The sequence below is a fragment of the Halobacillus litoralis genome (assembly GCF_009856445.1).
Lineage (GTDB): Bacteria > Bacillota > Bacilli > Bacillales > Halobacillaceae > Halobacillus > Halobacillus litoralis.
On record NZ_WMFA01000009.1, the window covers coordinates 1 to 57,671 of the forward strand.

54 protein-coding genes (1 of these 54 running past the window's edge) are annotated in these 57,671 nt (G+C 44.1%); 20 read left to right on the forward strand and 34 right to left on the reverse strand.

Annotated elements, in window-relative coordinates:
* Nucleotides 1-152 precede the first annotated feature (152 nt).
* The 5 genes from GLW00_RS16365 to GLW00_RS16385 all read right to left on the reverse strand — a co-directional run bounded on the left by GLW00_RS16365 (nt 153) and on the right by GLW00_RS16385 (nt 4,873).
* Nucleotides 153-1,685, reverse strand: a complete 1,533-nt coding sequence (locus GLW00_RS16365) for a BCCT family transporter (RefSeq protein WP_160915862.1) — start codon at nt 1,683-1,685, stop codon at nt 153-155.
* A 109-nt stretch (nt 1,686-1,794) separates the two neighbouring features.
* Nucleotides 1,795-3,018 (reverse strand): MFS transporter, encoded by a 1,224-nt coding sequence (locus GLW00_RS16370; protein WP_160915864.1) that lies wholly within the window; start codon nt 3,016-3,018, stop codon nt 1,795-1,797.
* 198 nt (nt 3,019-3,216) lie between these two features.
* Nucleotides 3,217-3,660, reverse strand: a complete 444-nt coding sequence (locus GLW00_RS16375) for a DUF6376 family protein (RefSeq protein WP_160915866.1) — start codon at nt 3,658-3,660, stop codon at nt 3,217-3,219.
* Nucleotides 3,661-3,715: 55 nt separating this feature from the next.
* A complete protein-coding gene (locus GLW00_RS16380; RefSeq protein ID WP_160915868.1) occupies nt 3,716-4,087 on the reverse strand; it encodes a VOC family protein in 372 nt (123 codons plus the stop codon).
* A 54-nt stretch (nt 4,088-4,141) separates the two neighbouring features.
* Nucleotides 4,142-4,873 carry a ZIP family metal transporter gene (locus tag GLW00_RS16385; protein WP_160915870.1) on the reverse strand — a complete coding sequence of 244 codons (732 nt, stop codon included), beginning with the start codon at nt 4,871-4,873 and terminating at the stop codon, nt 4,142-4,144.
* 294 nt (nt 4,874-5,167) lie between these two features.
* On the opposite strand from GLW00_RS16385, the gene GLW00_RS16390 reads away from it, so the two are divergent.
* Nucleotides 5,168-5,968, forward strand: coding sequence for a CsxC family protein (locus GLW00_RS16390; protein ID WP_202412543.1), 801 nt, complete (start codon nt 5,168-5,170; stop codon nt 5,966-5,968).
* A 40-nt stretch (nt 5,969-6,008) separates the two neighbouring features.
* Here GLW00_RS16390 and GLW00_RS16395 read toward each other — a convergent pair whose 3' ends face one another.
* The 3 genes from GLW00_RS16395 to GLW00_RS16405 form a co-directional block, all read right to left on the reverse strand.
* On the reverse strand, nt 6,009-7,430 hold the full coding sequence (locus tag GLW00_RS16395; protein ID WP_160915872.1) for a hypothetical protein: 1,422 nt from the start codon (nt 7,428-7,430) through the stop codon (nt 6,009-6,011).
* Between the two features lie 41 nt (nt 7,431-7,471).
* Nucleotides 7,472-8,203 (reverse strand): CsxC family protein, encoded by a 732-nt coding sequence (locus GLW00_RS16400; RefSeq protein ID WP_160915874.1) that lies wholly within the window; start codon nt 8,201-8,203, stop codon nt 7,472-7,474.
* Nucleotides 8,204-8,384: 181 nt separating this feature from the next.
* Complete coding sequence (locus GLW00_RS16405; protein WP_202412544.1) at nt 8,385-9,140, reverse strand: CsxC family protein; 756 nt, start codon at nt 9,138-9,140, stop codon at nt 8,385-8,387.
* Between the two features lie 827 nt (nt 9,141-9,967).
* Here GLW00_RS16405 and GLW00_RS16410 point away from each other — a divergent pair.
* Both GLW00_RS16410 and GLW00_RS16415 read left to right on the forward strand, forming a co-directional pair.
* Nucleotides 9,968-11,158 carry a ParM/StbA family protein gene (locus GLW00_RS16410; RefSeq protein ID WP_160915876.1) on the forward strand — a complete coding sequence of 397 codons (1,191 nt, stop codon included), beginning with the start codon at nt 9,968-9,970 and terminating at the stop codon, nt 11,156-11,158.
* A gap of 11 nt (nt 11,159-11,169) precedes the next feature.
* Complete coding sequence (locus tag GLW00_RS16415; protein ID WP_160915878.1) at nt 11,170-11,538, forward strand: hypothetical protein; 369 nt, start codon at nt 11,170-11,172, stop codon at nt 11,536-11,538.
* A gap of 89 nt (nt 11,539-11,627) precedes the next feature.
* On the opposite strand, the gene GLW00_RS16420 is transcribed toward GLW00_RS16415, so the two are convergent.
* Nucleotides 11,628-12,185, reverse strand: coding sequence for a CotY/CotZ family spore coat protein (locus GLW00_RS16420; protein WP_160915880.1), 558 nt, complete (start codon nt 12,183-12,185; stop codon nt 11,628-11,630).
* A 244-nt stretch (nt 12,186-12,429) separates the two neighbouring features.
* Here GLW00_RS16420 and GLW00_RS16425 point away from each other — a divergent pair, with 244 nt between their 5' ends.
* Complete coding sequence (locus tag GLW00_RS16425; RefSeq protein ID WP_160915881.1) at nt 12,430-12,855, forward strand: hypothetical protein; 426 nt, start codon at nt 12,430-12,432, stop codon at nt 12,853-12,855.
* A 118-nt stretch (nt 12,856-12,973) separates the two neighbouring features.
* On the forward strand, nt 12,974-13,474 hold the full coding sequence (locus GLW00_RS16430; RefSeq protein ID WP_160915883.1) for a hypothetical protein: 501 nt from the start codon (nt 12,974-12,976) through the stop codon (nt 13,472-13,474).
* 160 nt (nt 13,475-13,634) lie between these two features.
* Here GLW00_RS16430 and GLW00_RS16435 read toward each other — a convergent pair whose 3' ends face one another.
* The 4 genes from GLW00_RS16435 to GLW00_RS16450 form a co-directional block, all read right to left on the reverse strand.
* Nucleotides 13,635-14,150, reverse strand: coding sequence for a CBO0543 family protein (locus GLW00_RS16435; RefSeq protein ID WP_160915885.1), 516 nt, complete (start codon nt 14,148-14,150; stop codon nt 13,635-13,637).
* A 230-nt stretch (nt 14,151-14,380) separates the two neighbouring features.
* On the reverse strand, nt 14,381-15,562 hold the full coding sequence (locus GLW00_RS16440) for an NAD(P)/FAD-dependent oxidoreductase (protein ID WP_160915887.1): 1,182 nt from the start codon (nt 15,560-15,562) through the stop codon (nt 14,381-14,383).
* Between the two features lie 17 nt (nt 15,563-15,579).
* On the reverse strand, nt 15,580-16,011 hold the full coding sequence (locus GLW00_RS16445; protein WP_160915889.1) for a helical membrane plugin domain-containing protein: 432 nt from the start codon (nt 16,009-16,011) through the stop codon (nt 15,580-15,582).
* Between the two features lie 363 nt (nt 16,012-16,374).
* Nucleotides 16,375-17,292 carry an aldo/keto reductase gene (locus GLW00_RS16450; protein ID WP_160915891.1) on the reverse strand — a complete coding sequence of 306 codons (918 nt, stop codon included), beginning with the start codon at nt 17,290-17,292 and terminating at the stop codon, nt 16,375-16,377.
* 196 nt (nt 17,293-17,488) lie between these two features.
* Here GLW00_RS16450 and GLW00_RS16455 point away from each other — a divergent pair, with 196 nt between their 5' ends.
* Nucleotides 17,489-18,685: a cytochrome P450 family protein gene (locus GLW00_RS16455; protein WP_160915893.1), complete on the forward strand. Its 1,197-nt coding sequence runs from the start codon at nt 17,489-17,491 to the stop codon at nt 18,683-18,685.
* A gap of 23 nt (nt 18,686-18,708) precedes the next feature.
* Here GLW00_RS16455 and GLW00_RS16460 read toward each other — a convergent pair whose 3' ends face one another.
* Nucleotides 18,709-19,440 (reverse strand): TspO/MBR family protein, encoded by a 732-nt coding sequence (locus GLW00_RS16460; protein WP_160915895.1) that lies wholly within the window; start codon nt 19,438-19,440, stop codon nt 18,709-18,711.
* A gap of 175 nt (nt 19,441-19,615) precedes the next feature.
* Between GLW00_RS16460 and GLW00_RS16465 the strand changes: the two genes are divergently transcribed.
* The gene (locus GLW00_RS16465; RefSeq protein WP_160915897.1) at nt 19,616-20,506 is read left to right on the forward strand and encodes a fructose bisphosphate aldolase; all 891 of its coding nucleotides are present in this window, start codon (nt 19,616-19,618) and stop codon (nt 20,504-20,506) included.
* A 41-nt stretch (nt 20,507-20,547) separates the two neighbouring features.
* Here GLW00_RS16465 and GLW00_RS16470 read toward each other — a convergent pair whose 3' ends face one another.
* From GLW00_RS16470 to GLW00_RS16485, 4 genes are all read right to left on the reverse strand, one after another.
* Complete coding sequence (locus tag GLW00_RS16470) at nt 20,548-23,127, reverse strand: heavy metal translocating P-type ATPase (protein WP_160915899.1); 2,580 nt, start codon at nt 23,125-23,127, stop codon at nt 20,548-20,550.
* 20 nt (nt 23,128-23,147) lie between these two features.
* Nucleotides 23,148-23,519: an ArsR/SmtB family transcription factor gene (locus tag GLW00_RS16475; RefSeq protein WP_160915900.1), complete on the reverse strand. Its 372-nt coding sequence runs from the start codon at nt 23,517-23,519 to the stop codon at nt 23,148-23,150.
* Between the two features lie 302 nt (nt 23,520-23,821).
* A complete protein-coding gene (locus tag GLW00_RS16480; protein ID WP_160915902.1) occupies nt 23,822-25,630 on the reverse strand; it encodes a methyl-accepting chemotaxis protein in 1,809 nt (602 codons plus the stop codon).
* 2 nt (nt 25,631-25,632) lie between these two features.
* Nucleotides 25,633-27,633, reverse strand: coding sequence for an efflux RND transporter permease subunit (locus tag GLW00_RS16485; RefSeq protein ID WP_160915904.1), 2,001 nt, complete (start codon nt 27,631-27,633; stop codon nt 25,633-25,635).
* A 214-nt stretch (nt 27,634-27,847) separates the two neighbouring features.
* On the opposite strand from GLW00_RS16485, the gene GLW00_RS16490 reads away from it, so the two are divergent.
* The 6 genes from GLW00_RS16490 (at nt 27,848) to GLW00_RS16515 (ending at nt 32,659) form a co-directional block, all read left to right on the forward strand.
* Nucleotides 27,848-28,414, forward strand: coding sequence for a TetR/AcrR family transcriptional regulator (locus GLW00_RS16490; protein WP_160915906.1), 567 nt, complete (start codon nt 27,848-27,850; stop codon nt 28,412-28,414).
* Nucleotides 28,415-28,797: 383 nt separating this feature from the next.
* A complete protein-coding gene (locus GLW00_RS16495) occupies nt 28,798-29,538 on the forward strand; it encodes a metal ABC transporter ATP-binding protein (protein WP_160915908.1) in 741 nt (246 codons plus the stop codon).
* A gap of 3 nt (nt 29,539-29,541) precedes the next feature.
* Nucleotides 29,542-30,399: a metal ABC transporter permease gene (locus GLW00_RS16500; RefSeq protein ID WP_160915909.1), complete on the forward strand. Its 858-nt coding sequence runs from the start codon at nt 29,542-29,544 to the stop codon at nt 30,397-30,399.
* 42 nt (nt 30,400-30,441) lie between these two features.
* A complete protein-coding gene (locus GLW00_RS16505; protein WP_202412547.1) occupies nt 30,442-31,383 on the forward strand; it encodes a metal ABC transporter solute-binding protein, Zn/Mn family in 942 nt (313 codons plus the stop codon).
* A 180-nt stretch (nt 31,384-31,563) separates the two neighbouring features.
* Nucleotides 31,564-31,914 carry a PadR family transcriptional regulator gene (locus tag GLW00_RS16510; protein WP_160915913.1) on the forward strand — a complete coding sequence of 117 codons (351 nt, stop codon included), beginning with the start codon at nt 31,564-31,566 and terminating at the stop codon, nt 31,912-31,914.
* On the forward strand, nt 31,892-32,659 hold the full coding sequence (locus tag GLW00_RS16515) for an HAAS domain-containing protein (RefSeq protein WP_160915915.1): 768 nt from the start codon (nt 31,892-31,894) through the stop codon (nt 32,657-32,659). Before GLW00_RS16510 ends, GLW00_RS16515 begins: the two co-directional genes overlap by 23 nt.
* A 63-nt stretch (nt 32,660-32,722) precedes the next feature.
* On the opposite strand, the gene GLW00_RS16520 is transcribed toward GLW00_RS16515, so the two are convergent.
* The 3 genes from GLW00_RS16520 to GLW00_RS16530 all read right to left on the reverse strand — a co-directional run bounded on the left by GLW00_RS16520 (nt 32,723) and on the right by GLW00_RS16530 (nt 35,600).
* Nucleotides 32,723-33,706, reverse strand: coding sequence for a class F sortase (locus GLW00_RS16520; protein ID WP_160915917.1), 984 nt, complete (start codon nt 33,704-33,706; stop codon nt 32,723-32,725).
* Nucleotides 33,707-33,762: 56 nt separating this feature from the next.
* The gene (locus GLW00_RS16525) at nt 33,763-35,094 is read right to left on the reverse strand and encodes a copper amine oxidase (RefSeq protein ID WP_160915918.1); all 1,332 of its coding nucleotides are present in this window, start codon (nt 35,092-35,094) and stop codon (nt 33,763-33,765) included.
* 161 nt (nt 35,095-35,255) lie between these two features.
* The gene (locus GLW00_RS16530) at nt 35,256-35,600 is read right to left on the reverse strand and encodes a YqfO family protein (RefSeq protein ID WP_160915920.1); all 345 of its coding nucleotides are present in this window, start codon (nt 35,598-35,600) and stop codon (nt 35,256-35,258) included.
* A gap of 136 nt (nt 35,601-35,736) precedes the next feature.
* Here GLW00_RS16530 and GLW00_RS16535 point away from each other — a divergent pair, with 136 nt between their 5' ends.
* Nucleotides 35,737-36,216 carry a GNAT family N-acetyltransferase gene (locus tag GLW00_RS16535; protein ID WP_160915922.1) on the forward strand — a complete coding sequence of 160 codons (480 nt, stop codon included), beginning with the start codon at nt 35,737-35,739 and terminating at the stop codon, nt 36,214-36,216.
* A 37-nt stretch (nt 36,217-36,253) separates the two neighbouring features.
* On the opposite strand, the gene GLW00_RS16540 is transcribed toward GLW00_RS16535, so the two are convergent.
* From GLW00_RS16540 to GLW00_RS16555, 4 genes are all read right to left on the reverse strand, one after another.
* On the reverse strand, nt 36,254-36,649 hold the full coding sequence (locus tag GLW00_RS16540; RefSeq protein WP_160915924.1) for a VOC family protein: 396 nt from the start codon (nt 36,647-36,649) through the stop codon (nt 36,254-36,256).
* 784 nt (nt 36,650-37,433) lie between these two features.
* Nucleotides 37,434-39,347 (reverse strand): LTA synthase family protein, encoded by a 1,914-nt coding sequence (locus GLW00_RS16545; RefSeq protein ID WP_160915926.1) that lies wholly within the window; start codon nt 39,345-39,347, stop codon nt 37,434-37,436.
* A gap of 287 nt (nt 39,348-39,634) precedes the next feature.
* Nucleotides 39,635-41,254, reverse strand: a complete 1,620-nt coding sequence (locus tag GLW00_RS16550) for an FAD-dependent monooxygenase (protein WP_160915928.1) — start codon at nt 41,252-41,254, stop codon at nt 39,635-39,637.
* A gap of 243 nt (nt 41,255-41,497) precedes the next feature.
* A complete protein-coding gene (locus tag GLW00_RS16555; protein ID WP_160916022.1) occupies nt 41,498-42,148 on the reverse strand; it encodes an SDR family oxidoreductase in 651 nt (216 codons plus the stop codon).
* A 226-nt stretch (nt 42,149-42,374) separates the two neighbouring features.
* Between GLW00_RS16555 and GLW00_RS16560 the strand changes: the two genes are divergently transcribed.
* Nucleotides 42,375-43,172 (forward strand): general stress protein, encoded by a 798-nt coding sequence (locus GLW00_RS16560; RefSeq protein WP_160915930.1) that lies wholly within the window; start codon nt 42,375-42,377, stop codon nt 43,170-43,172.
* 84 nt (nt 43,173-43,256) lie between these two features.
* Complete coding sequence (locus GLW00_RS16565) at nt 43,257-44,018, forward strand: sporulation protein (RefSeq protein WP_160915932.1); 762 nt, start codon at nt 43,257-43,259, stop codon at nt 44,016-44,018.
* Nucleotides 44,019-44,092: 74 nt separating this feature from the next.
* Here the strand turns inward: GLW00_RS16565 and GLW00_RS16570 are convergent, their stop codons facing one another.
* A complete protein-coding gene (locus GLW00_RS16570) occupies nt 44,093-44,482 on the reverse strand; it encodes a YbaN family protein (RefSeq protein ID WP_160915934.1) in 390 nt (129 codons plus the stop codon).
* Between the two features lie 233 nt (nt 44,483-44,715).
* Here GLW00_RS16570 and GLW00_RS16575 point away from each other — a divergent pair, with 233 nt between their 5' ends.
* Nucleotides 44,716-44,913, forward strand: a complete 198-nt coding sequence (locus tag GLW00_RS16575; protein ID WP_160915936.1) for a hypothetical protein — start codon at nt 44,716-44,718, stop codon at nt 44,911-44,913.
* A gap of 54 nt (nt 44,914-44,967) precedes the next feature.
* On the opposite strand, the gene GLW00_RS16580 is transcribed toward GLW00_RS16575, so the two are convergent.
* The 3 genes from GLW00_RS16580 to GLW00_RS16590 all read right to left on the reverse strand — a co-directional run bounded on the left by GLW00_RS16580 (nt 44,968) and on the right by GLW00_RS16590 (nt 48,015).
* Nucleotides 44,968-45,486 carry a YehS family protein gene (locus GLW00_RS16580; RefSeq protein WP_160915938.1) on the reverse strand — a complete coding sequence of 173 codons (519 nt, stop codon included), beginning with the start codon at nt 45,484-45,486 and terminating at the stop codon, nt 44,968-44,970.
* 260 nt (nt 45,487-45,746) lie between these two features.
* A complete protein-coding gene (locus GLW00_RS16585; protein WP_160915940.1) occupies nt 45,747-46,928 on the reverse strand; it encodes an alanyl-tRNA editing protein in 1,182 nt (393 codons plus the stop codon).
* Nucleotides 46,929-47,052: 124 nt separating this feature from the next.
* Complete coding sequence (locus GLW00_RS16590) at nt 47,053-48,015, reverse strand: ATP-dependent 6-phosphofructokinase (protein WP_160916024.1); 963 nt, start codon at nt 48,013-48,015, stop codon at nt 47,053-47,055.
* Between the two features lie 192 nt (nt 48,016-48,207).
* Between GLW00_RS16590 and GLW00_RS16595 the strand changes: the two genes are divergently transcribed.
* Nucleotides 48,208-48,330 (forward strand): YfhE family protein, encoded by a 123-nt coding sequence (locus tag GLW00_RS16595; RefSeq protein ID WP_160915927.1) that lies wholly within the window; start codon nt 48,208-48,210, stop codon nt 48,328-48,330.
* A gap of 102 nt (nt 48,331-48,432) precedes the next feature.
* Here the strand turns inward: GLW00_RS16595 and GLW00_RS16600 are convergent, their stop codons facing one another.
* The 5 genes from GLW00_RS16600 to GLW00_RS16620 form a co-directional block, all read right to left on the reverse strand.
* Nucleotides 48,433-49,014 carry a 2OG-Fe(II) oxygenase gene (locus GLW00_RS16600; RefSeq protein WP_160916026.1) on the reverse strand — a complete coding sequence of 194 codons (582 nt, stop codon included), beginning with the start codon at nt 49,012-49,014 and terminating at the stop codon, nt 48,433-48,435.
* A 332-nt stretch (nt 49,015-49,346) separates the two neighbouring features.
* On the reverse strand, nt 49,347-50,129 hold the full coding sequence (locus tag GLW00_RS16605) for a cupin domain-containing protein (protein WP_160915943.1): 783 nt from the start codon (nt 50,127-50,129) through the stop codon (nt 49,347-49,349).
* Nucleotides 50,130-50,342: 213 nt separating this feature from the next.
* Nucleotides 50,343-52,490: a type IA DNA topoisomerase gene (locus tag GLW00_RS16610; RefSeq protein WP_160915944.1), complete on the reverse strand. Its 2,148-nt coding sequence runs from the start codon at nt 52,488-52,490 to the stop codon at nt 50,343-50,345.
* A 787-nt stretch (nt 52,491-53,277) separates the two neighbouring features.
* Nucleotides 53,278-54,225 carry a nuclease-related domain-containing protein gene (locus GLW00_RS16615; protein WP_160915946.1) on the reverse strand — a complete coding sequence of 316 codons (948 nt, stop codon included), beginning with the start codon at nt 54,223-54,225 and terminating at the stop codon, nt 53,278-53,280.
* Between the two features lie 99 nt (nt 54,226-54,324).
* Nucleotides 54,325-55,491 carry an iron-containing alcohol dehydrogenase gene (locus GLW00_RS16620; protein ID WP_160915948.1) on the reverse strand — a complete coding sequence of 389 codons (1,167 nt, stop codon included), beginning with the start codon at nt 55,489-55,491 and terminating at the stop codon, nt 54,325-54,327.
* Between the two features lie 271 nt (nt 55,492-55,762).
* Here GLW00_RS16620 and GLW00_RS16625 point away from each other — a divergent pair, with 271 nt between their 5' ends.
* Nucleotides 55,763-57,178, forward strand: coding sequence for a hypothetical protein (locus tag GLW00_RS16625; RefSeq protein WP_160915950.1), 1,416 nt, complete (start codon nt 55,763-55,765; stop codon nt 57,176-57,178).
* A gap of 162 nt (nt 57,179-57,340) precedes the next feature.
* Nucleotides 57,341-57,671: the 5' portion of an alpha/beta fold hydrolase gene (locus GLW00_RS16630; RefSeq protein ID WP_160915952.1), read on the forward strand. The gene runs 494 nt beyond the window's last position; the window shows 331 of its 825 coding nt (coding positions 1-331); it begins with the start codon at nt 57,341-57,343; the stop codon falls past the right edge of the window.

Sequence of the window (57,671 nt, forward strand, 5' to 3'; positions counted from 1 at the left end):
AGAAACGTACATGTATTATTATAATTATTGTCGACCATTTAAAAAGCTAAACTGCCAAACTCCAATTGAATTCAGAGTAATGGCAGCCTAGGTGTTTTATTGAGTCTTATTTAACTGTGTCACTCCATAAAAGGATGAAGAGGGTTTACGTTTCACCTTATATTGTTACTCCACGCACGATCTTCATCGATCATTCGCTTCGCAGCGTAAATGAGGATGAATTGAATGATGATGACAGGCAGCCCCATCAAGCCTGAAATGACCTCGAGTGGTGCCAGTCCACCGATCCTCATCAGAACAAGGGCAAATCCGGTGATGATCGCAGCGATGATAATTCTCAGTAGTTTCGGTGGTTCAAACTTACTCATATCCCTTGTACTTGTGTAGGCGGCTACGGTGTAAGTGGTCGAATCGAGGGTCGTCGTCAGGAAAATGAGGGCAACGACCATAAAGATAATGATGGCCACTTCCCCGAAAGGAAGAGTAGATAGAATATCTGGAATTGCTGCCATCCGATCATTTTCTTTCACTAGATTCAGAACAGATAGATCGCCAGAGAGGTAGCGATGGACACCAAGTCCACCAAGCACACCTGTCGCTATCCAGGAAATCAGTGTAGGCGCAAGCAAGTAGGTCAAAATCATTTCCTTGATTGTGCGCCCCCGTGAAATCTTAGCAGCGAATACACTGTGCAACATCGCCCAGGTCGCACTATACGCGTACCAGAATACGGTATTACTCTGAATATGGGAAGCTTCTCCCTGGTGAACCGAATCTGTATTCAGCGACATGTTCAAATAATTAGATAATAAGAACGATACACTGTCTGAGAAATAATTGAGGATGAACACCCCAGGTCCACCAATTAAAATAAACACAGCAAAGAACCCTGCGATATACATGTTCCACGTACTCAACCTTTTGATTCCCCGCTCGATGCCGAGATAGGCACTTAATGAGAATAAAAGCACCCAAATGATCGTAACCGTAATCGTGAGTGTAAAGTTCACTTGAATTCCGAACAAGTGAGATAAATTCTGCGTGATGATTGGCGCTCCGAGACCTAACGTCACAGAAGCCCCTGCAAGAATGCTGATCAGGAACAGAACATCAAGGAACCGGCCTCCGATGCCATCTGTAAACTTATCCCCGAATAGCACCCGGCAGGCTTCTGATATTCTCATCAATGGACGCTTGCGGACATGGAGGATGTACCCCATGGCAGGTGCAATCATGACGAAAATGGCGAACACTTGAAATCCCCATAAGAACATACTGTAGGCATTTCCCCATAATAGCGCCTCTGCCGAACCAGCTTCCACGCCTGCCGGTGGATCGTTCGCGACAGAAGTCCACTGCAGCATTCCTGTCCGCATGATGGTCGATCCTACGCCCATCGCAATTAAAATAGACGCATATTCAAATAGTGTAAAACGTGGCTTTTCCTTGGGATCACCAAGGACCACCTGTCCATATTTAGAAAAAGATAAATACAACCCGGCTACAACTAAAATCACACCATACCAAAGGTAGCCCCAACTGAAATTGTTCACGATGGAATCAAAAATGGCATTCAGCAGTTCCAGTGATTCTGCCTCATACAAGGCAAATGGAATGCTGATGCCAATCATAATAATTAATGATGGAACAAAGATTTTATAATCGATCAACGACTTCTTTCTCATCCAATCCTCCTAAGTTATGTAAGATTCTCCTCACTTTCTACCCGCTGAAACCTTATCCATAACTTAAAAGAAACAATTTTTATATAATAATTTTGTATGGTGAGATTTTTCATTTCACTCGCTTCAGTTCTTGAGAGTTTTCCTCAACTTCTCCATCTCCTTGCTCCTCCTCTTCCGCCTTCTTTATTTGCTCATACCGTTGACGCTGACGATAGCCATAAGTGGAAGAGAGCACCACTTCTTCTTTTTCGAGTGCAGAACCGAGCGCTCCGATAATCGTAGAAACACTCGTTGCGGTCCAGGCGATATAAAAATAATTGATATACCCAACATCACCCGTTAACTGTGACTTCAACATCCCCATTGGAATGAAGGCAATTACCGCAAGAGAGAAGATAAAGAACAGAAGCACATAATACAAACTGACAGATACAAAAAGTGTCAACACAGTAGCCGCGTTATACAACTTCCGTAAATACGGTGCTCTTTTGTCGTTCGGTTTTTCCCATAGCTTATGTGCAAGGATGATCCACCCGACCATCGCTACGATGGATACGATCGAAAGCATGAACATGCGCCATATGCCATAATTGTTGCTCAGATTCCATAAAGTCGGAAATACCAGGGCATAAGCACCTGTCGTAAAAGCAAAAACGATGACTTTCAGGAAGGCCGGAAACAAGGCCCACGGGCGATTAGCACGAACCATTCCGGTTAAAAGGCGCAAAGCTCCGCTGATGCGGGACTTCACAGTGAACCGAACATCAATGTTGATATCCTCTTCATGAGGGGTTTCTCTCTGAATCGGCGAAAGCCATTCAAATCCCCTCTTTCCCATCAGTCTTGTAGAGCTTTTATTTCTCAATTCTTCATGTTGGTCATCATCCTTCGACTGAATCCTCTGTTCTGCATGCTCACGTTCCTCATCAGAACTGCCATAATAGATTTCATTCACAAGCTGCAAAATAGATTCTCTCACTCTCTTAATCATAGGAGTCGATCCAAGACCTGGAAGACTGATTAAAGCCACATGCCCCTCTTCATACGCTTCCGCTACAATTGGGAACTTCCCTTTAAATAACGGCAAATCAGTCAGGCAAATGCCAAAATCCCATTTCTCTTTTTCACTCCGATCCAAGGTCGCCTCCAAAACATCTTCCGAATTTTCTGTCACTCCTGTAAGCGCATCGACCGTATATTCCACTTTCCAGTTGTAATTGTCCTCTACATAATAACGGAGAAGGTTCGGAAGCTCGTTTACCAATGCCTCTCCTAATTCTTTGGGGTACCCTGGCGCTGTAATCAAACCCACTATTTTCTCTTCTCGTCCCATAGCCATGCCTCCAAATCCCTACAAAACTATTTTTTTAAAATATATAACCGTAATAGAAGATTTTAAACGAAAAAAAGACCCCCCTCCCTCAAAAACACTCCAAGTCACGGGTTAAAAAACGGAAAAAGACTACAGCCCTATTGGTTTCGGACTGTAGTCTTTTTGTTTGTGTTGCTATATGGCCGCAAGCGATTACGGTTATTCACCGAATTGTTGAATTTGTTCAAGGAGGCTTGTAAGCTCGTTGAGCGTCTGGAAGACTTCCGTATTTTCAAGCACCTTCGGATCAAGCTGACCATTTTCTATATTGGAGAGGTACACTTCAATCCCTTCAAGGGCTCGGTTATTCTGATCGACCACCTTTTGGTGCAAGTCAGAAGCGACTTCCGGGGCCTGAAGATCGTTGAATTCCTGGATATCTTCTTTCATTCCTTCAAGCTTTGTTTCCAGTTCCTGCGCCGCTTCCGGGTCTGTGATAGCGCGTTCAGCCAGTGCTGGGACTTCTTCTGAAAACGTATTAGCTTCATTCGCATATTCCGTTGCCTCATTGACGTAGGAGAGCGTGTTATTCACTCCATCAATCAGCCCACATCCCCCAAGAAGGGATGCACCTAATAAAATCATAAGCGCAGATTTTTTCATTCATCTTCACCTCTTCTGATCGATCATTCCTGTACCTCTTTTAGGATGCACGACACTATTTGTTAAACTCAATGATATTTCCATCCGGATCACTGATATACACCTGGTGCCATTCGGTTTTGTTCTCAGGCTTATTCAGCATTTCGACCCCATTTTCCTCCAAACGGAAAATGAAAGCCTCCATGTCCTTCACCCTTACTGCAAAATGACCATCTCTTGAATCGATTTCCGTTGTTCCACGGAAGGTTCGTCCTTCCTTATGTACAATAAGATGGATCTGTGTGGAACCAAGCTGATACCATGCCCCGGGAAAACCAAAATCCGGACGATTCGGGCTCTCATCAAATCCTAAAACATCTCCATAAAAGTGCTTCGCTTTTTCGATATCTGATACTAGCAGGGACACGTGGTGAATACCTTCGTACATTTCTTCCACTCCTTTTTCCTTTTCCATCAGTGTAATTGAAAAGAAGAGAAGTAGCTACCTGAACCACTCCACCACACCGATCATACTAAGCAGCCCGAGCAGGAAGGAAAAAGTAGCCAGCCTTTCGTATCCATGTCCATGTGTTTCCGGTATCAGTTCTTTATAAACGATGAATAACATTGCCCCAGCGGCAAAGGCAAGACCATAAGGAACAAGAAACAAGGCGATATGCACCATAAAATAACCAAAAACACTGGCTAAACATTCAATGACTCCTGTTAAAAAAGCCATGGCCACTCCTAAAGATTTACGGACGCCCTGATTCAGCAAGAACAAGGCGACAAGAAAGCCTTCCGGAGCATTCTGCAAGCCCATCGACAAGGCGACGACAAGTCCAAGATTTTCAACTTCACTTGCCAGGCTTGCTCCAACAGACAGACCTTCCGGGATATTATGCAAGGTCATAGCCGCCACAAACATCAGCCCCTGCTGTGGAAGTTTCACATCACTCCGCTCATGATCAAGGTCGATGTGAGGAATGATGTACTCCAATACGTTCAACAACAAAGCTCCTACCAGAACACCGCAGCACAATACATACAAATTCGTTAATTTAAGAGAAGCAGGAATCAAACCGTACGTCGAAGCAGCCACCATAATCCCTGCTGTATAAGCAAGAATGCTATCCATCCGCCTGTGGGAGATGGAACGTATGAATAATACAGGCAGAGCGCCTACACTTGTCGCAAAGGCGGACAATATCATCACCGATAAACTTCCCTCCATAGCATCCCCCTTCACTAAGCCAGTCATAACGGTTCTTTTTTACAATATGACCAAGCCTCCCAATTTAGACGCCCCACTCTTCTCGTCGCCCATAGATAGATTCAAATTACCTTCCGAAATTCTTTCGCGAGCATGCTGTTGATAGATTTTGAGGGAAAGCACCTATTTTTAAAGCCTATCGTCACTCGTCCATTCATCTAGCTTCATAGAGACATATAGTATTAATGAGTCAAAAGGAACTTGTCTGAGAGAGAACTGGTAGACTTTTGACAAAAAATAGAAGGAGTGAACAATATGAAGAAAAATACAGGATGTGGTAATGGGTATGGACACGGTAAGAAATGTCCACCTCTATCAAGTGACGTAGCAAAATCCAAGAGTCTCTTCACGGCAACAGAAGAGTTCTCCAGTGATAGTACTGAAGAAATCGTCATTCTTGGTGATGTGTTGATCCAGTCTCTTACAGAGGCGGATTTCGAATTGCCATCGTATGCCAGAGCCATTAAAAACATCGAGAAAAATGTTTCTTTAACTCAGTGTAAAGCGATTCCTGTGGTCGGAAACCCTGAGTACGTAAAATTGTTTGTGGAAGGGGTGGTACACAAGAACATTCAGTATGTGGAAGACGGGTATGGATATGTTAAAGACTACAGCATCGATATCCCATTCAAAGCCTACGATCAAGTTCAACTTGCCAATGAAGTCCAATATCCATTCGACTTCGAATACAGCGTAAAAGATAACGTTCTTCAACGCCGCCAGCTTGCGAAAGACGGCATGGGGGCCGACCGTTGCGAATTCGGTTCTTTCACGTTCGAAATCTACAACCAGCCCATCGAATGTAAGCTGATCGCTTCTGCGGTCAACCAATGGGATATGGTCCATCACTTTGATAACTGGGGCCGTTTTAATAAAGTAACGGAAAAAATGGACATCAACCTTGTCATCAAATTGACCCAGAAACAACAAGACCTTGAACTTCCACCACTTCCGCCAATGGATAATGGCGGAAACGGAGGAGAAGAGGCTCCGGCTTCAACAACTCAACAGCAAGAAACGGTCTACAGCCGCTTCCGAAAAATCATCGGTCAATAATAAATAAGAGATGCTCCTTGGCGGGCATCTCTTTTTTTGCTTATGAACCAAACGCTACACGCACATATTGCTTTTGCAAAAAGTTGTAAACCAGTTGCGCGGAGCCTTGGATATAGAGTTTGCCATCCGTACTAGAAGCATCGCTGTGACTTATAAACCGTACACTATCCACTTCTACTTCCACCGGATCGACGAAGGTTTGACTAAACTCATGATGGACGTCCCCTGTCTCATCACCGTCAAAAGTGTATGCCTTACGATCTGCATATGGGATCTGTGGACCCTTCTCCCAATTCACTTCAACTGCCTCTTGCCATGGCACCTGTCGTTTTATCTGCTGCATCGTTTCTCCATCGTCATAAATGACTTCCACCATGAGCACACCACTAAGAAAAACATAGGAAGATGGCAGAACAACGGTTTCCTTTTGAGAGTGAATGGATAATTGGATATCAATGATTTCGCATAGATCATCAGGAATATTCAAAGTTTCCATTACATTGATTTCTACCTTCTCCGTAGATAATAAAACAGGAACTTTCACCGTCATATTCCATGCTTGGGATGACGACTCTTCATCTTCTTCACAAAACGGCTCCGATGAAGAACTATCCATGCCCCCTTGTACTTGCTCACAAATCGATTCTTCGTGATCCACGATCGTACAGGCCGGGGGTTCAACAAGGGATGATTCCTCTTCGTAAGACCACTCGATTTTTTCTGACCATGAACTGGATTCATCCAGCATGGAGCATACCTCCGTGAACAGGTTATCGGAGATACTCTCGTTCTTTGCCTTTCCCCCTGACTTTTCTACCTCTTCAAAAATAGAACTTTCTTCGTCTGAGACGATGTTTTCCTGCTCTTGGTAGTGGCTCTTAAAACCATGCCGATTATCCGAAGACTCTCCCATCGAAGAAACGATATCCGTTAAAATCGAATAGGCTTCTAAATCGTGGTCTATTATTTCCTGAGGGTCCTGCATCGAATTCCAGTATGGACTCGGGTCCTGTTTTAACAAAGTTAGGATTTCCGGTATAAACGGATGATTTTTCTTCCTTTCCTTATTGGATTCGATTGGAGTACGATCCCTTGATTCCCCCATGAAATCATCCTCCTTTCCAGACCCTTCACTCATGGAAATTGATTCTTTGCGGGAGGAAGACATCCGCTTCCGGTACTCTGCTAACATACGTTCATCCGTATCTTTATCGATTATTTTAGAAGGTGGGGAAATGACGGGGCGGGGCATTTCTCCACCCGGATCGCAAGGAGAATAGATGTCATGTTGCTCTTCTGAAACAGACATATCTTCCTCACATTGAACATCATAAAAAGGAACATGATTCCTATTTTCTTTCTTCATTTTTGAGGATGGACATGATGACTGCTTCGTCCAGCGGGTTTGATTGAATTTAATTTCATCTCTCTTCATATCACTCAGAAAGATGCCTGCCCTCAAGCATCCTTCCTCCCTCCTTTACTATCCTTACTCATCACTCATCAGTCATCATTAGAAGCTGAGGATACACGGATTTGATGTTCCTGGAGAACTTTCAAGCACATATCCAATACCATTTTTTCCTCAATCTGAGTAAAGAAACCCTCATTAAATGGAGAAGAGCCTGGCAGTGGCTGGCGATCGATGGCTTCATCCCATTCAATGATTTTACTGGAAAGCAATTCACAATAAGGAAGCTCATTATAATATTGGCTACTTTCCTGATGGTATTGAGAAAGATCGCTGCTTAACAATTCATCTTTCTCAGGGAAGCCTGAAGGCAAGGGTTGGGAGACAGCAAAATCAAATTCCTCCCGTTTGTTATGTTTAGGCATGACCGGCATGGATAAGAATTCTTCAATTTCAATGACTGTATCAAAGGGAAGATCAACCGTAAACGAATGAAGATCTGAAGCGACTGTCGTGTCTGTGCTCATTTCGATTTCGTTCGCAGGACTTGCATACTGGATGTTTTTTCGGACGAACCCTTTAATGAATAGTTTTTTAGTCGGAAGGAGCAAACGACATTGAGTCAGAGCCACTCTTTTCTTAATATCTTTGATTTCAAGTACAGGTTCCGGGAAGGTGATCGTTTCAGTAATATTCAGCTGGACATTGAGTTCGGCAAGAACGACGGGTACCTTTGTGACGATCTTCCCGATGCTGACGTGAGGCTTGCATGGTTTACAATATCCTTTTTCACACTCATAGGAATCGTTATGTTGATCAGACATTCGATGGCCTCCTAAACGAAAGATATCCCCATCGTATGTCGGATGCCTAACAATGTCTGGGCGCATATCTCGGTTTTGAGATACGATCAAGCTGCCAAAGAAAAGAGAAGAACCCACCATTTCCAGAGAATAAAATAAAAAACACGACTCCCCTCATAAGGAATCGTGTTTTGTTTTTTACTTATCCAAGTTCTACTTGTTGTTTTTGCAAAACTTTAACGCGGAATCTCAGCATCATCTTTTCAACGATGTGGTGGAAGTAGCCTTCGTCAACCGGACCGTAGGAATGGCGGTCTGTAGCTTCATCCCACTCAATAATATCACTCGCGACAAGCTCACAGTATGGAAGCTCGTTATACGCTTGTGTGCTCTCCTGATGATATTGAGAAAGGTCGCTGGATAGAGCCTGATCTTTTTCTGGGAATCCTTCACCCAAGTCCTGAGCACGGAAGAAGTCGAATTCTCTTCTTGTGTTTGCTACAGGAAGCTGAACGAATCCATTAAGGTCTACTGTTGTCATGCATTCAAAGTGAACTTTAGTAGTCAATGATTTCATATCAGATGATACACATTCGCCTGAAGCACCATAAACCGGGCTCGCATATTGGATGTTTTTGCGAACGTATCCTTTAATGAACAACGGGAATTCTCCGTCGCTGAATAGATCGTCGCTGCCTGTTGAAGTACGAGTCATCAAACGACATTGAGTGATTACCACTCTTTTCTTAATATCCTTGATTTCTAGTACTGGGTACGGAAACTTGATGTTTGCTACAAGGTGAGTCGTAACATCATAAGCTCCAAGTTCTACAGGAACTTTAATCGTAAGTTCATCTGCAGGGTTTACAGGAGTATCTGCTCCTGTGTTTGTGCATCTATCAACTGAGGCTGACGCATTAAGGTTTACACATTGATCGTGACAATTATCTTTTTTCATCACTATTTTCCTCCTTTATATTAACCTCTCTGTATTCTATGCAATCTACTCTATTAAGCATGGTCAGATGAAGGAGTATAAACGTGGAACTTTGAACAAGTCCTTCTTTTAATAGAGGTCCCTCTACCTTTCTATCAATTAAACAAAAGCTCCCGTTTGTTGAAGACTCAGTTTCGAGATGTTCGTGTCATTCTAGGGGCTCCGGGAAAAGGTTCGCTTTCCATGGGGCGGGCGGTGAGCCTCCTCAGGCTCCGCCTTCCGGGGTCTCACCTGTCCCACACGTCCCATAGGAGTCTCACCGTTTCCCTCCGCCCCTTGACCTTATAAGTGTCTCGAAACCACTTCTAAAAGGGTCAGCTTGAATGGTTGAGGGAAGTGGATGATTCGAACACCTGTATTCATAAATAAGGTTCCAAATCTTCTCCCCTATGCGGGCATATAGTGCGTTCGATCAAGCATTTGCGTATGCTAAACGTCAACGAGGTAGAGTTTAAATCATTCACTTCTCATATCCATACAAGCTGATTTTTTAGTAGTGGTTTCGAGAACCATACTTGGTTAAAGGGGCGAAGGGGAATGGCGAGACTCCTGCGGGAAAAAAGTGCTTGGTGAGACCCCACAGGACGCAGTCCGAGGAGGCTCACCGCGCTCCCGCGGAAAGCGAGCTATTCCCCGCAGCCCCCATCCACTCAGCATAAGGCTCGAAACTGAGTCTTCAAGAAACCTGCCATTTACTTTAATAATGGGGGTGATGTGGAGGGGAAATGGGTATTCGCACAGGGACGGACTCGTCGACATAGGTTAAGTTGTAGATGAGGAGGTAGAAAATGAATAGAAATAATTTTCTTGCCGTAGATGTCGGAAACAGCTGGTACAAAGCGTTGGTATCCGATCAAGAGGAAATGTTTGATTATCAAATGCCAAACGCCATCGCCTTGTTTGATGAGGAATTTTACGAAAAACCTTATGACGAAGAGGATATGGATCTTGAGGAAAATTTGATTGTTGAAATCAAAAGCCCCTCTCTAAAGGATCGACGCGAGATCTTTTATATTGGAAAGTCAGCCATGCAGCAGAAAAACGTCAGCTTAACATCCTTCAACAATCAAAAAGTGGATGAAGAGCGTACCTACCTTCTGCTTTTTGCAACCGCTGCATACCACGCTTTACTGACGAATCCTGCTGAAGAGGATCTCCATTTTATCATCGATCAGCTGGCCGTATCGTTACCAACGACCCAATATAAGGAAAAGAAAGATCTGTTCAAACAGCGCTTGATTGGAAATCATACGGTCATTTTTCATAAAGTGCCTGGAGTCAGGGAGCCGAAAGAAGTCGCGATCAAAATACAAATTGAGGATGTTATTGTTGGTGCGGAAGGCGCCCTTGCCTACTTAGCTTTGACAAGGGACCAAGAGACGCTCATGATTTCGGACGATTCCCTTGTCAAAGATTCCTCCAAAGGCATTCTTATCGGAGACCTAGGTGGGGATTCGGTGGACTTTGTAGGGATCAAGAAAAATAAACCGGTTGCTTCTATTGAAGGGGAGCCGTTCGGCATCAATCAATACCTCGACCATATCATACAAAAAGTAAGTAAAAATGAAATGTACAGCTTCAATTCACGTTCAGAGCTTGAAGAAAAACTTGTAGCCGGACAGTCCGAATGGTACGTGGAGCCATTTGCAGGAGTCCGGAAAGATATTAGTAAATACATCACACCACAGCTTCGTCTGATGGCGATCAAGTACCTCGAACACTTTGACAGAGTGAGAAGCCGTTCCAATGAAATCAAGGGGGCCTCCCGATACATCGCTGTCGGGGGAGCCGCTGAAATCGCTGAAAAACAAATCAAAGAAGCCGCAGTGAAATGGAATGAGCGTGGTCGTCCGATTGATTTACTGTTCCCTGAAAACATGTCTAAATTGAATGTCCAGGGATTGATGATTCTGGCCAAGATGCAATGGATAAGTAAAAACAAAGAATATGCAGATGGTTACGCTTATACCAAAAGTTAGAGGGTGAAGGCATGTCAAACGTATATCACGATTACTTCAAACAAACCGTGCTGACAATCCCTGATACCTTCATTGATATAAAAACCGGGGATCAGCACACGGTCCTCCCTGAATTAAAAGAGGAAATCGCTTATCACTCAGAAAATAACACACTGAATCATTTACTGTTTTCGGCCCTGCATCACTACTTCCTTAAAGCTCAAACTTCTCAACAAGAGGGAACCAACATTGTGTTGACTGAATTGCAGGAAATAAAGAGAATGCTTGCGGCAGGGTCTTTTCAGGAGAGACGTGTCACAACATCCATCGAGAAACCACCTGTTTCAAAGGAGATGGACATTTTGGAAATCGAGGATTTGTTAGAAGCTTTCGGTGGGTAAACCGTATGTACCAGAAGGTAGACATTTTTCAGTCTGCCTTCTTTTCTTTTACATGTTCCCGTATAGAAGGGTTCAGATTGGAGGTTTTTTTATAAGTGAACGGCTGGCAGGCAGGTAATGGCACAAAAACAAGATAAATCCACCGTGATACAGATGCCAGTACCTACGAGGTCATCCAGACTCTTATGATCCAGCTGGTGACAGGCGGATCCGTGTTTGCTGGGACAATGCTTCGGATGACGATCTTTCAAGTCTGTCTTAAAGTCAAGAAGCTCAAGTACCGCGCAGCCTTTATTCAGCTCTTTAATTTTGAAAACGTGAGTATGGATACACTTAATCTTCTCTTTCTTCGAGTGACAGGCATAAGTGGTTACCCCTGTCCCTTTGAAAGGTTCGCATCCGCAATATAAAAGAAAGGGTATCGTGTTTTTCTTCACACGTTTCTTTCCCAGCAACTCATGAATGGATTGCTGACAGGATGTATGACATTCATCTTTATTCACTTTATTTTGCGCATACAAAATCGCCTCTAATACATCTTCTACACAATTTTTATAATGCTTCATTTTATCGTGTTTATCTTTTTTCCCACAACAACCATCCTTATGATGGCGATCGTAGTCATAATCATATGCTCGAAAACTCATTATTACACTCCTTAATATTTCAGTTACCGTATTATACGTGCGGAGATGATTTTCGATTGATTTGTGTGCCTACAGCAGAGGAATTTTCTCTCAACTATAGAAAATGAGAGAACCCCTCTATACTTCCGACCCCTACCATATTCCCAGTCCAGGACTTTTTCATTATGAGCGTATCGTACCTTGGTCCACCTCCTTCCTTCACTTATACTGAGAATAATAGAAAGGAAAGGTCAGTGATTCCCCAATGCTTTACATACGGCAGGTTGAAGAAATTATAAAGGATACGCTGCTTGAACATCAGCTGGAAATCAATTATGAAATCAACAATAAACTCCCAGCTCCTATGAGTTATAACGTATCCACAAATACAGTGAATTTTAACTATCTACAAATCAATGGATATATGAGTAAAATAAAAGTAAATGAGCCTGAAGAAAACGTCGTGAAAATCATCCTCTATCATGAAATCGGCTACTATCTCACTTTTAAGAAACATAAACACGATCTGCGGACACTCATGTATGGAGGAGATGAAGAAATTGAAGAACTGAAATCCGTCATAGAAGCCAATGCCTGGAATTATGGACGGGCATTAGTCCCCGAACATTTAGTTGAAACTTACGACCTCGTTAGGGAAAAAGACGAGAATCTTCTGCAAGGATTGAAATAAAAATCCCTACATTCTACAAATTATCCTTAAAATTGGAAGGTCATTGTATGGAACTTGTAGAAATAGTTATACACAGTCACTCCATGATTAGGCTTAATAAAAAAGGAAGGTGAATGGCATGTTCAAGAATCGTTTATTCAAGAATGTTCTATTCCGATGGATGCCACATAAAGAGCAAAGCATTTGTGAAAAAAGATTGATCAAAGTCGTCAAACGCCTGAAGGTTGAGAATTTCAATTTTAATTGGGACCGTAACAGTTGTTTTGTGGAATTTACATATCAAGGGGAGAGCTATCGCCTGGAGCATTCCGTTGATAAAGCCAAGGAAAAAGGCATTATTCTAAGGAATGGTTTGGATTGCTTGAATGAATTGACACAGTCACTTGAAGATTTGGGCTTGATTATCGATCGTGGCATGTATGACTTTGACACTTGGATTGCCGGCATGAGACAGTCACCTTCCGTTGAGGAAACGCCTGAAGTGCAGGACGAGTTACAATTCAAGTATAAAACTCTGGGAAAACAAGCGGGAGAAGAAACCATTGCGCTTAAACCAGAAACTTCGTTTAAGAAGTTCGACGAAAACCATACATCATCGAAACGGACGCAAATAAAATAAAAAAATGACCTGCCTCTTTCTTCAAAAGAGCAGGTCATTTTTTATGGGTTTTTTTCTTTCCGATGTAGACCCACATAACTACGTAAGTGGTAAAAAGCAATAGCAAAAACATAGGGGCAGATAGCACATCACGTATAATCACCGTCACATCACATCCTTTCTATTTTAAACTGTCCAAGGGAAATGGAAAGAATGCATAGAAAAGGACAATGATCGGAACAGATACGAGAAGAGCCCGGACTGGGTTTCTATAATGAAGATAAAGGACGCCGAATAGTACGGCATTTAAAGGAATATTGAGCCAGTTGTTCCACCCATGATCGTAGACATACATCCCTTTCAGTGAAAACAGCCATTCCAAAACCGTATAAAACGCAATCCAGACCGTAATATAAATAAACTGGCTGCTCCTCGTTTGGGGAAAACGCTGCAAATAGATAATTAAGCCGACAGGGCAGATGAAAAAAGTGAACGCCATATTGATGATGGAATGATTCAGCCACTCCATCGTTATCCCTCGGAATGCCCACAGCGTGTGGTTGTAATAAAGGAAATTATAGGTCATGTTGACAGCAATGAAGAATAGAATCGTCGGATATTGCTTCCCTACCTGCTTCCAGTCAACAAATCGATAAGCAAAAAGGACCCACACCACAATAACTAATAATAAATACATCTCCCACCACTCCAAAGAATCAATTATTCCCATTCTTCACCCGCCCCATCCCCTTTATACATGCGCTTTTAATTACCAAAAATACCCACACCAGGTCATCCAAATTTTGGATGACCTGGTGTGGGAAATAATGTAATAATCGCATTAAAAAAACGCCTGCTTCGTTTCGCTTGGGAGCGATGGAAGCAGGCGTTTCGTTTATTAAGGTGGTTTACCTTAGAGTATATGGTTTAATAGGCAAGTGCGAATAGTCCCTTGATATGGGAAAGGTAGCGCACGTTACTTGCTTCTTTCATGACAGAAGCCGGAAGACCTTTCAATGGTGTCTGGTTGGCACCGATGAAAGCAACCGCATCTTTACGGCCAAGGCTTGCAAGTGTACCTGAATTGACAGGTTCAAACTCTTCAAAGCTCTTGTCTTCAAGGAAGGCATATAGGTTATAACCGACGGTGTCACCCATCTGCCAAGCGATTTGTGCTGTCGGTGGCTGTGGACGTTCCTCACCTGGTTTGAAGTAAACCGCACTGTCACCAACAACAAATACGTCTTTGTGAGATACGGACTGAAGGTAATTGTTCACAGACGCACGCCCGCGATTCACTTCAATACCGGATTCACCGACAAGTGGGTTTCCTGCAACTCCGCCTGTCCAAACAAACGTGTTCGCTGTCAGCTTACGGCCGTCTTTCAACTCGATGACGTTTCCTTCTACATTCGTGACAGGAAGTTCTGTCAGGAATTCAACGCCGCGCTTTTCAAGACTCTTCGTTGCTCTTTCAATCAAGTGATCAGGAAGCATTGGCAAAATTTTCGGCATCGCTTCTACAAGGGTAAGCTTGATTTCATCAGGGTTAACGCCATATTTTTTAGCCATTGCTGGTGTTTCATCAGCCAACTCACCGACAAGCTCGACACCAGTCAAGCCACCGCCTCCAATGACGATGTGTGCATCAGCTTCGTTATTGGACGCTGCATAATCACGGATACGAGCTTCCACATGTTCACGGATTTTGTTTGCATCTTCCGCAGATTTAAGAACCATGCTGTGTTCCTGTAATCCTGGGATGCCGAAGTAGTTGGTTACACTACCCAGTGCCACGACCAAAGCATCATAGAACAATTCAGAACCATCTTCCAGTGAAATCTTTTTGTCGTTGACAGAAAAGGACTCGACCGTTGCAACCTTAAGGTTGATGTCTTTTCCTTTCAACAACTTTTCAAGAGGAAGTGCTGCCGCCTGCTCAGAAATGTTTCCTGCTGCTAAACGGTGCAATTCTGTAATGATTTGGTGTGTCGGAGTTTTGTTAATGATTGTGACGTTCGCTTCGGAAGCGTCCATGTATTGGCGCACAGACAACGCAGCAAGAAGCCCGCCGTAACCGCCGCCTAAAATGACGATTTCTTTTGACATGTTGATTCCTCCATTTCCTACTCTTTGTGATTGCGTTCAGCAGATACTTTTAAGTATGCGTTGACGAAACGGAACATTTTCTGAGCCTGAGGGTCTTTCAACATCTTCATCAAGCCGAATAGTCCGATGACTTCTGAGCTGCTTTCCGCATGATCTTTCGCTTCGATTGCGTTCTGCGCTACTTCTTTCACGGTATGTTTTAGAGGCTCAGCCACTTCTGACATGAACTCAACCGTGTCTTTTTTCAGAACTTCATCCGTCGCAATCGATTGAACGGTGTCGTAGGAGCTTGAAAGAATCTTCACCAATTCGGTAAGCTTCGGAAGCTCTTTCACAAGAACAGTCAAAGATTCCTGTACTTCAGGTTCCAGTAGTTGGTCGAGCAGTTCACGCTCGTCACGAGCAACGTTTGTCTGCCCGTCTTTTTCTGTTGTGAATGAATCTGCCATATCCACTTCTCCTTTTTTGAGCCCGGGGCTCATTTTTTTATAAGTAAATAACTAGTACAAGCAACGAAAGCTCTACCTGTTATAAAACAGTAAGAGTGCCATTTTATAGCTAACGTTACTAGAGTAAAATATAATCTTGTGAAGCACAACACATTCTGACAAAATAAACGGTTACATTTATAATTTTTTTCAAAATCGCTGTTTTTTTTACAGCATTTTCAATCAAAAAGACGGATTTATCACTCTTATTATCATTCGCTAAAGATATTTTCTCATACTGTCATATCCCTTTTTTAAATGAGGAAAGGTTCTCCATACAAGAAAGAGGCTAACCATGGACCCGATTAGCCTCCTCCAACAATGTTACGGTAGATCGTTACCGGCAGCGCGGTAAAGCTCGTACCATTCTTCTCTGGACAATACAATATGAGAAGCTTTGGCAATGTCCTGCATTCGCTGGGTGTTCATGGTCCCCACGACAGGTTGAATGTTAGCAGGGTGACGCAGAATCCAGGCAATGGCGATGGCAGAATCCGTCACGTCATACTTCCCAGCAAGTTCCTGCAGTTTGGCATTCACTTCCGGAAAAGCGTCATTCCCTACAAAAGGACCTTCAATCATTCCGTGCTGGAATGGCGACCAGGCTTGAACCGTTATATCATTCAGGCGGCAGTATTCCAAAACATTGCTGTCCCTGACGATGGCCGGGTCGTTCTGCATGTTCACATTGAATCCAGCATCAATCATCGGTGTATGGACGATGCTGAGTTGCAGCTGGTTGACGATCAAGCTGTCGCCCACATATTTCTTCAGCAGTTCCATCTGCATCGGGTTTTGGTTACTGACGCCAAAGTAACGTACCTTCCCACTTTCTTTCAGTGTGGCAAACGCTTCAGCTACTTCTTCCGGCTCCATCAATGCGTCCGGACGGTGGAGTAGAAAACTATCCAGGTAATCTGTATTCAACCGCTTCAAACTCCCGTCTACAGACTCCAGAATGTGTTCTTTAGAAAAATCGAAGAAACCATTGCGAATGCCACACTTCGATTGAAGCATGATGTCCTCACGTGACACATCCGTCGTTTTGAGGGCGTCAGCAAATACGGATTCCGATTCGCCTTTTCCATAGATGTCCGCGTGATCAAATAAGTCGACCCCATTTTCGACCGCATTTGTAATCACTTCCGACGCATCCTTCGTGCTCAGTTCACTCATTCTCATACAGCCGAGCGCAATCTCCCCGACCTGTAAATCACTTTTTCCTAATTGAATTTTCTTCACAATGCTTCCACCTTTCATTCCAAACCTATCTTTATCTTATCACTTTCCCTCAAAACCTTAAGAAATAACGCTTACCAGTAAAAGGAGTACCAGGTCATCCAGAATCTGGATGACCTGGTACTCCTTTTATTTCCAATAATCCTCATTCCCTTATATACTTTAAATAAGATCGATCATTTCAGAGGAGGAACTTTGTATGGGGAACATGGAAACACTGAATCAATCGAACTTCAAAAAAGGCGCCTATTCGTTTTACGAAGAGCTTCGAGAGGGTCAACCGATTTTTCCAATGAACAATGATGGCAGTAATCACTCCTGGATGATTACAAAGTACGATCACGTGAAAGAGCTGTTGAAATCACCTAGTTTCATTAAAGACCAAAGCAAGTTATTCTCATCTTCCACCCAAGACACGGGCGAAAATGACTTCAACATCTTCCAAAACATGATGCTCGACGTGGATCCGCCCGACCATACACGCCTTCGTAAACTTGTCCAACCTTACTTCAACCCTAAAACCATTAAACAATTGGAACCAAGGATCCGTGAAATTGCAGATGATCTGTTGAACCAGATGAAACAAAAAGATACCACGGTGGATTTAATTGATGATTATGCTTTTCCTCTGCCCATTATCGTCATCAGTGAGATGCTCGGTGTTCCCGCAGGGGACAGGGATAAATTCAGACAGTGGTCCAACACGATTGTCTCTGCCTCCAACGAAATGGACCCTGACTTCATGGTGGATGTAGAAGCGTTCACTACATACCTGACCGAGCTTTTTGAACAACGTAAAGCGGAGCCTCAGGATGATCTCGTTTCCCACCTCATCCAAACGGAAGAAGACGGGGAGCAGCTCACAAGAAATGAACTCTACTCGATGATTGTTCTGTTGATTATCGCCGGTCATGAAACAACCGTCAATTTGATCGGGAACACGATGTTTGCCCTATTTGAGCATTCTGACCAGCTTGAAAAAGTAAAAGCTGACCCATCTCTCATACCTGGGGCCATTGAAGAAGGGCTTCGTTATTACAGCCCTGTCGATTTCTCAACGGCCAGATGGGCAGATGAGGACATTGATTTCCACGGCCAACCCATCCGACGTGGGGATTTCGTTATCGCATCGATAAGTTCCGCTAACCGTGATGAAGAAAAATTTGAACATGCTTCTCATTTTGATGTGACGAGAGAAAGAAATGCGCATGTCGCATTCGGATTCGGCATCCACTTTTGTCTCGGCGCCCCTCTCGCCCGACTCGAAGGGAAAATTGCGCTGGAAAAATTATTAACCACTTTCCCTGATATTGATCTGAAACGCAATGGAACTCAGCCCGAATGGCGGTCTGTTTTCCTATTAAGAGGACTAGATTCCCTCCCCGTTTCTTTATAAAAAAAGGCCACTTGATGAACGCATCAAGTGGTTTTTCTTCTAAATGCATAGATAAGGGTGAGCACAAAGAGAAGGCCTGCAAGAATAAAAGCGGAGTTCACAACAAGAGGGACGTCATTCCCCTGATTTTTAACCCCGATGCCGATAAACGCCCAGACAAAAACGAGCGGGTACACCCAATCATCCTGGCTCTTCATAAAGAAAACCGCAAGCAGTGTGCCCACAATCATCAACAGGATCGTCCATACAGAGGCCGAAATGCCGAATCCATCCCACCCGATATAGGTTAAGTAATAGCTGATATTCGCGATAGTCGCGACACTGATCCAGCCAAGGTAAACAGAGAACGGAAGCCGGTCGAAAAAAGAAGCATCATTTTTCTGTAAGGTTTGATACAAACGGATCAATGTTAACAGCAACGCAATCATGACCACTACCGAGATGCCGAAAAACTCATAGTGCCACATAAAGATCCAGAGAGCATTCAGCAAGCTGCTTAAGACGAACAGGCCGCTTGTCTCTTGATAAATAGGCAGGTCGCGTCTACTCTTCGGAAACTGTCGAATCACCCAGATTCCTAATAAAATGTAAATAAGTCCCCATATACTGAAAACATAACCAGCAGGAGTGAATAACACGTTCAGACGGTTGGATATTTCACCTGTCGTCTGGCCGTTCAGAGGTAAAGCATTGGCAAGCACGTTCACAGTGACTACAAGAATGAATGCCAGTACGTTCATGATCCATTTCCCCATAAAAACTCCTCCTCTATACTCCGATTGATACATAGTATTCCTTTTCATGCCCTAATAAAACACGATCACCCACATCGATGAAAAAAACTCTTCTCCCATTTCGGGTTATGCATGTCCCAATTAAGGGAACAGTATAAAGGGAATTTTTTCACACTACGAAAAAGGAGTGGAAAACATGAATAACAAGCAATTTGAAAAAATGAAAAACGGTAATGGATTCATCGCGGCACTGGACCAGAGCGGTGGTAGTACACCAAAAGCACTGGCCGCTTATGGCGTCCCTGAAGATTCCTATTCCGGTGAAGATGAGATGTTCGACCTTGTCCACCAGATGCGGACAAGAATCATCACCTCTCCTTCTTTTAATGCCGACCATATTCTTGGTGCCATTCTCTTTGAGCAAACGATGGATCGTGAAATTGAAGGACAGTTCACGGCGGATTACTTGGCGAGCAAAGGCGTTGTTCCTTTTCTTAAAGTTGACAAAGGACTGGCAGAAAAAGAAAACGGTGTCCAACTCATGAAACCGATCGATGACCTGGACGAAACACTCCGTCGTGCCAATGAACGCAACATTTTCGGCACAAAGATGCGTTCTGTCATCCATGAGCCGAACCCTAGCGGAATCAAAGAAGTGGTTCAGCAGCAGTTCGACATCGGAAAAAGAATCATCGCTTCCGATCTTGTACCCATCATCGAACCAGAAGTCGATATTCACAGCAGTGACAAGGAAAAATGCGAAGAACTTCTCCGAGATGAGATCTTGAAACACTTGAATGAGTTATCTGAAGAGGAGAACGTAATGCTGAAGCTCACGATCCCTACGCAGCCGAACGCATATAAAAAACTCGTCGATCATCCTCGAGTCGTCCGTGTCGTTGCTCTTTCCGGTGGTTATTCCCGTGAAGAAGCGAACGAGAAGCTCAAGGAAAACGATGGCGTCATTGCAAGTTTCTCCCGCGCACTTGCCGCAGACTTGAATGCCAATCAGTCTGAGGACGAATTCGATGCAGAGCTTAAGAAAGCCGTAGATTCCATCTATGATGCTTCAGTCAATAAAAAATAACCAGCGCAAAAAGGTGCGATCCTAGGATCGCACCTTTTTTATTATTCATTTCTTAATAGTCTCATACTGTTGAGAATGACAAGTAAAGCTGCTCCCGTATCACTTAATACAGCCATCCATAAGGTAAGAACACCAGGGAAAATGAGTAGCAGCGCCGCAAGCTTCGTAACTAAGGAAAACCACACATTCTGTTTAATAATTTTCAAAGCTTTTCTGCTCAAACGAATGGTGTGAGGAAGCTTCTCGAGATTATCAGCCATCAAAACAATATCTGCGGTTTCCATAGCGGTATCCGTTCCCGCTCCCCCCATAGCAATCCCAAGATCAGAGGTAGCTAAAGCCGGGGCATCATTAATTCCATCTCCCACCATGGCTACACTCTTGCCTTCCGCTTGGAGCTTCTTCACAGCTGAAACCTTATCTTCTGGTAAAAGCTCAGCAAAATAACGAGTCACACCAGTTTCCCTGGCTATCTTATCAGCGGTTCCTTTATTATCCCCTGTGAGCATCACCATTTCCTGCATCCCTACCTGTTTCAGCTTTTGAATCGACTGAACGGTGATGTCACGGATGGTATCAGCCACAGCGATGACGCCTAGAACCTTGGCTGAAGTCCCTACAACCACGATGGTGTGCCCCTCTTTTTGGTACTCAGCAATTTGATCTTTCCTATCAGTAAGAGGTACATTCATATCTTCAAACAACTTTGGACTTCCAGCATAATATTCTGTACCATCCAACTCCGCCTTAGCCCCTTTTCCGGCGATGGTTTGATAGTTTTCCCCATCCATGGCCGCGATGTTTCGTTCGTTAGCATACGTCGTAATCGCCTGAGCTATCGGGTGGGTAGAATATTCCTCAATAGTACGCGTTATACAGATTAACTCATCTTCGCTTACGCCAATGGCCTGCACTTCAGAAACCTTTGGACGACCTTCTGTGAGCGTCCCTGTCTTATCGAAAGCGATGGCTTTGATCATTCCGGCCTTCTCCAGAAAAGTACCGCCCTTGATGAGGACCCCATTCTTAGCGGCATTCCCGATAGCTGAAACAATCGCAACTGGTGTGGAAATGACAAGCGCACAAGGACAGGCGACCACGAGTAAAGCGAGCCCTTTATACAGCCATTCTCCCCACGTACCAAAACCGAAGAGAGGCGGAAGGACCATGACCAACAGAGCGAGGGTGAAGACAAACGGCGTATAGACTCGCGCAAAACGGTCGACGAAAGCCTGGGTGGGCGCTCTTTTTTCTTGAGCCTCTTCCACGAGGTGGATGATTTTTGCGATCGTTGTATCTTCCACGAGCTTTGTGACTTCGATTTCCAACGATCCACTTTCATTCACTGTCCCTGCATAAACGATATCTCCCGTTTGTTTGTCTACAGGCAAGGATTCTCCCGTGATTGGAGCCTGATTGACACTGGATGTACCTGTCACCACTTCACCATCCAAAGGAATTTTCTCTCCTGGTTTAACGATGATCACTTCCCCAACCCCAACCTCTTCTACTGCTTTACGGATGAGTTCGCTGCCTGACTTGACTGTAGCCTCTTTAGGGGTGAGATTGATTAAACTTCTGATCGATTCTCGTGTCCGTTCAATCGACCGGTTTTGAAGTGTATTGCCTAATGCGAACAACCAGACGACCATGGCCCCCTCAAACCATTCCCCGATTAGAGAAGCACCGATCGCTGCCGATGCCATGAGGACGTTCATATCCAAAGAACCGCTCTTGATGGCATAAAAAGCACTTCTTGCAGGCTTGAACCCGCCAATCAAAATGGCCGCCGCATAAAAAGCCGTTATGAATTCTGCGGGGATGCTTGTAAACGAACTTATAAATCCAAGACCAAGGAACACTCCGGAGAAAGTCGTTGTTGAGAGGCTTTTAGATTTGTCAGCGTTCTGATTATAGCTGTCTCCTTTTCCTTCCAAGAAAGCTTGAAAACCGGCCCTGCCTACTTCTTTCATAATTTCTTTCGGAGAGGTCGTATGCTGAATCTGCATCTTCCCTGTTGAAAATTGGACTTGCACATCCTGGACCGCAGGATTTTTGCTCAAATGCTTTTCAATCGTCATGGCACAAGAACCACAATCCATCCCCTCAATTTTATAGGTTTGTTGATTCTGTTGGCGATTCACCCGTTCCGCTTCAAACCCTAATTTACGAATATGTTTCGGAATCTGATCATAAAGATCCTCATTCACGGCACCTACTGTCATCTTCCCCGTTCCGTATTGAACGCTCACCGATTGGACTCCGCTGAGTTTCTGCAGACCTTTTTCAATCGTGGCGGCACAAGAAGGACAGTCCATGCCTTTGACATTGAATTTCACTTCGTTTGAGATTTCAGACTTTCCAGCATCTGCGTCTGTGGTACAGCATGAAACCTCTGTCTGCTCATTTCCACAGCAAGAGTTCTGAAGCGCTTCTTCGCTCTTTGTATCACTAGAACAACATGCGGAATTCGCCTCTGGTTCCTCCGTAGCACTCGAACAACAAGTCGTTTGCGTCTCCACTTCTTCCTTTGCGGTGGACCTGGAACAACAAGACACCGCTTCATCTATTAAAACCTCTTCTGAACTTGAACAGCAGCTTGCTTTTTTCTCATTACTCATTCTCTCACCTCTGTTTCTCTCTAAAATTCTTTAGAGTGTTGAATCGCAATAGAAACCAACTGATGCACATGATCGTCAGCCAAAGAATAGAAAACGAGCTTCCCTTCTTTACGGTATTTAGCTAATTTCATATTTCGCAGTAATCGGAGGTGATGCGAAGCGGTCGCTGTCGTTGAACCAATAATATTCGCAACATCACACACGCAAAGCTCATTTTCAAGTGTCAGGGCATAGGCGATTTTCAAGCGTGTCGCATCAGATAAAGCTTTGAAAATCAGCTCTACCCCAAGGACTTCATCCACCTTAGGCTGGACTCTTTGAACAAGCTCTTCATCATAACAAAAAGTATCGCACGTATCTTTTGGAGTTTTCTTTACAACTTTTTCACTCAATCTATTCACCTACATTCAAATAATTGTTTTAATGTTTAATTACAGTGTATGCCCTTTCTTTCAACCTCGTCAATGATAATAATCAAATATTCATTTGATTATATAAATGATCTGAAGAACATGAAGCCTAATAGACATCAGGCCGTTTGACCAAAATCTCCCCTATAAGCAGAGGCACGATCGCTTGGCGATTCGCTACCCCTTTGGCGCGATCCGAACCCTCTTTGGCGCGATCCGCACCTCCTTTGGCGCGACCAACAAAAAAAGCCTTCCCTCAACAAAAATTGAGAGAAGACTCCTCCTTACCTGAACAAATCCAACAAGCGATCCCAGAAGCTCTTTTCCTCTTCTTTCTCTGGTGCCTCTTCTTGTTCTTCGTCCTTTTTAATGCTTTCCGTCTTAATGACAAACTGCACCGATCCAACCTTTTCATTCTTCGCGGAAACGAAGGAAGCTGGTTCGAAATCGGATTTATCGTATTCTTCGACCATTTGTTCAATCTCTGAATCCATCTGACCAGGTAAATCACTGGTGCTGGACGCTAATTCAGATGTACCTTCCTGAAGTTCTGCAGCTCCATTTTCAAGTTCAGAAGTTCCGTTCGTCAAGCTTCCAATGCCGCTGTGGATGTCTCCATAAGAACCTGCCAACTGGTCAACACCACCTGTGTACTCCTTTAGTCCAGCGTGAAATTCACCATACTTCGAGGAAAGTGACTGTAAACCTTCCTGCAGTTGTTTCACAGACTCTCCGATATTCATATTTTCCATGCTGGTACCGATTTGGTCGGCCATCGTGTTCAGGTTTGTACTCATTTCATTCAATGAACCGGCACTCTGTTCCAAGGCTGGAACTACGGCCTGATACGCTTCTTTTACATCACCGTACGTTCCTTTTGCGGTTTGAGCGGCCTGGTATGTTTCCACAAGCTTATTAACGACTTCCGGATCAGCCCCGCTTTCACGTAGAGCCTGGATTTCCTGTTCTGAAATCTGATACCCGGGAATGGCTTCGATCGACTGACTCAACGCCTGATGGGCTTGGCTGTACTGATCCCTCAAGTTCGTCAATCCTTTTTCAACCTCATTCAAACCTGAAGAAAGCTGACCCAAGCCCTCTTCCATTTTGGCAAAATCACTCACGTTCACTTCGCCAGATCCAGAAGCGACAGCATCGTTCATCTGCTGCAGTGCGTTTTTGATGGAAGCGGAACCTTCCACAAGCTCTGATGAACCATTGCTTACCCCTTGAATGCCGCTGTTAAATTGTTCTGACCCGTCATAAAGGCTTGCTGCGCCATCATTCAGTTCAGAGATTCCATTTTTGAGTTCACCGACACCTTTGTTGATTTCAGCGGTGGCATTCGATAATGAGCCCATGTCGTTCTTCATTCCGCCAATATCAGGTGCGTCAATGGACATGGAGGATGGAATCGCTGCAAATTCAATGCTTTCCATCTCCAAATCAGTGACGTCCGCCATCAGAGTGAAACTTCCTTCTTTTTCAGGCATGACAGTGAATGTCACTTGCCGGTCTTTCCCGGCGTTTGCGACCGTTCCTTCAGGAGCCTGAATGTTTTCATAAATCATCGAATCCAACTTCATCGTGATTTGCATCAAGTAGTTGTTGAAAAAGCTCTCATCCGCCTTTTCATTTTTCGTTGTATCAATACTCACTTTGAGCTTCCCGTCTTTTCCAACCAGCTCTTCAGGATTCATGGCTTCTCCATCTAATTGATAGGAAACATTGATATTCCATGGCAGAGGTTTGCCATCTAAATTGCCTTGATAGTAATACTCTTCTTCTTCAGCGTTCAATTCGACTTTTTCATTCTGCTGCTCAATTTCTGTAACATCCGTCAGATTTTGGACACTTGTGTAAGGGCCATAATCGACGATTTTTCCAGGCTCTTCAATTGTAAAATTGTTGACGACGTACATTTCTTCTTGATTACCGGTAGCATCGAGCGTGGTGTACACGACTTCATGCTTTTCCGAGTAGGAGCCTTTCGATTCAGGCTCTGTTTTTCCGTTGTCTTCTGCCGATACAGGAACAGTCGGCAGGACGAGAAGAAATGCTGTGAACAGCGCTGTCGCACGTTTGAATCTCATCCTCACTTCTCCTCCTTATAAAAATTAGCTTTCCAAGTCGTTCTTTTAATCACACGGTCAAAGATCACTAGCAGGGCCGGAAGCACGAACACAACCATAAGGAAGGCAAGCAGAGCTCCCCGTCCTAACAACAATCCGATGGAAGATACAATCGGATTAGTGGATGTGATCCATAAAATGAATCCGACACTCGACAGGATGGACGCTGATACGAAAATCGCAAAAATTTTATCATCGATCGTCTTCTTAATTGCCTCAAGAGCTGGCATTTCTTTTCTCAAATGATTATAGTTTTCCGTAAACAAGATCGCATAGTCCACCGTCGCCGCAAGCTGGATGGTACTGATTAAGAGATATCCGACATAAACAAGCGACGTATCCATAAAGTACGGGAACGATAAGTTGATCCATACGGAAGCCTGAATCGTCACAAGCAGAACGACAGGGATCGAAATTGACCGGAACGTGAGCAGAAGTACCAGCGCTACTGTCACGACCGTCAAAATATTGACGAGCCGGTTATCGTCCTGGACGATGTTTTTCATATCATACAAAGTGACACTCTCACCGAGCATATGCGTTTCATCATAATATTCCCCGGTCGTTTCCTTGATTTTCTCTATGAGAGAAAAGGCTTTTTCCCCTTCGGCATCCGTTTCGGTGTATAGCGTAATCCGTGCATAGTTCTCCGAATAAAACGACTCCGTGACCGACTCCTCCAAATAAGCGGGCGGGATGGCAGGGCTGACCATGTTGACGTAGGAGATGACGCTGGAAACAAGCGGAAGGTTCTCCAACTCCCGTACAAGCTCTTCCTCTTTGGCACGATCGCCTTCAGGGACCAGCAGGACCATCGGCATGTTCTTCCCGAACTCCTCTTGAATCGCTCTCGCATCCTGGCCTGCCCTTGTGTTTTCAGGATGTTCGCCTGTTCCATAAATGAATGAAGTTTCGCTTTGGGCCAAGAAGGCAGGAACGATGATCAGAATGACAAAGATCAAACTCGGAATACGGAATTTCATGACTCGTCTGCCGATTCCTTTGAAATCCGGAACGAACGGGCGGTGCTGGGTACGGTCAATCCAGTGATAGAACATCAACGTAAGCGCTGGAAGGAAAATCATGACGCTGAGGAAACTCAACAGGATACCTTTCAGCAAGTTAAGACCTAAGTCTGCCCCGATGCCGAAGTCCATGAATGTAAGAGCCGTAAATCCGAAGAAGGTCGTCGACGCACTGGCGATGATCGCCGGGAACGACCGTTTCATCGCCAGGTGCATCGCTTCTTTCGGATCGGACACTTCCTTTCGATAATCCGAAAAGCTATGCAGCAGGAAGATCGCATAGTCAAGCGACACCGCGAGCTGTAAAATCGGTGCGACAGACTGCGTAACAAACGACACTTCTCCAATGAAAATATTCGTCCCCAGGTTGATCAGGACAGAAACGCCAATCGCCGTTAAAAAGAAGACCGGTTCCATCCAAGATGTCGTAGACAAAATCAGAATGAGGATAATGATCGGAACAAGTAGTGCAGCCGCGTACATCGACTCACTGCCCGCCATCTTCTGGGAGACCGCCGTGTTGACCGCTTCCCCTGCCACAGCATTTTCTTCGCCAATCAAATCGTAAATGGCATCGGTCGCTTCCACTTCGAACCCTTCTTCAATGGTCACAGAAAAAAGGGCCGAATCACCTTGGTAATACGTTTCCACGGTATCCGGGTCTGCCATTTCGAGCGGTACTTTCATATCGATGACATCATCGAGCCACATCACATTGGTGACTCCTTCAATCGAGTCGAGTTCTTCTTTATAACTTAGTGCCTCGGTAACGGAGATGTCCCGGACCAGGACCCGGGTATTCTCTACCGGCTCATCAAACTCTTCCTCCATCAACTCCATAGCTTCCATAGATGGAGAATTCTTCGGCAGATAATCGACCATGTTGTAATTGACCGATACCCCGAACTGCGCCACTGTACTGAGGATGGTTAAAATCATAAAAATAATGACAATGCTTTTCTTATGTTTAATTATTCTTGATGCCCAGCCAATAAGGCCTCACCTCTCTTGCAAATGACATTCATACATTCTATCATTTTATTAACACCGTGTTGGATATTCAACAAACAGTTTTTTAACTATCGTCAGTTTCCCAACATAACCTTATTTTGTGTTGGATTGTCACAGAAATGTAACAAAAGGGGCCATAACCATGAGCGAAAAACTCGACCGCAGAAAAAAATATACACGAAGAGTACTAAAGGAAAGTTTGATCAGTCTGCTTGCGACAAAGCCGATTTCGGATATCACGGTAAAAGAATTATGCGCGCTTGCTGATATCAACCGATCGACCTTCTACACCCATTACTCGGACCATTACGATTTGCTCAGTAAAATCGAAGAGGAAATCACAGAAGATATGAACCGCTACCTGCACAGCTATAACTACGAACATGAAGAAGAATCTATTCAGATGACTGAAAAGATATTGGAATACATCATTGAAAACAAGCTGATGTTCCGTACCTTGCTCAATAAAGAAGCAGCTCCGACTTTTGAAAAACGGATGATGGACCTGACGCGGGGATTCATGAGGAACAATTGGATGGATGATCATGTGACAAAGAAGCACGAATCGGAATATTTAAGCTCCTTCGTCATCAGTGGAGCCATTCATGTCATCAAAGATTGGATTGAAAAAGATATGGATCAATCACCGCGCGAGATGGCAGTCATGATCAATCATTTTATAAATTATGGTTTTTCTTATCTTGAATAATTATCCTTATTCGAAATGAGCAGAGCATTCCGTAACATAACTCAAGCATTTCCATAAAGGGGTGGAAGATGATCCAATAGATTCCTTCCCCTCCCTCTCATCCCCCTCTCAACAATATAAATTCAAATTCGATTTTTAATAACGGTTGACTTTTATTGGCTAGACCTATATATTTTGCACTAAGGAAACTTTTTGAGCGATCTTCAATTTTTGTCAACTTTCTGTGCTGCCACCCATATAGTAAAAGGACTATTTTTTTACCCAAAAAGTTGCACTAAGGAAAATTAAATGAACGAAACAAATTTTTGTGATAATACGACAAAACTATGAGTATATCTAAATCTTATAAGACGAGGGATATTCATGATAAAGGAGGAAAAAAGATGGCGAATGCTGCGCTATCCATCAAAGATCTGCACGTTTCGTACTATGGAAATGAAGCGGTGAAAGAGGTCAGCTTAACTGTGAATCCAGGAAATCTCGTCGGCATTATTGGTCCAAACGGTGCTGGGAAATCCACTTTTTTAAAAGCCATGCTGAATTTAATTCCAAGAGATAAAGGGGAAATTAGAATTCTTGGAAAAACAGTGAAAGAAGTGAGGAAGAAAATCGCTTATGTGCCTCAGCGGAATGATATCGACTGGGATTTCCCGATCACCGTCCTTGATGCGGTCCTGATCGGCACTTATCCCAATCTGAAATTATTCAAGCGTCCAAAAAAGAAAGATAAAGAATGGGCGATGGAATGTCTCGGCAGGGTCGGTATGGAAGACTTCAGCAAAAGGCAGATCGGAGAATTATCCGGCGGTCAACAGCAACGTGTCTTTTTAGCCAGGGCACTCGCACAGAAAGCTGAGTTGTTCTTCCTTGATGAGCCGTTTGTCGGTGTGGATGCATCGAGTGAAGAGACAATTGTACGCATTTTGAAAGAATTGTGTTCGCAGGGAAAGACGGTCATCGTCGTGCATCACGACTTGAGCAAAGCCAACGACTATTTCAATCAACTCATTCTATTAAACAAAGAATTGATTGGATTCGGTTCCGTCCAGGAAGTCTTCCAGACAGAAATCATTGAAAAAGCCTACCAGGGACAGTTTGCTTTTATGAAAGAGATAGGAGTGTAAGTCATGGCTTTTATTGAAGCAATTATGCAATATGGATTTTTACAAAAGGCGTTATTAACGTCTGTTATGGTCGGAATCATTTGTGGAGTGGTCGGTTGTTTCATCATTCTCAGAGGAATGGCCCTGATGGGGGACGCCATCTCTCATGCCGTCCTGCCCGGGGTCGCGATTTCTTATATGTTTGGCATCAATTTCTTCTTTGGCGCTGTTTTCAGTGGGGTTATTACAGCGGTTGCCATCGGATTCGTCACTCAGAACAGCCGGATCAAACACGATACATCGATCGGCATCATGTTCACCGCGGCCTTCGCAGCAGGGATTATCATCATTACCATGCTTAAAAGCAGCACGGATCTCTATCATATACTGTTTGGAAATGTCCTCGCGGTCAGAGCCTCTGATATGTGGATTACACTCGGAATCGGCGTTGTTATCCTGGCCGCGGTGTACCTTTTTTACAAAGAACTCCTGGTCACCTCCTTCGATGAAACGATGGGAGCAGCTTACGGTTTACCCGTACGACTGATTCACTATTTCCTGATGACTTTGTTAACAATGGGAACCGTAGCCTCTTTACAAACGGTAGGAATCGTTCTCGTTGTTGCGATGCTGATCACACCTGCAGCGGCTGCCTATCTTTTGACGGACCGTTTATGGGTGATGATCTTCCTCGCTTCTGGCATTGGCATCCTTTCATCTGTCATCGGGCTTTACTTCAGTTTCACCTACAACCTGGCTTCAGGAGCGACCATCGTCATAGCAGCAACGGCCATCTTTGTGCTGGTCTTCCTGTTCTCACCTAAACACGGGTGGTTATGGAGAATGTTGAAAGTAAGAAAGAAGAAAGCATCTCTTGTTTAATATAGAAATGTTCATAGATAAAAAAGAGGAGGAATTTTCATGATGAAGAAAAAATTATTATTTTTAGGAGCCACTCTTTTCACCCTGCTTCTGCTGGCAGCATGCGGTGGAGAGGAAGCGAACGGAAACACAGAACAGGAGGACGGGAAAGTCCAAGTCGTAACTACGTACTCCATCGTCTATGACATTGTAAAAAATATCGGAGGAGAGCAAGTCGACATTCACAGTTTAGCGCCTATTGGTTCCAATCCCCATGAGTATGATCCGTTACCAGAAGACGTGAAGAAAGCCACAGATGCGGATGCTGTGTTCTACAACGGCCTCAATCTTGAAGCAGGGAATGCCTGGTTCAACAAGCTGATGGAAACCGCAGGTAAAGACGGTGAAGATGCACCCGTCTTCCTTATGAGTGATGGAGTGGAAGCCATGTATTTAACGTCAGAAGGAAACGAAGGTGAAGAGGACCCTCACGCTTGGCTGGATATCCGGAATGGAATCAAGTATGCGGAAAATGCAAGAGATGGACTCATCAAAATCGACCCTGAAAACAAAGAAATCTATGAAAAGAATGCCGAAGAATACATTGCTGAACTGAAAGCATTACATGACAAAGCTGTGGAGCAATTCAATGAAATTCCAAAAGAAGAGCGCGTACTGGTGACAAGTGAAGGAGCGTTCAAATACTTCAGTGATGCCTATGGGTTCCAGGCGGAATACATTTGGGAGATCAACCAGGAAAATCAGGGGACCCCGGATCAAATCACAAGAATCGTAGATATCATCAAGGATAAGGAAATCACCGGTTTATTTTTAGAAACAAGTATCGATCCGCGCAGTATGGAAGCTGTCTCGAATGAAACCGATGTTCCGATCATGGGCGATGTATTCACCGACTCTTTAGCTGAACCAGGTGAAGAAGGCGATACGTATATATCCATGATGGAGTCCAACATAAATACAATTAAAGACGGATTAAGCAAGTAACTCGAAAGCTGCCAACACCTCGTTACGTTGGCAGCTTTTTTCATGTTATCTACTGATTATTTTTTTAAAATATATGGAATATATTGTAATATAATGGTATAGTCTAACTATCTTGTATTGCAAGCTATTTTCAAACTCCACTATCTTGTTATGCAATATAGTTATGAAAGTGGTGAAACTATGTCTTCCAGTCAAATATTAAAAGGCATTTTAGAAGGTTGTCTCCTCTCCATCATCGCTAAAGGAGAAACTTACGGATACGAAATGATTGAAAAACTCGACCATTATGGATTTACCATGGTCAAAGAAGGCAGTATCTATCCCCTCCTCTTACGAATGAAAAAACAAGGGCTTGTCGAGACAAGTCAAAAACAGCTCCCTTCCGGTGGTCCTAAGCGGAAATATTACACGATTACAGAACACGGAAGGAGTGAACTGGAAACATTTAAAGGTAACTGGGAGGCTATTTCCACCAGTGTTACAAAATTGATGAGGGAGGAATTCCATAGTGAATGTATCAAAGAAGAGTGAAACGTTCTTAGAAAGTTTACACCTCTACCTGATTTCCAGTGGAAAAAAGGAAACAGAAACCCGTGAGATTGTCGAGGAACTACGTGACCATTTAACAGAGGCTGAAAAAGAAGGAAAGAATGTAGACGACATCATTGGTCTCTCACCAAAAGATTATATGGAACAAGTATCCAGAGAGATGCCTTTTGACTTCCGTATGCTGTTCAGTGCCTTTACCATCTTTGTTTTCGGCGCGCTCTCCTATCTTTTATTAGGGGATATCATCAGTGGAGGTGCACAACTATCGATGATCCAAATTATTGGCTACCCTATCCTGATGGTTGTGTACCTTCTCTCTCTTGCCACTCTCCTGCGTTATACCTCTTTACATCAATTTGATAAAAAGAAAGAGTATATGCTGATCAGTGTTTTTGGTTTTTTAAAAATTTCTCTTTTCATCGCCGTCATCTCTCTTGATCAAGCCATCGATTCTCCGGTTATTGTTTTTTCACCGCTCGGCAACATAATCGCTGCCTTATTAACAATCGGTTTCTTTATCGGAGCTTCCCTTTGGGCAAAGACATGGATTATGATTATTACTGTTCTTATCATGATCATCCCAGAGATTCTTGTCCAAAGTCTCTCGTTGAGCGAAGAAGCGAGCCTCATAACGAAGAGTGTTTTAATATTCGCGGGACTATTTCTTTACTTTTGGCTACTTAATCGTAAAGAAAAGTCAAAAGAAACGTACGCCACTCCCTTTTGACTTTATACTAATAAAAAACTATAGAAGCTCCACACCTATATAGGTGTGGAGCTTTTTAGATCATTACTTTTGTCCGACAATCTCTGAAGGAGAAGATTCCTGCCCATCTTGATTAACAGTCGTCACATAATACTGATGCTCAGAAGCTGCTGCATCCACAAAGGTTTTTCGTTCATGTTTGGATATGCTCGCAACCTTTTGAAAATCTTCTCCGCCTTTACTCTTATACACCCTGTATCCTGCTACGTAATCTTCCCGAACCGCATGCCAGGTTATGAATGTACCTTGGACCTGGACTTTAGCAGGAGGTGTAATATCCTTCTGATCCATTTCCGGTTCTTTCAATTTAGAATAGACGACCAGCCGATCCTGGTGCCCTCCGCGATCACGAACGAATTCCCCCGTACATGTAATGAGATTCAACCGTTTCTCATTCGTACTTCCAAAGATCTTTTCTATCGGTGAATCTTCCATTGGATAACTTTCCAGCTTTTCCACAATGTAGACTTTTTCGTCGCCTTCTTTGTCCTGGATTTTGATTTCATCACCTATTTGAAGTTTCTTCAAATCATAAAAAACAGCAGGTCCTGTGCGACTATCGACATGCCCTGCGATGACAGCGTTCCCCCTGTTTCCTGGCTGTGTACCCGGTTCAAACCAGCCGGATGCCTGAGGATCTTCAGGTACCCCCATTTGTCCATTATCAAGGATTCCTACATCCTCGACGGGTGCATCCACTCCAATGGAAGGAATATGAATATGAGAAGGTATAATTCCAGCGTCTGATTGTTCCTTATCTTTCACTACCTTTTCATCATTGAGGTCCTTATCTTTGTTCAATACCGTAAATTCGCCATCTAATATTTCTCTTTTATCATCTGAAGAAGCTTCTTGCACATTTAAACTTTGAGAAACATTCTCCACTCTTACGAGATCAGGGTTCGCCTCTGTTTCAGATCCGAATGTCCACACGTTCATCTCGTATGAGACCATTACCATTGCGACCAAACCTACAACTGTGAAATACAGCCTCCATCCGATTTTCATAATAAGCTCACCTCTATAATTAAAGGAAGGGAAGAGTCTCTCCCCTTCCCGACCAATTATTTTTGATTCACCCTTCTCATATAAATGAAGCTTGCTGAAGCAGCAGCCAAGAGACCGAATGCTACCCATACCCAAGTAGAAAGGCCTTGATCACTTGTACCACCAAATCCAGTATCAGGCATTTCTTCCGGCATCATTTCCTGGTTAAACTGATCCGGCATCTGTTTAACGATGGCATCCCCAAGCGTCTCACCAATTCCGAACATGAATCCATATCCTTCACGGAAAGAAGTGTAAGCTGCCTCATAATCTCCCTCTACGTAGGCGTCAAATGTTTTCAGGACTTGCTCTTCGTGCATCCATACCGCTTCCGTAGCCGCTTCTGCAGGTAGATTACCTTCTGTAGCGGAACCTAGGAAAGCACCAAAGTCTTCAGCGAACATTTGCAAACTTTCTTCTGCCATTTTTCTAGCTTCTTCGTCTTCTTCAAGTGCAGCGGTAACAAGATCAGATTGTGCATTGATGTGGTCTTGCTGCCATACTTGTTCAAACTGCTCGGCACCTTCTTGTCCGTAAATAGACTCAATCGCTGCTTTGAAATCTTGTGTATGCTGATTTTCTGCCCATGTCACAAAATCATAGTCCGCAGATTGATTATAACCCTTCTGCATTTCCAATACAGCTAAAGCAAAATGTTCTGAAGCAAGAGCATTCAAATTGGAACGGAGATCAGCTGCAGGAGCATCCGCTTTCGTATTTTCAAATTGATCAGGCATCTGTGTGACGATTGCAGAGGAAAGAGCCTTACTAATATCAAACATACGTTGGAACCCTTCACGATAAGTAGCATAGGCTTGCTCATACTCTTCATTCACATAGTGATCGAAGACTTTCACTACATCTTCTTCGTGAGCGGCAAGCACTTCTTTAGCTGCTTCTTCTGAAAGGTTACCTTCTGTTGCCGTTGCTAGAAAGCTGCCGAATTCATTCACGAATTCATCCACTTCTGCCTCTGCCATCTCACGGGCTTCTTCGTCATCGTTCTTAGCGGCTTCTACAAAGCCATCCGAATAATCGTTATGTCCACGGAAAATCTCTTCAAATTTTGCCGCTGCTTCTTCTCCATATACAGAAGCAATTGCAGGCGTCATGTCTTTCGCGTTCTGATCGAGCTTTTCCCAAACCTGGTCCGCGTCTTCTGCATCCTCATAAGATTTCATCATGTATGTCGTGGCTAATACAAAGTGCTCAGATAGTAATTGATCCAGACTTGCTCTTAATTCAGAGGCTGGCGTTTTTACCGTTGCGCTGTTGTTTGCCATACTAACGGAAGGAACAATAAGAACAAAAGCCATCATCAGTACCAGTACTTTTTTCAAGTGTTTCATTTTTTCCTCTCCTTTTTAACTTTTATTTGTTTTCAACAAGCTAACGAGAGGAAAATGAAATTGGATCACTATTTTCTACATTTTTTTATATTTTTTTGAATGAAGATTGGTAAAAGGGAAAAGAAGGCTCGCCCATAAGTGAGCGAGCCTTCTTTTCCCTTTTACTTTCTGGCTTCTCGTTCTTTCGAGACTTGAACCACCGGCTCATCCCATGGATGATAAGGGTAAATCCCTTCCTCAATCACCTTTCTTAGTAAGGCTTCATCCCTTGGAATAGAAAATTCAATCCGAAGCGAAGTGAGAGTGGTTTTTTCTCCGGCCTCCCCCTCTGTAGGAACAGCCTCTTCACCGGGTACAAACTGCTCCATCCCGTCCTTCGACTGCCACATCACGTTTTTGTAGTTTCCTACTCTCAACTCATCAATGGCGAGAATCCCCTTTACCACTGCGTCCACATATTCAGGAACTACAAAAGTTTTAACACGATATATATCCACTAATTTCATCCGATCCAACCTCCTTCATATATCTCTAAGAGTAGTATCTTCTACCAAGAAGAACTTACCCTCCCGCGTTAATGAATGGAACTTTTCCTTAGTCGTAACCGTATTGAAAAGTATAACTTATAAAGGGGAAAATTAAATGACGACTTTACGCAGAATGTCCGAAGAAGAATTTTTGAATTACAATGATTTTTCCATCGCTGCCTATGCAAAGGAAAAGGTGGCTGCGGGAAATTGGTCGGAGGATGAAGCGCTTGAAAAAGCCAGAACCAGTCATGCAGAACTGCTCCCTGATGGAAGGGATACGGAAAATCATTTTCTTTATACAATCCTTAATGAAAAGGAAGAAAATGCAGGTTCCCTGTGGATTTGTAAGCAGTCCTCTGATAAAGCATTCATTTATGATATTCGGGTTTCAGATGAGCATCAAGGGCAGGGACACGGAAAAAACGCCATGAGGCTGGCAGAGGAAGAAGCCCCAAAAATAGGGGTTCAGAAAATCGGCCTGCACGTATTCGGTCATAACACAGTAGCAAGGAAATTGTACGAGAGCCTCTCTTACAAAACGACTAACGTTAAGATGGAGAAAGACCTCCATCCTGGAAATGGTGAAGAATAAACCAAAAAGAACCCTTGATTAAAGGGTTCTTTTTGGTTTATTTTGCATTTTCATCGGGTTGATGGAGACCAAAGATATTGCCTTCCGTATCCAAGTAATATCCCTGCCACGCCATTCCAGGAAGGGCATATTTAGGCAGAGCGACCTTGCCTCCGTGTTCCATGATTTTAGCTTCACTCGCATCGTAGTCTTCCACTCCGATTGTACAGGCAAAGCCATTCACTGCCTGATTCAATTCTGGAGGTGCACTTTGGCGCTGCATTAAAGCTCCGTTGATCCCAAGCTGATCTTCCGCCCCCGTCACCACTCCGAAGTAAGGCATCCCCGCGTATTCACTCCAGTCTTCGAACTTCCATTCAAAGACCTCTCCATAAAATTTCTTCGCTCGTTCCATGTCATCGACATGAACTTCAAAATGCACAACTCTTCCCATCATCTCCACCCACTTTTCAAAGATTTTGATTAAGCGTAAAAGGCTTCTCGCTTACATATTCGCCTAACAATCATCTACTCCTGCTTATTTAAATGATTAAACGATATGGCAGGATTGTGGAAGACTCAATTTCGAGATGTTTCGGGGTTCGTTATCGTGTTGAGCGCCAGGGGTGGCTGGGAAGCTACTCGCTTTCGATGTAAGGGAGAAACGAACCCCTTTGACCAGTATCAGTGTCTTTCATAAATCCTGAATCTCTAGTGCTAAAGGGCTCTTTAACAGGATTTATTATTCAGGATAGCGGTTGGAGTATCCATGTTGCTTCACTTTCCATAGGAGTAAAAGCTTCCCTTTCCTAGAAGTGGTTTCGAGATACTTATATGGCAAAGGGGCGGAGGGGAATGGCAAGACTCCTATCTTAAGTGTGCAGGCGCCTTGGTCAGCGGCGTATGGACTGGACTGAGCTGGCGGAGATAAAGGAAACACGAAGAACGAAGTGATTCGATGTTGACTTATCGTACAGAAGCGAGGGAAGTCTCACTAGCCGCTAGGCGCCGGAACCGGATATCTAGGAGGAAAAAAGTGCATGGTGAGACCCCACAGGACGTAGTCCGAGGAGGCTCACCGCGCTCCCGCGGAAAGCGAGCTATTCCCCGCAGCTCCATTAACTCAACAAAAGTCTCGAAATTGATTCTTCCACAATCGGGCGCATATATGTAAGAAGAAAAAGTGATTGATAATAAAAAGCTTGCAGGGAAATGAGGGTTCCCTGCAAGCTCATGGTTTATTTCTTATCTTTTGAAGTATCTTTTTCTTCAATCATTTCAATTTCATCAAGGTAACGAAGTAAATCTCCGTAAACCACAGAATCAGATAAGGCCAGTTCTTCTTCTGCCTGCTTGAAGCCAGGCGCGCAAGCCTCCCCTTCTTCTACGGGTTCACCTGTTTCTCTGTCATAACAGTTTCCATTCACACCAACATATTTTTCATTGGCGAAGTTCCCATCCCGGGTGATCATCATCTCGCGGCGCTCTTCACTGAAAAGATCCTGCCCGAATTGAACAGGGTTTTCGTCTTTAACCCCGAGAAGGTTCATAAGTGTCGGACGCAGGTCAATCTGTCCACCAACGGTGTCATTTTCCTGCGGTTCAATGCCTTCTCCTAAAATAAGAAGCGGCACCCGCTGCAATTGGAACTGTTCGTAATCATTGATGTCTTTGTCAAGATACTCTCCCATTGCCTGCTTATGGTTTTCGGAAATACCGAAGTGGTCCCCATAAATGACAAGGACGGTATCATCATAAAGATCAGATTTCTTAAATTCCTCGACGAATTGTTTCAGCGCTTCGTCCTGATAACGGATCGTCTGGAAATAACGGTTTAAAGTTTCACTGGACGTATTACCTTCTTCTACAAACTTCTTCTCTTCAGGCAACGTGAACGGATGGTGGTTGGTCAGCGAAATCATTTTGTTGTAAAACGGCTGTTCCAACTGTTCCATCTTATCTAAAGAGTCACTGAAGAAATACTCATCCAGGTAACCCCATCCATAAGACTTCTCTTCGGTTACGTTGAAATCTTTTTTGGAGAAGTATTCGTCATATCCAAGAGAATCGTACATGACGTTACGGTTCCAGAATGTTTCATCATTGGCATGCATGGTTGAGGTGAAGTATCCTTTTTCACCCAATACTTCAGGAGTCGCTTGGTATTCGTTTCCTGAGTGAGTGAAGAAAGCTGCTCCCCGGTTCAGTCCATACAATGAATTATCAAGTAAGAATTCAGAGTCAGACGTACGGCCTTGTTTAACCTGGTGATAGAAGTTGCTGAAGTAAGCCCCTTCCTCCTTCAGATCGTTGAAATACGGCGTCAATTCTTTTCCGTTAACCGTATTGTCGACAACAAAGGTCTGCGTACTTTCAAGGGACAACGCAATGACGTTTTTCCCTTCCGCTACTCCTGTCATCTCACTGTTTGGTTTTGTTTTATGTTCATTGATATAGTTCAACACCGGCGATAGTTCGTTACTGTCGGCAAACGTCTTCTTCGCCTCCGTTTGTCCCTGTAGGACAATATCATAAGCGTGGAAGTTGAGAACACCGATATACTTCACGAGCATGTTGCGGTCAAAAGCACGTTCTAATAGTTGCGTACGTTCTGTCGTCGCCCAGCCTAAGTTCACAAGGAACAGAGGAATCGCGATAACCGCCAAAATCAGACCTTCTTTTCGTTTCGGCATGAAACTTTGGAAGCGTTCCGGTTTCAGATAAAAAAGAAGGAACGCGGCAATCAATACATCGACAAACAAGAATACGTCTGTCGCAGATAGAATTTTAGTGATACTTCCTCCCATGCCAGCAAGGTTCGCCGCTTGTCCTAACATCGGAATCGTCAGGAAGTCACTGTATTCTCTGTAGAACAGAACATTTACATATAATAGAAGGGATCCAAAGATATATGTGGCAAGCAGCCCTTTACGACCTGCAAGCATAATCCCTACCCCGAATAAAAGAAAAATACTGCTCAATGGATTAAAAGCCAGAATTGCCGCTTCATTGGCGTTTTCAATATCAAGCGTGAAAATTCCGCCTTGAATGAAGTACATCTTTGCCCAGAAGATCGCCATGACGGCAGCATAAATCATTATTTTCTTTTTAAACGCGGGCTCTTTCATTTTCATTTTAAATTTTGAAAGCATGATCAAACCTCCGTTGATTTAACCTTTATCAAATTTTTCATCCGTTTTTTCATCATTCATTAAGTCTCGTATACTATCATTTTTTCAAATTGTTGTAAATGATGACGAAATCCATCATAACACATGTCTGATAGAAATATACCATTATCATAAAACTGTTAAACTCATTTAAAGAGATGACATAACCGTTACATAGTAGTTAAAATACAGACAAAAAATCCCATCCATAGTTAAGAACTCAGATGGGATTTCCTAATAATTTTTTATAAATGGGTACTACCTCCCCACTAACTAAAAAACTCTCTAACTTTCCCCAGTGTTTTTACATGTTCTGAAAATGATTCGTGAAAAGCCACATGACCATCAGGACGAATGAGAAGGGTATGCCCTTTCTCCATACCAAGCTTATTACCTAAATGCCTGTGCACGTCATAAATAATCGGAAGCTCATCACCATCCGCCCTCACTGTTCCTCCTTTAGCAACAAGGAAAACCTTGATAAGTTCTCCATACGTTTCTTGTACCTTTTTGGAAAAGCTGTACGATTCATTGATGAAGGATTCATCTTGTGCGTCTATATAAATGAAGCAAATGTATCCATACCTCCGGATTAAAGGATACACACTTTTATCATGGGAACCATCAAAGAATAAAAGGTGATCCGGCACCCGTTCTCCCGCACGTATGGCTCCCTTAGACAGAGAAGAGTCTTGCAGAGACTTGTTTTTAGAGGTTTCTTCATATTCGTTGTAAATATTGGAAAGGTGATTGGCAATCTTCTTTTGCACCCAGTCCTGCGTCAATGCCGCTTTGCCCGCCCAATTCCGCATTTTCCCCTGAGCCCCTTGAAGGTCAATAATTTTAAGCATGCGCGAAGTCTCTTTCAGTACATCCAACCCAATGGGAGCGCGTTCGTGATGGTAGCTGTCGAGAAAAGCATCATCCGCATGGCCGTTAAGCACGGCATCCAGCTTCCAGACGATATTTGCTGCATCCTGCAGACCCAGATTCATCCCCTGGCCGCCAATCGGATTATGGATATGTGCCGCATCCCCTACGAAGAAAACGTTCCCCTCCCTGTAGTTCGGCACCTGACGATGGGCGGTCCCGAAGTATGAGAGCCATTTGGGGTTCTCTACTTGGTAAGGTTCTGTTAAAACTGTATCCAAATGCTCCTGCAAATCTTGCAAAGACAAATCATCCTGGTGAGGGAGTCCTTGTTCGGCTCGATTCATTCCAACTACCCGGTAGCTGCCATCTTTATATGGAAAGAAAGCAACCGCACCACGATCATTCAAATGCATGTTAATATAAATTTCATTCAGAGCAGGTACATCAACATCCCCAAGGAAAAAGGTGTATCCTTCATCTTCCCCTTCAAAAGGAACATTCAAATCCTGACGAACCTTACTATGTGCACCATCGCAAGCGAGAAGGTATTTGGCGACATACCTCTTCAACTCCCCGTTATGTTTCGCAGTGACATACACTCCTTCGTCCGATTCCATGACTTCCACGACTTCGTGTTCCCTGTCGGCACTCCCCCCTAATGAGGAAAGGTGGTCTTCTAATATACTCTCGGTCTCACTTTGAGGAATAATAAGCAGGTACGGATATTGACTATCGATATGATAGAGTTCCACCACAGATGGGTTTTCTCCTCCAAGATGAAGCTTGGAACCAGGTCCCGGGTAGCCCTTTTCCAAAAATTCCTGATGAACGCCCAGAAGTTCAAACATTTCAAGCGTCCTCGCCTGAATGCCAAGAGCTTTCGAGAGATCCGATGGACGGGATCGCTTCTCTAAGCAGATATAATCCATGTTCCGTTTTTGCAGCTCATTGGCAGCCATCAGCCCAGCCGGTCCTGCTCCAATAATCAGTACGTCTGTTTCAATCACAGATGTCACCTTTTACACCCCTTTCAATCTTGCTATATAAAAAAAGGTTTCAGTAGAAAAATAGATCCTCATTTACCTTACCCTTCTCCCTCTTACTCAACCATGTTAAGACACATTCCCAAGCTTATTTGTGCACGGAGCTATTGTTCTTCGGTGCACTTTTTTCAGAGCACGAAATTTTATATTTTCCCACCACCATAAAAAGGCAGCCTGATGGAGATCAGACTGCCTTTAAACACTCTTCTATTTATTTTAAAGGGAGCGTATGGCTTCTTTTACCGGTTTCGTCCCACCAACGACTTGAAACTCTTTGCCAATCGTTGACTTATTTTCCAAAGTAGACAAGATTACACGAGCCACATCTTCACGGGGGATTTCGCCTCGTTCTACGGTTTCAGCAGCCTCTACTTGGCCACTTCCCTCATCATTGGTAAGCATACCAGGATGGATGATCGTGTAATCCAAATTCGTTCTTCTCAGCCAATCATCCGCATAGTGTTTCGCAGCGACATAAGGAGCGAATGAGGAAGGAGCACCTTGTATGGCTTCACGGGTGGTATCAAACGAACTGATCATGACGTAGCGGTCCACGCCTTTTTGTTTCGCAGCTTCTATCGTTTTTACTGCAGCATCCAGATCAATCAGAACGGTCTTATCAGCTCCCGTATTCGGACCTGAACCAGCTGTGAACACGACGGCATCTACACCATTATAAGCTTCAGCTATTGTGTTTGTATCCTCTTCAAGATCCACTAAGACTGTTTCCGCCCCAAGCTCCTTGAAATAAGAAGCTTGTTCTTCTTTACGGATCATCGCTCTCGCTTCCATTCCATCCGTTTCTTGAATAAACTGAACGAGATGTTTCCCTACTTGACCATTTGCACCTACCACAAGTACTTTCATTTTCTTCATCCTTTCTATGCCTCTTGATGGAGTAATTCTTAGTCCTACCTTAAATGTTACCCAAATGGACAGAAAGAAAACCGACAACGCTTACACAATCATGCAAGAATGACGCCTCCCTCTATCTTTTCAGAACCACAACTAAGAGACTATTTTAGTTCAAGAAAGGTTACAGGCGGCTGGAACGGGTATGGACCTACTAACGGAAAATTAAAGGAGGATCATTATGGATCGAAGAATCATAGGCGGTGTTTTTTCAAAAGTAGGACAAGCAGAAAAAGCGATTACAGATTTACAGCATCATGGATATGGTTCGAACGACATCTCTGTTTTTGCAAGAGACAAAAGCAAAGTCAATGTGCTGGAAGAAGAAATGGATACATCGGTCACATCTAATCACAGCGGCCGGGGCAGGAAAGCCGGAAAAGGAGCAGGACTCGGTGCCCTCTCTGGAGGCGCCTTAGGTGGTATTGGTGGACTCATTGCAGGATTAGGTCTCCTTGCCATCCCCGGAATCGGACAAATTGCTGCCGCAGGACCCATTGCTGCCGCTCTTACAGGAGCAGGTGTAGGTGCTGGCGGTGGTGGGATCGTAGGTGCACTTGTCGGAGCAGGTATGTCTGAGAAAGATGCGCATCAGTACGAAAACCATTTGAAAGATGGAAAAATCATCGTCATCGTTGAAGCGACGGAAAAATTGCAGAATAAAGTTTACCGGACGTTCCTTTCCAACAAAACAGAAAACTCGTCCATGTACCCGAACGACTACCAGAACCATGACCACTCCACTCGGCATGATTCTGTTGGAGACTATGATCACTCTAAACGCCAGGATTCCATTTCGGGTGAGGATGAACACTCTACCACTCATGATTCGGTCTCAAGAGAACATGACCATCAAAGTAAAACAGATGTCGTGAAAGAAAAATCATATGCCAGTCATTCAGCTGACCATTCTACCCCTTCTTCAAACGAAACACGTTCTCGAACGGAGGAAAGACACCGCTCCACCAAACACAAATAATCCGCAATTGAGTTTTTTGGCATTAAAATTTTTGAACCTTTTCCTCCTATATGTCCGTATAATCAAGGGAAGGAGGAGATCCGCATGTTCAAAAAATTATTAGCAAGTGTTGGCGTAGGTGCTGCCAAAGTGGATACACAATTAGAAAAAGACCAATTCATTCCAGGGGAAACGGTCCATGGGAAAGTGGTCATCCAGGGAGGAGACGTCGAGCAATCCATCGACTCCATCCATATCTTCCTCATGACCGAGGCCATCCGTGAAGTGGATGATAAGAAAGTGAAAGAAAAAGTGGCTTTGCAGAAGTACCCGGTCGCCGGTCAGGAGACCATTAAAGAAGGGGAAACAAAAGAAATCCCATTCTCTCTTCAGCTGCCTTACCATGTCCCTGCTTCACACGGAAGACTTCCGATCTGGTTCGAAACAGGCCTCGACATCCCGATGGCACTTGATCCGGAGGACCGGGATCCTATTAAAATTGCCCCGCATCCATACATTAACCAAGTATTGCAGGCCTTAGAAAACCATTTAGGTTTTCATTTAAGAAAAGTGGAAATGGAATACTCCAAACGTTTTGGATACGTCCAGGAATTTGAATTCGCCCCTGGTGGAGAATACCGTTCTTATTTGGATGAACTGGAAGCTATCTTCTTCCTGCATGAGAACCGCATCGATGTCATGCTTGAAGTTGACCGACGTGCACGTGGTCTCGGTGGGTTGTTTGCAGAAGCTCTGGAAATGGACGAAAGCCGCGCGAAAGTAACGTTCACCGACCAGGAACTGAATGGTTCACTGGAAAGCGTTGCCCGTAAGCTGCAGCAGACCATTGATCAATATAAAAAATAAGAACAGCGGATCCTCACCAACCTTCGGCGAGGATCCGCTTTTTCTCGTTCAATCTATTATGGTGGAACACCAGATTATGATTGTTCACTTTCAGGATGGTATGTTTTTGTCCGGAGAATGAGGACAGTAAAGAAGAGTCCACCAAAGATAAAACCTGCTCTCAACAACGGATGAGAGGTGATATAGAAAGCTGAAAATAAGAAGGAAAACCAAATCATGATGAGCAGCGATACTTTTGCACGAACAGGAATCCCACGGCCGGCTTTATAGTTTTTGATATAAGCCCCGAACCATTTATTCGACATCAGCCAGTTGTACAGACGGTCTGAACTCCGCACATAACAAGCTCCCGTCAAAAGTAAAAAGGGGGTCGTTGGAACAAGGGGAAGCACAATCCCCAACACGCCCAGTACAAGGGATATACTTCCAATCACGATTAATAGAACTCTTACCATTTGTTTCATAGACGATCTCCTCAACGCATCATTACGCCTTTGCTCTTCGACAGATCCAGACAGCAAAAGCTTTCTCTCCTCCTCAGCTTACTCCAGATTCTCCTCATCGTTCAACCGATGACATTCCATTTATCCTAACTGGGATGTTTTATGAAAAATTCCCAAGGGTAAACACCTTCTGTTTGTCCCCATTTCACATAAATGAACCCTATCAAATGATCCTAACAGAAGGAGGACTTACAATGGTCGTATCTGGAAAAGTCCATTATAAACATCATCAGATTGATTTTGAAGTCAGGATGAACCATGAAGACATAAAAGAAGGCGAAATTGCCTCTGAGGAAGCAAAGCATGCATTGATCCATGCCATCAACCGGAAATTCCGAGTGAAATATCCTCTCTCCAGCACGATCGATCCCGTCCATGTCCGTCAACTTTAACATTCCCCTTCCTAAAAAAAGAGGCCGAACCACAGAATGGTTGGACCTCTTTTTTTAACCTCTATATTTGATTGTTAATCCTTTTAAGAAATTCCTGGCATACTGATCACCGAACTGTCGATAATTCTTATGCCCTTCTTTCCTTAATAAACCGCTGAGTTCCCCTTTGGTGATTCTCACATCCGCTTCGTCCAGGATCTCAATAACATCCTCGTTCGTCAGTTTCAGAGCGATTTTCACTTTTTTAAGCATGACATTATTCACACTGGAATAATTCTTAATTGAACGATCCGGTTTATTCGGCTGACCAGGCTTAGACGGCTGCGGCCCCCGCTCGAATGTAATGAATCCGTTTAAAAAGGACTCCAGCATGCTGTTGGTGCACTTGATGTGATCTTCATCTTCATAAACTTCATCATCTTCGGCATCATAACTATCTTCTGACTTGGTGAGAACCTTTTGAACTTCTTCTTTCGTAAGATCCACGCCACCAAGCCTGAATATTTCAATCATGTCTTGATCTTTGATATCAAGGGCGTATCGTAAGCGGATCAGTATATCATTATTATCCATTGAAAAGAGCCTCCTATCCTATTTCCTCTGTACACTGAATTCAGTTCAGTGATGCGATTAAGGTCTAATCATAACATGTTCAAGTACTTGATAGTTTAACCGAACAGGAAAAGTTTAAGCAAGGATAGAAAGGACCTGGCGGGTTCTTGCTTCATCAATTAACCTCACTTAGCCCATCCATAATTAAATATTATAGAAGGGAATGACTTTCTCATAAATAAAGACGGCTTCGCACGGTCCTCTTGTTTCCTAACAGAAAATCATAATAACTCTTGGATTTGACTAGCAAAATGCTCCCCATCTACTAATCTCTTTCCGCCCCCTTGAACGAAGTTCGGTTTGCCTCCGCCTTTTCCTTCAATGAGTGTCATCGCCTGTTTAGCGACCTCGTTCATGTTCCGATTGATGTCCGCTCCGCGCGCAAGAACAAACTGCAGCTGTTCTTCCTGCTCACTGATGAGAATCAAATAAGCGGAGGGCGCTTCTTCAACAATCATTTTACCCAGAGACTGAAGCATCTTGATCGGACGATTACTGAATACGCGCCTGATTACTGACTGTTCTTTGGACACTGATAGGATTTCCTGTGCTTCATAGTAAAGGAGTTGTTCCTCCAACTCAGCAATTTTCTTATCCTTTTCCTTGCTTGCCTTGATCAGCTCACCTACTTCATCGACAAGCTCTTGTTCCGGCTTCGGAACGATTCGCTTCATTTCCGACAGCACGTGATGCTTCTGACCAAGCTTTTGCAAAACCCGATGACCACACACGAATTCTAAGCGGACCTGGTTTTTATTTTTGGTCCAGCCTAAAAACTTGGCAGCCATGACCTCGCCGGTTGAATGAGGATGCGTACCGCCACAGCCGTTGTAATCAACCTCCGGGATGATGACAAGGCGCACATCTCCTTGAACGGAGAGCGTTTTGCGAAGCGGATATTTTACAGCTTCCTCAACAGACACCCATTTCGTTTCAACCGGATCGTTTGAACGGATGATTTGATTTACCTGACCCTCGGCATTTTCCAACATTTCATCAGTCAGTTTTTCCGTATCTAAATCAATCGTCACCGTATCTTTGCCTAAATGAAAGCTAGTGGTCGGGATATTGAACTGATCGTCGAAGACCGCTGAAATGATATGCTGCCCACTATGCTGCTGCATGTGGTCGAGTCGGCGCTCACGGTTGACCTCCCCATGTACCCCTTCTTTGTTAGCAATCTCTTCTTTTATGTAATGACGCACTTCGCCATCCACTTCTTCGACATTGAATACCGCCACACCATTCAATGTCCCTTCGTCGTTTGGCTGGCCGCCGCCTGTCGGATAAAACGCGGTTACTTCGAGAACAACGTACAAACCACGTTCATCTGCATCTGTTCTGGTCACCTTTGAGTCAAAATTCATCATATAGACATCTTCATAGTACAGCTTTCTCGTCATTAGGCGTTCCTCCTCTTCATACTTAAGGGTATCGTAACACGCATTGGAGATCGACTTCTCTATTCCATCCCCTCATATAGAAAAAGAAAAGGCCAGCGCCTGAAACGCTTGCCCACTTTCTCTTTTATATTGACAACCTTCCTGACAACTCATACATGCCTTCATCAATCTGAGCGGTTTTAGAAAAGATGTCATCAAATGCATAGCTCACAGGCGTATGGTTTTCCAGACCGACGACTCTGCCTGATTTCTCTGCAAGAAGCAATTCCACCGCATAAGCGCCTAATCGACTGGCCAACACCCGGTCTCTTGCGGTAGGAGCACCGCCCCGCTGGGTATGGCCTAAAACAGTGACACGTGATTCAATCCCTGCTTCTTCTTTCAACTTGGCATTGAGATCGATTCCACTCACACCACTCCCCTCTGCTACAATGATGATGCTGTACCTTTTATCTCGCGAAGGTCCCTCTTTAATTTGATTCACAATGGTCTCTAAGTCTTCTTTTTTTTCAGGTACTAAAATGTTCTCAGCACCTCCGGCAAGGCCTGACCATAAAGCGAGATTCCCTGTGTCTTTTCCCATCACTTCAATAATCGATGATTTTTCATGGGAAGACGCCGTATCGCGAATGCGATCAATATAATCAATGATTGTATTTAGTCCTGTATCAAAACCGACAGCCTCTGTTACGCCTGGGATGTCGTTATCAATAGTGGCAGGTACTCCCATACATGGAAAGTTCTTATTTTGCAAAGCAGCCGCAACCGCTAATGCTTCCTTACCACCAATGACAACTAAGGAATCGATTCCTTGTTTTTGTAAGTTCTCAATGGCTTTCTCCTGACCTGCATCCGTGTGAATTTCATCACATGTATAGGCTTGCAGGATCGTGCCTCCACGCTGAATAATAGAGCCCACAGAGGATGCATCCATTATCTCGAGGTTTTCATTCAACAGACCTTGAAAACCATACTTAATTCCAACCATTTCAACGCCGTCATAGATTCCTGATCTTACGACTGATCGTATGGCTGCATTCATTCCCGGAGCATCTGCTCCGCTCGTCAACACACCGATTCTATCCATCTTCATCACTCACTTTCCTACGAATCAACACTATATATTCTATACCCTTCCAATGTCTGCCACAAGTCGACCTCCTTCACCAGTCAGGGAATACCCATGGATTAAGAAGAGGACCAACACTTCCAGCCATAGAATAACCTTATCCCAAACCGTTCATAATGAAACTAATGACAGGTAAAGGAGGGATTAGGAATGAAATCGAAGGCCCAAGTTTCCAAAGAAAAAAGAAGTACCTTAACAAAAACACAAGAAGTTAGATTCCAGAAAGAATTCAAACGAGCAAATAAAATAGTAGAAAACACAAGAATGAAGTAATGGTGCTTCAGATCCCCTTTCTGTCATAAGAAAAACACCGGGTATGGTCAAATGTGCGCCATGCCCGGTGTTTCATTATGTTTAGAGAGTAACTCTCCATCTTTATCTATATTGTTTTCTCCTCACCCACATCGTTGCTGCCCATTTTTCTCCATTGGTGACTGGTGATCCGCCATGGAGCGTGCGCTCATTGATTTCAGGATCGGAATAAAAATATTCGAAGTAGACGCCCATGCCTTTTTGAGGAGAAACAGCTAAATTCATATGTGGGAAGTACGTTTCCCCACCCTCTTCGACATCGTTCAAATAAAGAACAAGGGTGCTGATCCTCGGATTGTTTTTTGCCTGGACCTTCGATTTGAAATAATCATAATGGGCTTTATATTCCTGACCTTGTTTATAATTCAAGATGTGAAGTCCTTCTCCATGTTCAACGGGTACATTCATGATGTGCGCCAACCGCTTTTCAATTCGGGTAGTGATATCATCCTCCGGCAGAAATGTGCTGCTGCTTGTACGGATGTCACTCACTTCATGACGCGAGCCGATTTTTGAGCGGTTCATCCGATTTTGAGAAAGACGGATAAGCTCATCACATTCAGCATCACTGATGACGTTTCCTAAAATAGCAATCTTAGGGTCTTCCATTTTGGCAATAATCGCAATCTCACGGTCTTCCGTCATAATCCTGTTTCCCTTGTGGTCAAAAATGGAAGCTTCTTTCACTGTTAATGTCAACTTTTCATCAACCTCTTCTTATTTTTATAAGACGTTTTCAAAGAAACGTATATCCAGGAAGAAGATTGGATATTAGAAATATATTACCACCTTTTTATGATTTATTCTTTAAGTTTTTATAAAAATTACAAAATTGTTCACAAATGATAAAAGTTTACTATTTTTGTTTGTCTGACCCCCATATGATGGCTGATTCTATAAAAAAACACTACCTCTTTCACATTGGAAAGAAGTAGTGTTTCCTGCTCCCCTATATGAATAAGGAGATGGGTTAGGCACTACTGCATCTTTTTACTTTGTTGAAGCAGTTTGGATTCTCCTGTCCTTTCCCATTCCTCTACTGTTTCATAGGCTTTTTCAGGAGTATATCCCTTCCCTACAAGCAATCCCATCAAAATGAATTCTTGGAGGATGTGGGTAGCATTAATTCCTCTTTTCACATCTTCCAACCCTTCATTGACCAAAAATTCCGTGTACCTCACCCATTCGTCCGGGGTCTTCCCATAGACAACGGTACTCCCATTCCCTTCACTGTTTTCTCCCTCCGCTGCCATGGCATCTGCCTTGGTCGCATGAACCGTCCCGAATGGATGATTGGGTGGAGCGTATATCGAATAAAGTTTCAGTGGCGTATTCCCTGTATTGGTTACATTATGCCATGTTCCAGCAGGGACGATGATGGCGTCATCATCATAGACGTTTCTTTCAAAACTTAGATTGTTTTTACGGTCGCCCATTTGTGCCATTCCCTGGCCCTGTTCAATACGCAGGAACTGATCGACATTTGGATGCACTTCCAACCCAATATCTCCGCCCGGGGGGATACTCATTAAAGTTACCTGTAAGTTTGATCCCGTCCATAAAGCCGTCCGATAGTTTTGGTTTTGCTTCGTCGCTTCATTGATATTGATGACGAATGGATTAGAGCCATAATCTTTTAGCATCACCCGGTCATAATAGCCATATGGTTGGTTAGGTGCAGACCAATATCCTGCAGAATTTCTGTAACCATAACCTGGCTGGTTTAAGTAATATGGATGCGTATAGGGTCCAACATACATTTTCTCAAATCCCTTCCCATTTGTTGTTTTATCCTATGTATGGAATACGTGGAGTGTCCTTGATGCACGTTTTTGGCATAAAACAACATTCTTCTGATCCACACGGACACCCCTCAAGAGAAATAAGACAATCTGATTATTTTTATAAAAAAAAAGCCTGCCTCTTTGTGTGATTGCGTACACGCCTGGAGAGGCAGGCAGGACTACATATGTCTACCTTTTTTCTGCGGCTTTCTTATTAAAGTCGAACTTAATCTTATAGTCTTCATCCAATGTCAAGGCGGTACTGAACGGTTTCTTTCCTTTAAATCCTTTTAAGACCTTCGTCCGTTTTTTCTCGCACAGGGTTTTGATCATATTGGCTGTCAGCGCTTTTCCGGCTAATCTTTTCGGAAAACTCACCTTGCAGCCTTTTTTATATTCAGAACATGCGTAGAATTTGTACCGATCCATAATCGAACCTGTCTCACATGCCGGGCATTTGGCGATTGGTGTATTCCATTTTTTCTTTTCACCCGTATTCCGGATCTGAACCTGTTGAATGGAATCAGGAGTCTCCTGGATCAGCTTTTCAATAAACTGACTCGTCTGTTTGATGAACGTTTGCTTCGATCCTTCTCCGCTGCCGATTTTCTTCAAATACGATTCCCACTTCGCAGTCATGGACGGGCTCGATAACAGCGTCCCTTCGATAGCTTCACAAAGCGTAACGCCTTTAGCGGTGACATAAACGTTGTTCTTCTTCACTTCAATGTATTTTTGCGCTTTAATCGTTTCAATGATGCTTGAGCGGGTAGCTTCGGTTCCGAGGCCTTCGACTTCTTTCAGGATTTCCACGTCTTCCTCGTCATCCATGAGCTTTCCACACGTTTTCATCATGTTGATCAGCTGACCTTCGGTGTACGGTTTCGGAGGCTGGGTCATGCTTTCTTTTATATGAAGGCGCGCCCCCACCTCTTCTCCTTTTTGCACATTCGGAAGCAGCGCATCTTTTTCCAGTTTCGCTTTGGATGGCTTAGGAAAAAGCTCTTTCCAACCCTGGTGCACTTCTCTCCGCCCTGTTGATTTAAAAGGAAGGTCATGAACGTGTGTGAAAATCGTCGTCTCTTCATAGACGTGATCATTATGGAACATCGCAAGTGTCGTCGCGAGCACCTCTGTATAGATGTTGCGTTCCTCACGACTCAACCCATTCAGTTTCTTTTCCGTCGGAATGGACTTTGTCGGGATGATGGCATAGTGCTCCTGAACCTTCTTGCTGTCCACATACCGCTTCCTCGGTTTTAAAGAGATCGGGGTGAAAGAAGCGTTCAACGTATCCTGATAGGCCTTCAGGTTGTTTACTAAATAGGAGAACTCGCTTTCGGTAATGTAATTACAGTCGGTCCTCGGATAGGAGACAAGCTTTTTCTCATAGAGCTTTTGCATCGTCTTCAACACTTGCGAGGGTGTGTACTTCCAGCGTCTGTTCGCAACACTCTGCAACGTGGATAGCGAATGCAGTTTCGGTGATTTTTGATGTTTTGTCTTTTTGTCTACACGCTGGATTAACCCCTGGTGGTCGGTCTTTTCCTTCAAGCCATGCTTGTCCATAAGCTCCTGGACCTTGGCTTTATCCTTTTCCTTGATCTCAGCGAGACCCTTATAGGAACCTGCGTCTGATTGAAAAAGTCCCTCGATTTGGTAGAAAGGCTCAGATACAAAGTTCTCTATCTCCTTGTGCCTCTGGTAAATCAAGTAGACGGTTGGCGATTGCACTCGACCGATCGTTAAGTAGCTTCCGAACCCTTTCTTCTGCAAATGCAGTGTGAATAGACGGCTCGCGTTGATCCCTACCATCCAATCACTGATTTGACGGGCTTTCGCTTCATCAAACATACGTAAGTCTTTTTCATTGTTTCGTAGATTACTAAATCCTTTACGCACTTCGTCCTTTTCAAGAGAATTGATCCACAAACGGCGTACCGGCTTCCCTTTCACCCCTGTTAAACGGAGGATACTATAGAAAATGTTCGACCCTTCCCTGTCGACATCGGCCGCATTTACAAGGACGTCGGCCTGCTGGAACAGACGCTTGACCTCTTTAAACTGCTCCCACTTCCCTTTGGATACTTTTTCAAGAAATCGGTCAGGAACAATCGGCAGCTGATCAAGCTTCCATCGCTTCCACTCCGGCTTATAGTCGTGCGGTTCTTTCAATTCCACCAGATGACCGACGCCCCACGTGATCGTCGCCCCGTTCGGGAAAATATCATCCGGTTTGAGTACAATATACGTTTTCGTTTTTTCCTGTATTGTAAAAGCCTCTGCATATGCTTTTGCCTGAGAGGGTTTTTCGGCTAAGATGACCACTCGTGTCATGGTCTCCCACTCCCTTCATTGAACCCCAAGAGTACTATGGGATGAACTGTAAATCAAGGATTGGTGTCGTTCTTTTATACTTGGTAGTAGGGTGCGGGACCTTTGGGGCGGGGTGCTCTCCGTTTGGCGCGACTCGCTACTCCTTTCGCGCGACTCGCTCTCCTTTGGCGCGACTCGCTCTACCTTTGGCGCGACTCGCTACTCCTTTGGCGCGACTCGCTCCCCTTTGGCGCGACTCGCTACTCCTTTCGCGCGACTCGCTATTCCTTTGGCGCGACTCGCTCTCCGTTTGGCGCGACTCGCTCTCCTTTGGCGCGACTCGCTCCCCTTTGGCGCGACTCGCTACTCCTTTCGCGCGACTCGCTCCCCTTTGGCGCGACTCGCTACTCCTTTCGCGCGACTCGCTACTCCTTTCGCGCGACTCGCTCCCCTTTGGCGCGACTCGCTCCCCTTTGGCGCGACTCGCTCCCCTTTGGCGCGACTCGCTACTCCTTTCGCGCGACTCGCTACTCCTTTCGCGCGACTCGCTACTCCTTTCGCGCGACTCGCTCTCCTTTGGCGCGACTCGCTCCCCTTTGGCGCGACTCGCTCTCCTTTGGCGCGACTCGCTCTACCTTTGGCGCGACTCGCTACTCCTTTCGCGCGACTCGCTCTCCTTTGGCGCGACTCGCTACTCCTTTCGCGCGACTCGCTACTCCTTTCGCGCGACTCGCTACTCCTTTCGCGCGATTCGCTCTCCTTTGGCGCGACTCGCTCTACCTTTGGCGCGACTCCCCCTCTTATTGGATCAGCACTCTAATAGGAACCTTGCTTTTTTAGTAGAACCACTTTTCCCCTTACAATAAGCGCTCAATAATCGATACACCACATGTCTTGAATCTACCTTTAAAAAGTCTCTAGCTTCTTTATTGCTAATTGTTTTGGCAACAAGCACAGCATATTCTTTCAAGGCTTGTTCATGAGCAAGAAAAGAGTGGTGAGAACAACCTGGACATACCCATTTCATTTTTGTTCTTTTCATTGAATACTTTCCACACGCGGGGCACCTGACTCCTTTGAGCAGATCCGAATAACTCAAGTTGAAACGTTTCATGTAATCCGGCACATGATCCTGGTGGGATTCAGCCAGCGCTTGGCCAATTCGTAACAGCTCTTCCTTCTTGAATCTCTTCCCCTGATGCATATCCTTTTTCTTTTCCAACGCATCCACGAGAGAGGAAGCGCGTATGACTTTTTCATAGATACGAGAGTCTGAGGAGTCAAATTCGAGTGTACATCGACGATTCGTGAATACCACCAGGAAGTCGATGGGGATACGAATCCTTAGCTGCCGCCATAACCATTCATCTAATAAACGCTTCTGCCGTTCCGCCTGCTCCACAGGATCATGGAATCCTTCCGTGTCGCGACGCATTTCCTTTTTTTCACGATGGATAGAGATCTGACCGATCATATTTTTTGCTTCAAGAATCAGAATGAAGGAAGGGAATAAGATAACCGTGTCGATTTGAAAAAAGTGGTGCCCGTCATGCAGCCGCAGGTTGTGAAGGATGTGATGAGGGCCTTTCAAATAATCGAGGTGAAAATCAAGGGACTGTTCGCCATTCCAGCCGGCTTTCATTGCCGAGAGGGTTTCTTCTACTTGGGGGACAGCGGGGTGATGAGGATTGAGGCGGTTCTTTAGTATTTCCAAATGGACAATATCAGGAGGGATGGTGCGGGGTTTTAGGATCATAAGTGAACTCCTTTCCCCTCTATTAAAGTCGAACGCCCCTTTTTTGTCCAGAAAAAAGAGACCAGCCCAGTAGTGGACTGATCTCTATAAATCTTCTATTTAAAAATCAACATCCTGCCCATAATAAGCGGCTACAAAGAGTTTCTTCATTTCTTCTACGGATGTTTCACGCGGGTTCGTTCCTGTACACGGATCTTCTACCGCGTTTTCAGCCATTGTATCGACATGTTCTTTGAATAATTCTTCGGAGACACCAAATTCCTGCAGTGTATTCGGTACATCCATTTCACGATTCAACTCCCGGACCCATTCAATAAGAGCATCGACGAGCTCCTGATCATTCTGCCCTTGCAGACCGATTCTTTTCGCTAAAGCCGCAAAACGATCTTCGACAACACTTCTGTTGAATTGAATGACGTAAGGGAGGTAGATCGCATTGGCACAGCCGTGTGGTACTCCGAAGGTCGGACCACTCTTATGCGCCAGGCTGTGTACGTTTCCTAACACCGCATTAGAAAAGGCCATACCAGCCATCGCCTGAGCATAATGGACTTTTTCACGACTTTCTTTATCTCCTTTATAGGAGGAAAGAAGGTGTTCTTTCAATATTTCAGCCGCTTCTTTTGCAAGCGCATCTGTAAATGTCGTGCGTGGTTTCGCTACATACGCTTCAATGCTGTGGGTGACCGCATCCATACCACTGTAAGCTGTCACACGTTTCGGCATGGATTCAACCATGACAGGGTCGATGATGGCGAAATCGGGTGTCAGTTCAAAGCTGGCTAACGGATATTTCACGCCTGTTTCTGAATCAGTGATGACAGACAGGTTGGAGATCTCGGATGCTGTCCCACTTGTCGTAGGAATACCGATGAATCTCGCCTTGGAACGAAGTTCAGGCAGCTCAAACGGTTTGGTCGCATCTTCAAAACTGAGGTTCGGATGTTCATAGAACAACCAGAAGGCTTTAGCTGCATCCATCGGGGAGCCGCCGCCGATTCCAATGATCCAATCAGGTTCAAAACTCATCACCGTATCCAGATGTTCTTGCACAAGCTTCGTGGAAGGCTCTTCTTTTATTCCTTCAATAAGCTTGGTTTCTATATTCGCTTCTGCTAGATTTTTTTCAATCGTTTCCAGGTTCCCGTTTTCTTTGACGGAACCTCCACCAATTACAAGTAAGGCTTTCTTTCCCTCTACAGATTTCAATATATCAAGAGCATTTTCACTAAAATAAATATCGCGTGGAATTGTAAAACGGTTCATGAAATCTCCTCCTACTTTTTGGTTACATTCGGGAATATTGCCGGTTTTCTTTTTCACCAAACCATTCAGTAGGTTTCATCCTTGAATTCAGTCCATTTGTAACCCCTTATTTAGTGAGAAAGCACTAGTGAACTATATGTTTATACTCCAGGGACCATATGCTGAATTCCCATCCGAACCAGGAATCCTCCTGGGCATGATTTAAGCTAATGAATATGGATTATGATAATATATGTAAGTTAACACTTTGATCTAAGAATGGAGCATCCTTATGGTACAAATCGCAAAACGAGGATACACCTTTTTTATAAGCTTATATGTCCTCATGCATTTTGTCGTTTATTTTATAGGTGGGGACATGCTTTCCACCACTCTTTCCTTATTCGGTTTGGCGGCCTTTGTACTGGGTTACTTCTTCCTGCCGGTGAAACAGGCAGCGATTTCCCTTTTGCTGCTCATCATTGCCTTAATTGTTCATATTTCTGCCGGGACCTCACTTATTGAAGGGACCGTATCCGGATTTACAGTGATGAGCGGACTGATCGCGCTCTTACTGATCGTTCCTACGATCAGCTGGGTACTGGAGGAAAAGCCTTATATCGAATCGGTCATCAATTTCGCCCAAAACCTCCTGAATACAAGTCGGAAGTTCTATTTCGGAATGATGGTGATCACTCAGATCATTTCCTACTTTTTATTATTCGGTTCCATCCCGATGGTCTACAGCATGATCAACGACTTTTTGAGCAATCAAAAAGGAGAGGTGTGGGAGAATTATAAAGGAACAGCCCTGTTACGTGCGTTTTCCTTAACGACGATGTGGGTTGTCAGCATTCCTAGCTTTATTTTTGCCGTCGATGCCCTTGGAGCATCCTTAGGCTTATCCATCTTACAGGGTTTCTTCATCTCATTTGCTGGAATCTTGTTGTCAGTCTTATTCTCTTATTATCAAGAACGCCATTATGGCGTGGATCTAACAGCAGGCATCCAGGAACAGCTTAAGAAGATTGCCGACCAAAAGAAACAGGATACGAAAGGAAACCGAGATGCTCTGGAATTCGGATTTCTTTTTGTGACGTTATTCGGGTCGATCTTTCTGCTGAATGCGCTTTGGGATGTACAGCTTCTGCTCATTATCCCTATCGTAATCGTGGCCTGGGTCATTCTCTACTTCCTCATTCGTAAGAGAAGCAGCGCGATTACCGAGAACGGAAAAACTTATGTAGCTAAAAGTATTCCCAACAAAGCTCAGCAGTTTTCGATTTTATTAGCCGCCGGGTTTCTAATCAACGCGGTGAATCAGTCGGGATATGGCGAGTACATTATCGATGGCCTCTTTTACGTGACGGACGCCGTACCGTTCCTGAACTTCTTATGGGTTCTTCCTTTTGTTGTGATTATCCTTGGATTCATCGGGCTTGGTCCGTTGACGGTCATCGTCCTCGTCTCAGGAATTCTGCAGGGCGTCGATCTTCCCTATCCACCGGAAATCGTGGTACTTGGAATTACATCAGGCAGCGTTATTTCCATTATGTTATCACCGTTGATTTTACCATCGATCATTTTGAGTTCTGTGAACAAATTGAGCATCATTAAGAACGGATTGATGTTCAACTATAAATACGCCCTGGCCTTTTATGTCATGGTGCAGATCTACCTTCAGCTTTTTGTGCTGTTTTTCTTATAAAAAAATAAACGGAAACTTATGACGGGCCTTTTCCACGGCCCGTCTTTTTTCATGATCTCTTTGTTTAGATGTGTTTCTTCTAGAAAGAGAAATGACAGACCGCATTGTTGAATAGGATTTAAGAGAATATGCTTAGCATTTTGTAGAAACAGGAGGGACACCATGAATACGAATGAAAGCTATATTGAAGTGGAACCGGGGATTGAACTATTCGTTCAGGAAGCCGGTACAGGAGACCCCCTAGTATTCATTCCGGGTTTTACGTTCACGACGGAAGTCTTCTCCGAGCAGGTGAAACATTTTTCAAAAACGCACCGAACCATTGTCATTGATCCCAGAAGCCATGGCCGATCCACGATGACCGTCCATGGGAATGATTACGTCACACACGGGGCGGATTTACAAAAAGTGCTGAAGGAATTGAAGGTCGAGAATCCAACGCTTGTCGGCTGGTCCTTCGGCTGTTTGACCGTATGGGAGTACTTTCGCCAGT

Excerpts from the sequence above, each read along its gene's own strand:
- GLW00_RS16565 (WP_160915932.1), top strand. The coding sequence starts at position 43,257 with ATGTTCAAAAAATTATTAGCAAGTGTTGGCGTAGGTGCTGCCAAAGTG.
- GLW00_RS16365 (WP_160915862.1), bottom strand. The coding sequence starts at position 1,685 with ATGAGAAAGAAGTCGTTGATCGATTATAAAATCTTTGTTCCATCATTA.
- GLW00_RS16530 (WP_160915920.1), bottom strand. The coding sequence starts at position 35,600 with ATGAAATTAGTGGATATATATCGTGTTAAAACTTTTGTAGTTCCTGAA.
- GLW00_RS16600 (WP_160916026.1), bottom strand. The coding sequence starts at position 49,014 with ATGACGGAAGACCGTGAGATTGCGATTATTGCCAAAATGGAAGACCCT.
- GLW00_RS16480 (WP_160915902.1), bottom strand. The coding sequence starts at position 25,630 with ATGAGATTCAAACGTGCGACAGCGCTGTTCACAGCATTTCTTCTCGTC.
- GLW00_RS16435 (WP_160915885.1), bottom strand. The coding sequence starts at position 14,150 with ATGTATTTATTATTAGTTATTGTGGTGTGGGTCCTTTTTGCTTATCGA.
- GLW00_RS16445 (WP_160915889.1), bottom strand. The coding sequence starts at position 16,011 with ATGGCAGATTCATTCACAACAGAAAAAGACGGGCAGACAAACGTTGCT.
- GLW00_RS16465 (WP_160915897.1), top strand. The coding sequence starts at position 19,616 with ATGAATAACAAGCAATTTGAAAAAATGAAAAACGGTAATGGATTCATC.
- GLW00_RS16405 (WP_202412544.1), bottom strand. The coding sequence starts at position 9,140 with ATGAAAAAAGATAATTGTCACGATCAATGTGTAAACCTTAATGCGTCA.
- GLW00_RS16485 (WP_160915904.1), bottom strand. The coding sequence starts at position 27,633 with ATGATTTTAACCATCCTCAGTACAGTGGCGCAGTTCGGGGTATCGGTC.
- GLW00_RS16400 (WP_160915874.1), bottom strand. The coding sequence starts at position 8,203 with ATGTCTGATCAACATAACGATTCCTATGAGTGTGAAAAAGGATATTGT.
- GLW00_RS16505 (WP_202412547.1), top strand. The coding sequence starts at position 30,442 with ATGAAGAAAAAATTATTATTTTTAGGAGCCACTCTTTTCACCCTGCTT.
- GLW00_RS16585 (WP_160915940.1), bottom strand. The coding sequence starts at position 46,928 with ATGACGAGAAAGCTGTACTATGAAGATGTCTATATGATGAATTTTGAC.
- GLW00_RS16575 (WP_160915936.1), top strand. The coding sequence starts at position 44,716 with ATGGTCGTATCTGGAAAAGTCCATTATAAACATCATCAGATTGATTTT.
- GLW00_RS16510 (WP_160915913.1), top strand. The coding sequence starts at position 31,564 with ATGTCTTCCAGTCAAATATTAAAAGGCATTTTAGAAGGTTGTCTCCTC.
- GLW00_RS16615 (WP_160915946.1), bottom strand. The coding sequence starts at position 54,225 with ATGATCCTAAAACCCCGCACCATCCCTCCTGATATTGTCCATTTGGAA.
- GLW00_RS16560 (WP_160915930.1), top strand. The coding sequence starts at position 42,375 with ATGGATCGAAGAATCATAGGCGGTGTTTTTTCAAAAGTAGGACAAGCA.
- GLW00_RS16370 (WP_160915864.1), bottom strand. The coding sequence starts at position 3,018 with ATGGGACGAGAAGAGAAAATAGTGGGTTTGATTACAGCGCCAGGGTAC.
- GLW00_RS16590 (WP_160916024.1), bottom strand. The coding sequence starts at position 48,015 with ATGGATAGAATCGGTGTGTTGACGAGCGGAGCAGATGCTCCGGGAATG.
- GLW00_RS16430 (WP_160915883.1), top strand. The coding sequence starts at position 12,974 with ATGTTCAAGAATCGTTTATTCAAGAATGTTCTATTCCGATGGATGCCA.
- GLW00_RS16535 (WP_160915922.1), top strand. The coding sequence starts at position 35,737 with ATGACGACTTTACGCAGAATGTCCGAAGAAGAATTTTTGAATTACAAT.
- GLW00_RS16525 (WP_160915918.1), bottom strand. The coding sequence starts at position 35,094 with ATGAAACACTTGAAAAAAGTACTGGTACTGATGATGGCTTTTGTTCTT.
- GLW00_RS16495 (WP_160915908.1), top strand. The coding sequence starts at position 28,798 with ATGGCGAATGCTGCGCTATCCATCAAAGATCTGCACGTTTCGTACTAT.
- GLW00_RS16460 (WP_160915895.1), bottom strand. The coding sequence starts at position 19,440 with ATGGGGAAATGGATCATGAACGTACTGGCATTCATTCTTGTAGTCACT.
- GLW00_RS16595 (WP_160915927.1), top strand. The coding sequence starts at position 48,208 with ATGAAATCGAAGGCCCAAGTTTCCAAAGAAAAAAGAAGTACCTTAACA.
- GLW00_RS16545 (WP_160915926.1), bottom strand. The coding sequence starts at position 39,347 with ATGCTTTCAAAATTTAAAATGAAAATGAAAGAGCCCGCGTTTAAAAAG.
- GLW00_RS16605 (WP_160915943.1), bottom strand. The coding sequence starts at position 50,129 with ATGTATGTTGGACCCTATACGCATCCATATTACTTAAACCAGCCAGGT.
- GLW00_RS16610 (WP_160915944.1), bottom strand. The coding sequence starts at position 52,490 with ATGACACGAGTGGTCATCTTAGCCGAAAAACCCTCTCAGGCAAAAGCA.
- GLW00_RS16570 (WP_160915934.1), bottom strand. The coding sequence starts at position 44,482 with ATGAAACAAATGGTAAGAGTTCTATTAATCGTGATTGGAAGTATATCC.
- GLW00_RS16380 (WP_160915868.1), bottom strand. The coding sequence starts at position 4,087 with ATGTACGAAGGTATTCACCACGTGTCCCTGCTAGTATCAGATATCGAA.
- GLW00_RS16410 (WP_160915876.1), top strand. The coding sequence starts at position 9,968 with ATGAATAGAAATAATTTTCTTGCCGTAGATGTCGGAAACAGCTGGTAC.
- GLW00_RS16390 (WP_202412543.1), top strand. The coding sequence starts at position 5,168 with ATGAAGAAAAATACAGGATGTGGTAATGGGTATGGACACGGTAAGAAA.
- GLW00_RS16625 (WP_160915950.1), top strand. The coding sequence starts at position 55,763 with ATGGTACAAATCGCAAAACGAGGATACACCTTTTTTATAAGCTTATAT.
- GLW00_RS16540 (WP_160915924.1), bottom strand. The coding sequence starts at position 36,649 with ATGGGAAGAGTTGTGCATTTTGAAGTTCATGTCGATGACATGGAACGA.
- GLW00_RS16385 (WP_160915870.1), bottom strand. The coding sequence starts at position 4,873 with ATGGAGGGAAGTTTATCGGTGATGATATTGTCCGCCTTTGCGACAAGT.
- GLW00_RS16415 (WP_160915878.1), top strand. The coding sequence starts at position 11,170 with ATGTCAAACGTATATCACGATTACTTCAAACAAACCGTGCTGACAATC.
- GLW00_RS16520 (WP_160915917.1), bottom strand. The coding sequence starts at position 33,706 with ATGAAAATCGGATGGAGGCTGTATTTCACAGTTGTAGGTTTGGTCGCA.
- GLW00_RS16440 (WP_160915887.1), bottom strand. The coding sequence starts at position 15,562 with ATGTCAAAAGAAATCGTCATTTTAGGCGGCGGTTACGGCGGGCTTCTT.
- GLW00_RS16420 (WP_160915880.1), bottom strand. The coding sequence starts at position 12,185 with ATGAGTTTTCGAGCATATGATTATGACTACGATCGCCATCATAAGGAT.
- GLW00_RS16620 (WP_160915948.1), bottom strand. The coding sequence starts at position 55,491 with ATGAACCGTTTTACAATTCCACGCGATATTTATTTTAGTGAAAATGCT.
- GLW00_RS16500 (WP_160915909.1), top strand. The coding sequence starts at position 29,542 with ATGGCTTTTATTGAAGCAATTATGCAATATGGATTTTTACAAAAGGCG.
- GLW00_RS16470 (WP_160915899.1), bottom strand. The coding sequence starts at position 23,127 with ATGAGTAATGAGAAAAAAGCAAGCTGCTGTTCAAGTTCAGAAGAGGTT.
- GLW00_RS16490 (WP_160915906.1), top strand. The coding sequence starts at position 27,848 with ATGAGCGAAAAACTCGACCGCAGAAAAAAATATACACGAAGAGTACTA.
- GLW00_RS16425 (WP_160915881.1), top strand. The coding sequence starts at position 12,430 with ATGCTTTACATACGGCAGGTTGAAGAAATTATAAAGGATACGCTGCTT.
- GLW00_RS16555 (WP_160916022.1), bottom strand. The coding sequence starts at position 42,148 with ATGAAAGTACTTGTGGTAGGTGCAAATGGTCAAGTAGGGAAACATCTC.
- GLW00_RS16455 (WP_160915893.1), top strand. The coding sequence starts at position 17,489 with ATGGGGAACATGGAAACACTGAATCAATCGAACTTCAAAAAAGGCGCC.
- GLW00_RS16375 (WP_160915866.1), bottom strand. The coding sequence starts at position 3,660 with ATGAAAAAATCTGCGCTTATGATTTTATTAGGTGCATCCCTTCTTGGG.
- GLW00_RS16580 (WP_160915938.1), bottom strand. The coding sequence starts at position 45,486 with ATGGATAATAATGATATACTGATCCGCTTACGATACGCCCTTGATATC.